The following is a 57,671-nucleotide window of genomic DNA, read 5'->3' on the forward strand; positions in this document are numbered from 1 at the left end:
AATCAGTCAGGCAGATGGTACAGTGATTACAGTGCCGGGAACAACAACGCTGATTGCCGGCGGCAACGACATTACTCTCAGCCAAGCCGGGAATAATTTTGGCACAGTAGCAGTAACAAGCGGCAAGGATGTAACCTTAACCGATACCGACGGCATAGACCTTGGCGCATCGAATGTCACCGGTGATTTAACAGTAACGGTAGCCGCCGGGAATATAACCAACAGCGGGCCGCTGAAAGTAACGAATGCATCGTCTACGGCATCCTTTGCGGCCAACGGATCAAGTTCATCCATTTCTATCAACAATTCCAGCAATGAGTTTGATGGTTCCTTATCTATAGCAGGTAATCATCTCCAAAATGTATCTATAGTGGATACTACGCCGCTGGAATTGCCGGCTATCACGGTAGCTCACGACCTTTATGTGTCGGCACTTGGTGTTACTCAGAACGGAGCACTGGTTGTCGGCGGAACGACGGATGTTGAAGCCGGAGCGGGAGCCATCAACCTTGGCAATGACGGCAACAGCTTCACCGGAGCGGTAACATTAGGCAACAGCGGAACTACGAATGACATCATCCTGACGAATGCCACAACAACGGAACTGGCCGGGGTAACAGCCGGTCACAACCTGACGGTAACCAGCGGCGGAGATATCAGCCAGAGCGGAGCGATAGATGCTGCTAACGGAACCACAACATTGACGGCCGGGACGACAAACAGTCCGGCAGATATCACGCTGAACAATGATACGAACAACTTTAAAACAGTCACAATCAATCGCGGCGCAAACGTTAGTCTGAAAGATGATAACGATATTGATTTGGGTCCGTCAACGGTAAGCGGGACACTGAACGTTGCGACATTAAACAACGGGAATATTACCCAAAGCGGGAAACTGGATGTAACCGGAGCGGCAGACATTAACGCCGGCAGCGGGAACATTATCTTAGCCGAGGATACCAACGACTTTAAGAACAGCGTTGCCGTGACCGGTAAAAACGTTACGGTTCATGATGCCAATGACATCCGGCTGGGAACATCGAATGTGACCGGCGACCTGACAATTACAGCGGTTAATGGAGCCATCAGCCAAAGTGGCACTCTGGTGAGTGTAGGGCAGGATGCGGCCTATACTGCCAGCGGGACAACCGGCAGTGTAACCTTGGGAAGCCAAACTATCGGCAGAAATTTAACTATTACAGCCGAACAGACCATAGGGCAGACAACGGGAACGGCGATCGATGCTCATAGTGGAACCACAATATTAACGGCAGGGACGACAAGCAGTCCTCAGGACATTACCCTGAACAATGATACCAATGACTTTAAAACAGTCACAATCAATCGTGGCGCAAACGTTAGTCTGAAAGATGCTAGTGATATCCAGTTGGGAACCTCGAATGTTTCCGGCAATCTGACGGTAACGGCAGCTGCAGGAGCAATTACTCAAAGCGGAGCAATAGATGCGCATAACGGAACCACGACATTAACGGCAGGAACGACAAGCAGTCCTCAGGACATTACCCTGAACAATGATACCAATGACTTTAAAACAGTTACAATCAATCGTGGCGCAAACGTTAGTCTGAAAGATGCTAATGATATCCAGTTGGGAACCTCGAATGTTTCCGGCAATCTGACGGTAACGGTAGCTGCAGGAGCAATTACTCAAAGCGGAGCAATAGATGCTCATAACGGAACTACGACATTAACGGCAGGAACAGAAGCGGTTCCGGCAAATATAACGCTGGACAATGCGGGAAATGACTTTGGTACCGTATCTGTCGTTCACGGCAGCACCGTATCTTTGAAAGATAAGAACGGAATTGATCTGGGTGCGTCCACAGTGAGCGGCGACCTGACGGTAACGGCGGCTAATGGAGCCATCAGCCAAAGCGGCACTCTGGTGAGTGTAGGGCAGGATGCGGCCTATAGCGCTAGCGGGGCAACCGGCACTATAACTTTAGGCAGCCAAACTATCGGCAGGAATTTAACTATTACAGCCGACCAGACCATAGGGCAGACAACGGGAACGGCGATCGATGATCATAGCGGAACCACAACATTAACGGCAGGAACGTTAAGCACTCCGGCAAATATCACGATGGATAACGATGCGAACAACTTTAAAACAGTCATAATCAATCGTGGCGAAAACGTCAGCCTGAAAGATGATAACGATATTGATTTAGGACCGTCAACGGTAAGCGGGACACTGGGCGTTGCGACATTAAACAACGGCAGCATCACCCAAAGCGGTAAACTGGACGTAACCGGAGCGGCAGAGATTAACGCCGGTGGCGGGAACATCACCTTAGCCGATGATACCAACGACTTTAAGAACAGCGTCGCCTTGATCGGCAAAACCGTAACGGTTCATGATGCCAACGACATCCGGCTGGGAACTTCGAACGTTTCCGGCAACCTGACAATTACAGCGGTTAATGGAGCCATCAGTCAGAGCGGAGCGATCGATGCTCATAGTGGAACCATAACATTGACGGCCGGGACGACAAACAGTCCGGCAGATATCACGCTGAATAATGATACGAACAACTTTAAAACAGTCATCATCAGTCAAGGCAAAAATGTCAGTCTGAAAGATAATAACGATATTGATTTGGGGCAGTCGACAGTAAGCGGGACACTGGGCGTTGCGACATTAGGCAACGGGAATATCACCCAAAGCGGCAAACTGGACGTAACCGGAGCGGCGACAATTAACGCCGGCAGCGGGAACATTACCTTAGCCGATGATACCAACGACTTTAAAGACGGCCTTACGTTGACAGGCGGAACGATTGATGTTCATGATGCCAATGCGCTGAAACTAGGAACTACCCAGGCAACAGTGCTGAACATTACCGCCCACGGGGATGTAACTCAGGCCGGCGTCCTGACAGTAACCGACACGACAAATATCAGCGCCGGAGCGGGAGTCATCAGCCTTGGCAATAGCGGCAACAGCTTCACCGGCGCGGTAACATTGACCAACAGCGGAACCAATGACATCAGCTTGACAAATACGAAAGCAACGAAACTGGCGGGAGTAACGGCTGGTCAGAACCTGACGGTAACGAGCGGCGGAGATATCAGTCAGAGCGGAGCGATAGATGCCCATAGCGGAACCACGACATTAACGGCAGGAACCGTTGGGAATGAAAAGGAGATCACGCTGCAGGATACCGGGAACAACTTTGGCAGCTTAGGAGCAACGGGTAGTGCAGTAAGCATTAATGATACCAACGGGATTACCTTGGATGATATTACGGCAGGCAGCCTGAACTTGACGGCGCACGGAGCCGTAAGTCAGACGGGAGTTGGGAATAAAGTAATAGTCACCGGGGCAACGGCAGTGGATGCCAACGGCAGCATTATCACCTTGAACAACGCCGATAACGACTTCGGCAGCTTCGGAGCCAAAGGCAGTGCGGTAACAGTCAATGATGCCAGCGGGATTACCTTGGACGACATTACGGCAAGCAGCCTGAACCTGACAGCGCACGGAGCCGTGAGCCAGACGGGAACAGGGAATAAAGTAATAGTCACCGGGGCAACGGCAGTGACGGCCCAGAGCACGGATAGCGATGGCCATCCGGTAGCGCAGGTTATTACTTTAAGCAATAGCGATAACGACTTCGGTAGCTTTGGGGCAACCGGCAGTGCAGTAACGGTCAACGATAAGAACGGTATTATACTGGACAACATCAACGGCAGCAGTTTGACACTGACAGCCGGCGGCAATGTGAGTCAGGTTTCCGGCCAGACAATAACGGCCACGAACCTGGCAGTAAGCGCCGGTGGGAATGTGAACCTGAAAGAAGCGAATACCATCGGTACGGCGGCGGTGGAGGCTGCCGGCCATGATGTTACGCTGCGGGATGACGGCGGCTTTAGCCTGGGAAGCGTTGTGCGGAGCAACGGAACGACGTTAAAGGGTATAGAGGCTAAGAACGTACACCTGATCAGTTCCGGTACAGTAAACGGAAATGCACCGATTACCGCGAGCGGCCTTGCTTTGACGGGAACCGGCGGCGACTTCGAATTAGGAACGCAGAACAATACCATCAGTATCTTGGCCGCCCGTACCGGCAGCGTCATCTTGAACAATACCGGAGCAGTCAAGATTGGCACTGTGACGGCGAACGGAGTGACAACGGTCGGAGTAACCACCAGCGGCACGTTTAGCCTGACGGCAGGCGGCGATATTACGCAAGACCAGGCGATTGAGACGGACGGCACGGCGACGTTGGACGCCGGGACGCATGACATTGTCCTGAATAGCGGCAGCAACGATTTCAAAGACAGCATAACGGCAGCGGGAGCAAACGTGACACTGGCCGACGCCAATGATATGGAATTGGGCAACATCAGTGCCACAGGGTTGCTGGACTTGACGGCAGGCGGCGGAATCAGTCAGACGGCTGGCAAGACCATTAGTGCCACGAACTTGGCGGCGAGAGCTGGCGGCAGCGTCAATCTGAAAGAAGCCAACACGATCGGTACGGCGGCAGTAGATGCCTCCGGTCATGACATCACTCTGCGGGATGACGGCGGCTTTGCCATAGGGGAAGTGACACGGACCGACGGGACGGTTTTGAACGGCATCAACGCCGGGAGCGGCAGCGTACAGCTGATCACTACCGGGACGGTAACGGAGAGTCAGCCGATCACGGCGAGGGGTTTGGAACTGACGGGTGATGGCGGGACGTTCGATCTGGAGCAGCCCAATAATATCGGGACCTTGGCGGCGGATACCGGCAGCATCACCTTGAAGAATAGCGGAGCGATCGACATCGGCAGCGTTGCGGCGAACGGAGTCGAGACGGACGGCGTAAAGACCAGCGGCACTTTTAGCCTGACGGCCGGCGGAAATATTACCCAAGACCAGGCGATTGAGACTGACGGCACGGCGACATTTGACGCCGGGACAGGAGACATCCAGCTTGATGAGGCCAACAAATTTGGCGGTACGGTAAACGCCGCCGGTAATGATATAACGCTGCATGATGCTGACAGCATAGACGTAGGGACTGTCACGGCGGGAGGCAATCTCAGCGTTGAGGCTGGTAATGGAGATATCATTGACAGCGGCGCAATTACGGTAGCCGACAACGCGCAATTCAGCGCCACGGGCGGTATGAGCCAGACCACTGGCAGCCTGACGATAGAGGGAACGACCGATATCGAGGCGGGAGCAGGAGCTATTGACCTGGGAAGCAGCAGCAATACCTTTACCGGAACAGTAACGCTGGCCAATAGCGGAACGAATGATATCAACCTGACGAATACCACAGCGACAACTTTAGGAGAAGTAACAGCCGGGCAAAATCTGGTGGTAACCAGCGGCGGAGCAGTGAGCCAAGCAGATAATACGACGATCACAGTACCGGGTACAACGACCATTACGGCGGGAACTACAGGGAGTCCGGCCGATATCACACTGGACAAGGCAAACGATTTTGTAGGCAGCATTACGGCCGCAGGGTCAAACGTCACGCTGCATGATGTGAGTACAAACGGTATGGAACTAGGCAATATAAATGCGTCGGGAGGCTTGGTAGACCTTACGGCAGACAACGGAATCAGCCAGACGGCCGGAACTAGCATGGATGCGGCCGAACTGGCGGCGAGTGCCGGCGGGAATGTGAATTTGAAAGAAGCCAACACAATCGGCACGGCGGCGGTGGCTGCTGCCGGCCATGAGATTACCGTGCGGGATGACGGCGGGTTTACGATAGGGGACGTACAGCGGACCGAGGGGACGACGCTTAGCGGGATCAACGCCGGAACGACAGGCAGCGTGCAGCTGATTACCGGCGATGCGGGGACGGTAACGCAAACTCAGCCGATAACAGCGGGCGGCCTGGAATTGACGGGCGCCGGCGGTACGTTTGACTTGGAGCAGCCCAATAATATTGGGACATTGGCGGCGGATACCGGCAGCATCACCTTGAGGAATAGCGGAGCGATCGACGTCGGCAGCGTTACGGCGAACGGAGTAACAACGGACGGAGTAACCACAACCGGAACCTTTAGCCTGACGGCAGACGGCGATATTACGCAAACCAAGGCCATCAGCACGACCGGAGCGGCAGCCATTAACGCCGGCGGTGGGAATATTACCCTAGCCGATGATGCCAACGACTATAAGGACAGCGTCGCCCTGACCGGCGGAAACGTTACGGTTCATGATGCTAACGATATCCGGCTGGAAACCTCGAATGTTTCCGGCGACCTGACGGTAACGGCAGTTGCAGGCGCCATCAGCCAAAGCGGCGCAATAGATGCCCATAACGGAACCACGACATTAACGGCAGGGACAATGAGCAGTCCGCAGAATATTACGCTGAACAATGATAATAATGACTTTGGTACGGTTGTGATTTCTAATAGTTCTAACGCCGCCATAAAAGACCAAAACGGCATTACGCTGGGCAGCTCGAACGTGACCAACTTGCTGGATCTGACAGCCGGCGGCAATGTGAGTCAGGTTCCCGGCCAGACAATCAGTGCGGGGAATCTGGCGGTAAGTGCCGACGGAAACGTTAACCTGAACGAAGCTAACACCATCGGTACGGCGGCGATCACCGCCGCCGGTCATGACATCACGCTGCGGGACGACGGCGGCTTTGCGCTAGGGGAAGTGACACGGACCGACGGGACAGTACTAAGCGGTATCAACGCCGGCAGCGGCAGTGTGAACCTGATCAGCAGCGGAACTGTGGCCGGAAATGCACCGATTACCGCCGGCGGCCTTGATTTGACAGGGAACGGCGGTGACTTCGAGCTGGGAACGCAGAGCAATACGATCAGCACCCTGGCCGCCAATACCGGCAGCATCGTCTTGAACAATACGGGAGCGGTCAATATCGGCATGGTTACGGCGAACGGAGTGACAACAGTCGGAGTAACCACCAGCGGAACTTTTAGACTGACGGCAGGCGGGAATATTACCCAAGACCAGGCGATTGTCGCGAAAGGGGCGGCGACGTTTAATGCCGGAGATAATGCAATCACGCTGACGAATGGTGATAATGACTTTAACAGTTTGGGAGCAGCCGGTAATACGGTAACAGTCAACGATAAAAACGGCATTACGCTGAATGATATCACGGCAGGGAGTCTGACATTGACGGCCCATGGGGACGTAAGCCAGACAACCCCGGCAAATAGCATTGTGGTGACTGGAAACACAACAGTGGATGCGAACGGCGGCAGCATTAATTTAGGCAATACAGTTAATGATTTTAATACGGTGTCGCTAAACGGCAGCCCCTTAGTACTGCGGGATTCTAACGGTTATATCATGACTAGTATTAACGGTGCCAGCGCCAGCGGCGAGCACGATGCTGTCAGCGACGCAGATAATCGAGCCGGGGAGCCGGATGTCCCCACCACTACGGCGGAGAACAATCCTTCACAAATAGGACAAGCTCCGGCTTCACCAGTTACTATTATAAAGGGTGAAGGAACTACGGCGGGGACGACTCAGCCGGTATCGCCAAAACCCAGTCAGTCGAGTGCAGGCCAGGGAGGAACAGGCCTGCAGGGTGATGGACAGCAGCAGGGCATCGGTCAGCAAGCAGCAGGTTCACCAAGCGGCAGTGACCAAGCAACAGGGCAGCAAGGCAGTAATGACCAGCAGGGTGATGGACAGCAAGATCCGACAGATGCAGATCAGGAAGAAAGTGGCCAGGAAACTGCACCGGGCGGTTCGCTGATCCTGACAGGAAGTAAAGGCGTTTCCGAAAATTACACGATAAACAGCTCCGGTGATTCAATGACGGTGAGTGCCGCTGCTGCAAATTCGTCTCCTTCGGCGGCACAAGAATCGCAGACAAATGAGATCCCGGTTTATAGAATGGAAAATCAGGAAAGACAGACTTATGGAGCCTATGCTGTTTCATCTGACGGTCAGCAAATAACGTTGGTTCCGTCATCGCTAAAATCCGAACCAACGGCGAATGTAAAGGCTGAATGCAAGACTGCTTATGCTACCGTCAGCCTGGATAGCGGTGCAACGGGGGTATATAATGTCGGTTTTAATGGTACAACCCTGTTAGTCTATCCTCTAGATGAAGGAGCTAAGAAGCTGATACAGGAAACAGACGATGTGAAGAACAAACCGATTGTCGCCGTCAGCCTGTTGACCGCAATGCATGATATGGGGCTTTCCCTTGCACAAATTAAAGCTGTATATATTTATACGAATTGAGCGGAATTTTTCTGTGCTCTCTGTGGTTAAAAAAGCGCCGCATTCTCATATCAAACCGCGTCATTTTAAAAAATAGTCCGTATCTTGTTGATGATATGGACTATTTTTGCATGATTATGCTATGATAACATTTGTTAATAGTCTAAAAATGGGATTGACATTCATCGAGGGGGTTCTTTCATGTCATATTTTTGTCATATTTTTAGTGTAAAATAGAAAGGAAATTAACATTTCTTAAGCGGCAGCAATGGGCAGGGAAGGAGATTCATTAGATGAACCACCGGTTTTGGCAAGAGGGAAATAAGCGGAAGTCATTTCTCATTATTGGCATTTTACTGATTTTATGTCTGGCGATAACGGTGCAGATGACTCGCAAACAGGCTGCGGGTAAATCAGGGTCGGGAAATAAAGTGCAGACTACGGTGGATGTGTTAAGTGTTCCCCGGACGCAATTGATAAAACGCATATCGCTTACCGGACAGACAGTGCCAAAGGCTCAGGTCGATATTGCGGCAAAATATCAAGGCAGGATTGCTGCGGTCAATACAGATTTAGGCCAGCGGGTAGCAGCGGGGCAGGTGCTGATAGTACAGGATACCGGTGATGCGGAATTGACAATTAAGCAAAATCAGGCGTCTTATCAACAGGCCTCTGCTGATGCGGCAAACAGTAATGTGGCGTTTAATGCTAATTATAATAAAGCTAAGGCGGATTACGATCGGGCTGCGGCCACTTACCAGCGCTATAAGACATTATATGAGGTAGGCGGAATAGCGAAAGACACTTTGGATATTGATGAGCAGCAAATGCTGGATGCCAAGGCGACTTTGGATGCTTTGGTAAATCAAATGAATTCCAATTATGTACCGGCGACAGTAGAATCTGCGCAGGCTGTGGCCGAAAAAGCCCGGCACGGTATTGCCGCCGCCGAAAAGCAACGGGATGATCTCATCTTACGGGCGCCATTTTCCGGAATGATCGGCTATCGTCAGGCCGAAGTCGGCGCTATTGTTTCCGCCGGGCAAAAATTGCTGACGATTGTGGATAACAGCGAGATCCATGTGGATTGTCAAGTATCCGAGCAGGATTTGCCGGCTTTGTCCATCGGTATGGACGTGAATGTGCAAATTGAAACATTAGGGAGACAGTTTCCCGGTAAAATTATTTACATAAGTCCGGCCAGTGACAGCTCTAACTTGGTATTTTCTTTGCGTATCGATCTTACGGAACCGGATACTGCCGTTAGAAGCGGTATGTTTACCCGGACGATTCTGAATACGGTTTTGCGGTCTGATGTTCTGGTAGTTCCCAAGACGGCGATATTAGAAAAGAACGGCAAGAGTTATGTTTTTGTTATTAATGAGCAGAATGCAGCGGAAGAGCGTACCGTTCAGATTGGCGCCAGAGGCGATCAAAATGTGGAAATACTGGCTGGATTAACGGAAGGTGAAAAAATTGCCCTCAATAATCTTTCCCGGCTGCGGTCAGGACTGACAATAGTACCGAATTTGGTTGCCCTGGATGGTGGGGGTGACAGTCAGTGAACATCACCCGGTTTTCCATTCAGAAACCAGTCGGCATATCGATGATTGTTATGTTATTCGTCGTACTGGGGTTATTCAGCTTTTATCGCATCGGCGTGGAATTGTTACCGTCGGTTAATATCCCTTATGTAACAGTGACGGTAAATTATCCGGGTGCCGGGACGGAACAAGTTGAGGAAGATGTTATCAAACCTTTGGAAAATGCCTTGTCATCTTTATCAAACCTAAAGCATATTACATCAGTTGCCCGTCCGGAAAAGGCGCAGATAACGTTAGAATTTGAATTTTGGGCCAATGTAGCGACTTCGGCTATCGACGCGACCCAGTATGTCAACGCGGCTATGAGCAAGCTGCCTACTGCGGTGAAGACGCCGTCGGTTATTAAAAGGGATATTAACGCTACCCCCATTATGGAAATCTCCGTTGTTTCCGGCAAGCCGCTGTCGGATGTATATACGCTGGCGAATGATGTATTTGTGGAACGGCTGCAAAGAGCCAGCGGCGTGTCTGACGTTACGCTGTTCGGCGGCCGGGATAAAGAAGTGGCGGTTGAAGTTGATAAAGATAAGCTGTCTTATTACAATATTTCTCTAAGCCAGATTGCCAACCGGATTCAGCAGGAAAATGTACTGACTCCGGCCGGATCGGTTTTTACCGATAAAACGGAGACGAATGTGCGCTTGACGGCTCAATATGCTTCGCCGGAAGAACTGGCGGGCATTCATGTTACGAATGCCAAAGGTATCAATATACCGCTAACGGATCTTGCCACCGTTAGGGAACAGGATAAAAGAGTTACCCGTTATGCCCGCACGAACGGACAGGATGTAGTGTCGCTGACAATTTATAAAAATAGCGATGCCAATTTGGTGGATACAGTAAAAGCGGTAAAACAGCAATTGGATAGTTTACGTGCCGAATATCCGGACTATCAGTTTGTAACGATTACTGATTCTTCCACATATGTGCAGGATGCTCTTCATAATACGCTGGAAGCGCTGATTGAAGGACTGTTCACAACTGGCCTGGTATTATATCTGTTTTTGCGGGGCTGGCGTTCTGCTGCCGCTGTTTTGATTGCGATACCGACTTCCTTAATTTCTACTTTCTTTGTGATGTATATTGCAGGTTTTACTTTTAATATGATGTCGCTGCTGGGAATGTCCTTGTGTATTGGCACGCTGGTGGATGATTCTATTGTGGTGCTGGAGAATATTCATCGCCATTTTCGCATGGGAAAGGATGCGAAGACGGCAGCGGAAGAGGGCCGAACAGAGATTGGCATGGCTGCTTTGGCGATCACCCTTTGTGATGTAGTAGTCTTTATGCCAATCGCCTTTATGACCGGAATGACCGGGCAGTTTTTCCGGCAATTCGGCCTGACAATTGTCTTTGCTACGTTATGTTCACTTTTTGTATCCTTTACCTTGACGCCGATGCTGGCATCCCGGTTTTATGCAAACGGAATTGTGGAACCGAGAGGCAAGCTATGGGATTTTATGGCGCGTTTGGAAAACGGGGCAATAGAAAAATATGGAAAGATATTACATTGGAGCTTGAAGAATCCGGCAAAGATTATGGTAAGTATTGCGTTGATTTTTTTTGCCACCCTTTCTTTTATTCCTTTAGGAATTATTGGCTCCGAGTATATGCCGAAAACAGATGAGGGCAGCTTCCGGATTATGATGCAGTTTCCGGTAGGCCAGAATATTGATCAGACGAATAGCGAAGTAAGAAAAATAGAAGAGTATCTTACGACAGTGCCGGAAATTACTAATTATCTGTCGAGTGTGGGAACTCCGGCTGGAAGCTATGGCAGTATCAGCGTGCAAATGGTTGATCGAAAAGAGCGGAACCGCAGTGTTTGGCAGGTCACTGATCAGATACGGCAGTATCTCAGGAAAAATTATCCCCAGGCCACATCGCAGGTCAGTGAAACTCAGTCTTCCGTTGCCGGGGTATCCGGCGGCAGCGGAACCGGCGGCGGCGGCCCTAACACTTCTCCGGTGCAGATTGAGCTGCGGGGAGCCAGCCTTGACAATATTATTAAGGCCTCCTATAGGATTCAGGATATTGTTTCTACGGTTCCCGGGGTAAAAGATGTTCGCAGTTCCTACAGTGAAGGTATGCCGGAAATCCGTCTGGTGGTTGACAGGGAACGGCTTAAATTCTTTAATACTACCGTTAATGAAGTGAACAATGTATTTTCCGGCGCAGTAGCCGGGACACTGGCCGGCTATTATGCCAACGATCCTACCAATGACAGCCAGGATACCGATATTTATGTACGGATTAAAAACAGTGACGGCTTTAAGGCATCTGATATAAGTTCTATACCGGTTCAGGCCGGAACAGGGTTAGTCAGATTAAGCGATGTGGCCCGGCTGCAGGATAGTGTCGGACCGGTTATGCTGCGGCGGGTGGATAAGCAGGAGTCGATCAATATCGCCGCCAATATAACCGATCGTCCCTTGCAGGATGTATTGAATGATATTTCCAAGAGTATAAAGCCGGAAGATCTGGGGACAAATGTGACTTACCGGTTTACCGGTCAGGCGGATAACATGAAAAGCACTTTCACCGAAATGGCGCAGGCGCTTGGTTTATCCTTACTTTTAGTCTATATGCTTTTGTCTACCTTATATGAATCTCTCTCTACGTCGTTTATTCGGATGTTTTCACTTCCCTTCGGCTTAATCGGCGCATTAACCCTATTGGCCATTACTCGCAATACTCTTAATCTATATTCTTTAATTGGAATCCTGGTAATGGACGGTGTAGTGGCTAAAAACGGCACACTGCTTTTAGATTATACGATGACGCTGATGGGGAGGGGGATGAATGCCCGGGATGCTGTCATTGAAGCCGGTAAAACCAGGCTGAAGCCTATTTTTATGACTACTTTGACGATGATAACGGGAATGCTGCCAATGGCGCTCGCTTTAACTGCCGGCTCGGAGACTCGGGTCGCCATGGCCTGGGTAGTAATCGGCGGCTTGACTTCCTCCACGTTTTTTACGCTGGTTGGCATACCGATTATCTTTTTATATTTTGAAGGTAAGCCTTTCTCAAGATATAGGCATGCCATCAGTCATGCTTATAAGCGCTTAGCAGGCAAAGGACAGCAGTCTGCGGGATAAGACGGTACGGCAGCCTGAAAACGGAGCAGTTGGTAAAAAAATAAGTTGTCATTGCGAACAATAGTGAAGCAATCTCGCTGTCTTTTTCAGCAGATTGCTTCGTCGTCACGCCTCCAATGACAGTATATATATGCGGCGTTTGGGTAAAATAAGGGGATACAGGTAAGCAGTAAGGAAAAAATTAAAAGACTTTATAGCAATGACGGCGATATGGAGATTTGTAAAGCAGGAAATATTCGACAAATGACGAACAAAGAATGGATATAACTGAAAAAGGAGCCATGAGGATGAGCACCAACCCTGTTTTACCTTCAAATTTTATTCAGAACATTATTAATGAAGATTTACAGAACAATAAAAACGAGAGCAGAGTCCATACCCGCTTTCCGCCGGAACCGAACGGCTATCTGCATATTGGCCACGCTAAATCGATCTGTCTTAATTTTGGGATCGCCAAGGAAAATAACGGCCTTTGCAACCTGCGCTTTGATGATACCAATCCCAGCAAAGAGGAAGTCGAATATGTGGATTCCATTCAGGCGGATGTTCACTGGCTGGGATTTGACTGGGATGACCGGATGTTTTATGCTTCCGATTATTTTGAACAGCTTTATCAATATGCAGTTCAATTAATAAAATTAGGGAAGGCCTATGTCTGTGATTTAACGGCTGATGAAATCCGGTCCTATAGGGGTACCCTTACCGAACCTGGTAAGGACAGTCCTTACCGGAACCGCTCGGTGTCAGAGAATCTTGCCTTGTTTGAAAAGATGCGAACCGGCGAATTCCCGGACGGTTCCCGGGTTCTGCGGGCTAAAATTGACATGGCTTCACCTAACGTAAATATGCGTGATCCGGTTATCTACCGGATTTTAAGGGCGACTCATCATCGTACCGGTGATCAATGGTGTATCTATCCCATGTATGATTATGCCCATCCGCTGTCCGATGCTTTGGAGCATATTACCCATTCCATCTGTACCTTGGAATTTGAAGACCATCGCCCGCTGTATGACTGGGTGCTGGAAACTCTTAAGCTGGAATACCGGCCCCGGCAGATCGAATTTGCCCGGCTGAATCTTACCAATACAGTGATGAGCAAACGTAAGCTCCGCCAACTGGTTGAAGGCGGCTATGTAAGCGGGTGGGATGATCCGCGGATGCCGACAATATCAGGTCTGAGACGGCGGGGTTATACGCCGGAGGCAATTCGCGACTTCTGCGAGCGGATCGGAGTCGCCAAAAGCAACAGTACTGTGGATGTGGCTATGCTGGAGCACTGTATCCGGGAAGATCTGAACGCCCGGGCTCCCCGGGCTATGGCGGTTCTTCGTCCCCTGAAGGTCGTCATTGACAATTATCCTGAGGGTGTGGTAGAAGAGCTGGAAGCGGAGAATAATCCGGAATGCCCGGAGATGGGTACACGCAAAGTATCTTTTTCCCGGGAACTGTATATCGAGCAGGAAGACTTCTCTGAAAATCCGCCGAAAAAATTTTTCCGGCTCAGTCCCGGTAAGGAAGTGCGCTTGAAGCACGCTTATATCATCAAGTGCGAATCAATTGTAAAGGACGAAAAGACCGGGGAAGTAACGGAAGTTCATTGCACTTACGATCCTGAAAGCAAGAGCGGCGGGGCTACCAGCAGCCGGAAAATAAAAGGAACACTCCATTGGGTATCGGTTTCTCATGCTGTTCCGGCTGTGGTCCGTCTCTACGATTATCTGCTGCTGGCTCAGGCGGAAACTGAGGAAGAAGCGGAGGGAGCGGATTTTATATCCACGCTGAATCCCAATTCGCTGATTGAGCTTACGAACTGCAGGCTGGAATCCAGTTTGGCCGATTCGGCGCCGGGCAGCCGTTACCAATTTTTGCGGCAGGGCTATTTTGCGGTCGATTCGGTGGATTCCCAACCGGGAGCACTGGTCTTCAACCAGATTGTGGGATTGAGAGATTCCTGGGCTAAGGCTCAGAAGAAGGGATAAGAGAAAAACAAAAGGTTCTAAACCGCTAAGTGGCTTAGAACCTTTTGTTTTAATATAAGACAGAAATATCTTGCCGCGTTAATTGTTCTCTGACAGCTTGTACATCCTGCTCGTTGGCGGCCGGTACGTCCGCTAGTGAATATTTCCAACCAAGCTTTTCCCATTTGCTGCGTCCCAGAGTGTGATAGGCCAGCAGTTCAACCGGCACCGGCAGCGGCAGGGAATGAATGAGTTTGGCGAGAGCGGTGATATCTGCCGGTTCGTTATTCACTCCGGGGATAACGACATAGCGGAGGGTTACCGGCCGGATTTGGACAGTGTATCGGAGATTGTCGATAATTTCTGTATTATCATGGCCGGTTAGAAAATAGTGTTTAGACGGTTCAACCGCTTTTAAGGAGAAAAGAACTGCATCCGTATAAGGCAGAACCTGACGCAGCTGATCCGGTGAGCAGTAGCCGGCGGTGTCCAGGGTAGTATGGATGCCCTGTTCCTGGCAGCTTTTGAACAAGGCAGCGACAAATTCCGGCTGCAGCAGCGGCTCGCCGCCGCTTACGGTAATGCCGCCGCCGCTGGCCTCGTAATAACGGCGGTATTTGTTAACAGCCGCCAATACCTGGGCTGCCGTAATTTCTTTGCCGGAGCAGGACCAAGTGTCCGGATTGTGACAGAATTTGCAGCTGAGCCGGCAGCCGGACAAAAATAGGACCAGCCGTATTCCCTGACCGTCTACAGTGCCGAAGGTCTCCATTGAATGGTAGCAGCCTGTTAGCATAGGTGCCTCCTTATGGTTCTCTATATTGCCTGGTGGAAGGTACGGCTGACCACTTCCTGCTGCTGGGCACGGGTAAGATTGATAAAATGAACGGCGTAACCGGAAACCCGGATGGTTAACTGCGGATATTCTTCCGGATTTTCCATGGCTTTCAGCAATAAGGATCGGTCGAGAACATTGACATTGATATGATGTCCTTTCTGGGCAAAGTAACCGTCTAACAGCGCCACTAGATTATTGACTCTGACTTCCGCGCATTTTCCCAATGCTCCGGGGACAATGGAAAAGGTGAAGGAAATACCGTCGCGGCACTGGGAATAATCCAGACGGCAGATCGAATGAAAGGCGGCTAAAGCTCCCAAACGATCCCGGCCGTGCATGGGATTGGCGCCGGGGGCGAAAGGCTCGCCGGCTTTGCGGCCGTCAGGTGTGGCACCGGTTTTTTTGCCATACATCACATTAGATGTGATAGTTAAGATGGAGAGAGTGTGTTCGGCATTCCGATAGGCAGGGTGGCGCTTCAGCTTTTGTGAAAACTCGGACGATATTTCTGCTGCCAGACTGTCAACCCGATCATCTCCATTGCCGAAGCAGGGATAATCGCCGCTTATCTCGAACCCGGTAGTAATACCCCGGTCATCGCGGATCGGTTTGACCTTGGCATGGCGAATGGCGCTTAAGGAATCGGCGGCCACCGACAGGCCGGCAATGCCGAAAGCCATAAACCGGCCGACTTCGGTATTGTGCAGCGCCATCTGCGACCGTTCGTAGGCGTATTTATCGTGCATGAAATGAATCAAGTTCAATGTATTGACGTAAAGCTTGCTGAGCCAATCCATAATTGTGGAATAGTTTTTTCTTACTACAGCGTAATCCAAATATTCACCCTGGGGGATGGGCAGTACCGGCGCCAATTGTTCGCCGGTCTTTTCATCCCGGCCGCCGTTAATCGCCAGCAGTAATGCTTTGGCCAGGTTGGCCCGGGCACCGAAGAATTGCATTTGTTCACCGATTCTCATTGCCGACACGCAGCAGGCGATACCGTAATCATCGCCGTATACCGGACGCATGAGATCGTCATTCTCATATTGAATGGCACTGGTATCAATGGATACCTGAGCGCAGTATTTCTTAAAATTTTCCGGGAGAGCGTCGGACCATAGTACCGTCAGATTAGGTTCCGGTGCCGGACCCAGGTTATAGAGAGTGTGCAGTATCCGGAACGAAGTGCGGCTTACCAGAGTGCGGCCGTCTATTCCCATGCCGCCGATGGATTCAGTAACCCACAGGGGATCTCCGGCAAATAAATCGTTGTATTCCGGCGTACGCAGATGTCTGGCCAAGCGTAATTTAATGACAAACTGATCAATCAGTTCTTGAGCTTCCCCTTCATTTATCATGCCATTAGTCAAATCCCGCTGGATATAGATGTCGAGAAAGGTGGAAACCCGGCCTAAGGACATGGCCGCACCGTTTTGCTCCTTGACAGCCGCTAAGTAGCCAAAGTATAGCCATTGCACCGCCTCGCAGGCTGTTTCCGCCGGGCGGCTTATATCGCAGCCATAGCTGGCGGCCATGGCTGTGATATTTTTTAAAGCGCTGATTTGGGCAGCAAGTTCCTCTCGCTGCCGGATTATGATTTCCGACATGGGCTTATCGGCCGATTGGCTGAAATCGGTTTTTTTTCCTTCGATAAGCCGGTCGATTCCATATAAGGCAATTCGGCGGTAATCGCCGATAATGCGGCCGCGGCCATAGGCATCCGGCAGGCCGGTAATGATTCCCAGGCGGCGGGCATGTCTCATTTCCTCGGTATAGCAGTTAAAAACTGCCGTATTGTGGGTGGTGCAGTGGTTGTGATAAATACCGCTGATTTTTGGATTCAGCTTGCGTTCATAGGCTTCACAGGCTTGTTCCGCCATACGGATGCCGCCGTTTACGATGACTCCCCGTTTTAAGGGAGCATCGGTCTGCAGCCCGAAGATAATCTCGCAGGTTTTATCAATGTAACCGGGTTGGTGAGAGGTAATGGTCGATACCCGTTCGGTATCAATATCCAAAACGCCATTGTTTGCATGTTCCTGTTTGAGAAGTTGGGTGCATTGGGACCATAACTGTGAGGTACGAGTCGATGCTCCTGCTAAAAATTGTCCGTCTCCGTCATAGGGTTGGTGATTTTGCTGGATAAAGTCCCGTACGTTGATGGAGTTTTGCCAAAGACCGTTTTTAAAACCAGTCCATGCTTTCATTTATTTCATCCTCCTCCAAAATTGAATAACAAAAAACCGTCCGGGGATAGTTTTACTATGCCCAGACGGTCGGCTTTTCACTAATGCAGTCCTCGTGGTTATTTCCACTTATCCGTCAGTACTGTATTAGCGTGTATTCATCATTAAGATGCCCTTATTATAACGAATGGATAGGAGTCCGTCAATAAAAAAATAAAAATCTTTTAAAATTGTATACAAGATACAAAATTCGTGCTAGAATATTCTATAAATTGGTGATGAAGTTGCTGCTATTGAAATTCATCATGTTTACTAAGAATAAATTTTGCTGTAGTTTTCTTCTTTGCAGGTAAAATGCGGCTTTATGATAAATACTACTATATATTAATTTCAAAAATTTATTCGATTAAATGCGGGAGGTATTACATGATGGATTTGACAAAGGTATTAGCAGTTGGACAGAATGCGGTCATGCGTAAAATTGTGCAAAAGTCGGATACGGCGGGGAATTACACGAATGTTCTAAATGAATTGCTGGCTACACCGGCTTGTGTTGCCATGGTTATTAATGCTGCTGTAGAGACCATTGATAAATATTTACCTGATGGCTATATCAGCATCGGTTATTCTGTACAATTTTCGCATACCGCGCCAACCAGTCTGGGAATGACTATCAGTGTAAAAACAACCATTTCTGAAATTGACGGACATCACATAGTGCTGGATATTCTGGCATGGGATGAAATGGGGGAAATTGGCCACGGTCGGCATGAGCGGACGGTGGTCAATCGGGATGCATTGTTGAAAAGAGCAAAGGAACGCACGAAGTTTTTAGTTCAGAGAAACCTACAAGAAAGAAGGTGAGCAAGGATGACGATACCGGATACGCTGGAGGGGGCCGCAGCATTAAGCATTATTGATTTTATTCTTAGCTTCGTATTTATAGCGGGAATCGGGTTGGTGTTGTATCTGTTTCCTTATCTGAATCATCTGGGAGAAGTCAAAGAAGATAAATAGTGAATCAATCAGGATGAATGCAGTGGGGGGAGAATAAAAATATGTATGAGCAGATAGCCTCGCTTATGGTGGCTCTGCCGGAGCAAACCGGTTTGGCCCAAATGTGGTGGGGTAATGTAGTTATGATTGGAATTGGAGGCATACTGATTTATTTAGCGATTGCTAAAAAATATGAACCGTTTTTGCTTATCGGTATCGGATTTGCTTGTATTGTAGCCAATGTTCCAGGGTCTGATCTGACGCAGCCCGGTGGTTTATTTTATTACGCTTACCGGGGAGTCGAGCTGTTGATTATTCCACCGCTGATTTTTTTAGGTGTGGGAGCGATGACTGATTTCGGCCCAATGATTGCCAATCCCAGCTTGGTTATCCTGGGTGCAGCGGCCCATCTGGGAATTTTTGTGGCGTTGATTGGGGCGAAATTAATCGGGTTTACATTGGCTGAAGCTGGTGCCATCGGCATTATCGGCGGCGCTGACGGGCCTATGGCAATTTATGTTACTATGAAACTGGCACCTCATTTGCTGCCCCAAATATCAGTAGCCGCTTATTCTTACATGGCCCTGATGCCGTTGATTCAACCGCCGGTTATGCGGCTGCTGACAACTAAAAAGGAACGGGTTATTATGATGGAACAGCCGCGATATGTATCCCGACTGGAAAAAATTGTTTTTCCGATTGTGATTGCTGTTATTGTAAATCTGTTTTTACCGCCGGTTGCGCCGCTCATTACGATGTTGATGTTAGGTAATCTGCTGCGAGAATGTTTGTTGGTTGATCGTCTGGCCGATACAGCGGCGAATGATTTGATGAATATTGTTACGATTGTACTGACAGTAGCTATTGGTTCAACCATGAATGCCGATCAATTTCTCAATATTAAAACCTTGGAGATTATTCTTTTAGGTCTCATCGCTTTTGTCTTCGGCACTGGTTCCGGTGTTGTGGGTGCCAAGATTATGAATAAGATTAGCGGCGGCAAAATTAATCCTTTAATTGGTTCGGCCGGGATTGCTTCTGTGCCTATTGCTGCCAGGGTATCCCATATTGTAGGTTTGCAGGAAAATCCCTATAATTTTTTAATTATGCATGCTATGGGGCCAAACCTGGCCGGGGTATTTGGCACGGCTATTTCCGGCGGGATCATGCTGGCCTTGTTAGGTGTTAAATAATAACGGGGGGCGTGAAATGAACGTAACTGCCTTTGTAATCGCTTTGGCTGTTTCGCTGGGATATTACTTTTATGCAAGTCGTAAACAACGAACTCCGCAGGCGATGAAAAAGAAAGAAAATAAATAAATCCATGTTATAAAATGAAGCAAAAAACCGCAGCTTCCGGCTGCGGTTTTTTGCTTCATTCTGCACGACATATATTATAAATATTTGAAGTCGATAAAGGGATTTAAAAGAGACTGCAGAATTACTTCTCATGTTAATCAAGTATAGGCATTAGTGGTCAAGTCTATTGAATATTGCAGTCATTATAAGAACCGGAGGTAATTATGGAGACACTGGAAAAAATAAGTAAAGCTATCACTAATTTGTTCCCATTGTGGGTAATTGTTTTTTCAGCCTTTGCCTTTTTCAATCCCGAACCTCTCAAGCCGTGGGCTCAGTTTATTCCTTACGGACTGGGACTCATTATGCTGGGGATGGGACTCACGATGACACTTGCTGATTTTAAACTTGTGCTTATTCGTCCCAAAGATGTATGCTATGGTATCTTTCTCCGTTATCTGATTATGCCTTTTGTCGGTTTTGGCGTGGCAAAGCTGCTGGGATTGCCGCCTGCTTTGGCGGCCGGTTTGATTCTAGTCGGCTGCTGCCCCAGCGGGACCGCATCCAATGTCATGACGTTTTTAGCAAAAGGCGATACTGCGTTATCGGTTACTGTATCCAGCTTTAATACGGTGCTGGCTCCGATTCTCACACCTTATATTTTTCTTCTGCTGGCAGGTACTTTGATTCCGATTAAAGCGGAAGCTCTGTTGATTGATATTCTGAAAATTGTTCTTCTGCCAGTTGCTGTTGGCCTTGGCTTGCGTACATTCCTTTCCGCCTTCGTTGATAAAATTATGAAGCTTGTACCGGTGATTTCCGTAGTCTGTATCGTAGGCGTAATTGCTATTGTTATCGCTTTAAGTGCCTCCAAACTGGCTACTGTTGCGATAATTGCTTTTGCGGCAGTTGCGCTGCATAACGCCATTGGGTTAGGGCTGGGCTATGGTGCTTCCCGGGCAGCGGGAATGAGCAACCATAAGGCAAGAGCGATTTGTTTCGAAATCGGCATGGAAAATTCCGGGCTGGCGGTTGCTTTGGCTTTGGCACATCTGGATCCCATTGCCGCAGTACCCGGGGCAATCTTCAGTGTATGGCATAACTTAACCGGCTCAATGCTGGCCGGTTATTGGAGCAGTAAAAAAGATAAGGATTCCCTGATTGCCGAGGAATAAGAGTATAGTAAAATTTTATAAAAATGTTTTTAATGCCATAGAAATACTGTATATCTGGTACATTCAGAATGCAGTATTTTTGTTGTACCACAGGTAAGACCGCTATTGGGCTAAAACTAACGCGGCAGGAATCTTTCACTGCTGCCAGGTTACCGTCACGTGCCAAAAATATGATAAAATCCAGCAAAATAAGGGAAAATAGAGGCGGGAGAAGGTTTTAATATGAATGACATAGTATTATGTAGTTGTACAGTCAAGCCAACCATAGGATAGTATTATTTATTAGACGTTGAAAGCAGGGTACAAGTGTGAGCAATATATGGAAGCGGAAAGCAGTGGAAGGCGGCACGACTTTCTTAAAGGGAACACTGGTATTAACCGTTGCCGGGTTTATTGTAAAAATAATCGGTGCGTTAAACTGGATTTTTTTATCCCGGGTTTTAAGCGGTGAAGGAATTGGTTTATATCAGATGGCCTTTCCAATCTATTTATTGGCATTAAGCGTGTCTTCGGCAGGCATTCCGGTAGCCATTTCCATTATTACCGCCGAGAAGTTAGCCCTTAAGGACTATCAGGGGGCAAAGCGGGTTTTTGCCATATCGCTGGGCATTTTGATTACTACCGGTTTGTTCTTCAGTCTGCTTACTTATCTGGGGGCCGGCTGGCTGATTGAATACCATGTCATTCGCGATCCCCGGGCTTATTATGCAATCGTCGTTCTTGCTCCGGCTATCTTTTTTGTAACATTGCTTTCCAGCTTCCGTGGCTATCTCCAGGGGTGGCAGGAAATGACGCCTACTGCTATATCCCAGATTCTGGAACAGCTGGTTCGGGTCATTGCTATGCTGTTTTTTGCCAACTTACTGCTGCCCAGAGGGCTGGCGTATGCGGCAGCCGGGGCCAGCTTGGGCGCTGCTCCGGGGGCAATAGCCGGTTTGGCGGTGCTGCTGTATTATTATTGGCGGCTTAAGAAAAAAATGAACAGCCGATTGGACTTTAGCGGTGAAAATCAGGTCAAGGAACCGGCAATGGCTCTAATTAGCAGGATCGTAAAGCTGGCATTGCCGGTTTCGCTGACCAGTATTATGCTGCCGGTTGTGGCAAATCTGGATTTGTTTGTCGTACCCACCCGGCTGGAAGCTGCCGGTCATACGGTTGCCCAGGCAACCGAACAGTTTGGCTATTTAACGGGGATGGCGGTTCCGTTGGTGAATCTGGCTACCTTGTTAACCGCCTCGTTAGCGACGAGCTTGGTGCCGGCGATTTCCGAAGCGAAGGCTCTTGGCAACCGGCGGCAGGTTTATCAGCGGACAGCTTCCGCGATGCGGATTACGGCTCTGGTCAGTTTTCCGGGCAGTGTACTCATCTATTTACTGGCGACACCGATTTCATCGCTTATTTATAATGCGCCCAGTGCCGGCGGCCCAGTCAGCGTTTTGGCGGCAGGCATTTTTTTACTGGGGCTTCATCAGGTCACTACCGGTGTGCTGCAGGGACTGGGACATACGGCAATCCCGGTTGTCAATATGGGAATTTCCGCCGTGATCAAGGTGGCTTTAAACTGGTTTTTAACAGCCATTCCCGCGCTCGGTATTAAAGGGGCGGCTTGGGCGACAGTAGCTGACTTCGGCATTGCGGCAGCGTTGAATATGGTGTTTGTATATCGGGAGGTAGGCTACAGCATTGATCTGAAAGAAATAGGTAAGACCGCATTGGCGGCAGGGGGTATGGCGCTGGTGATTTCCTTCACCTATGATTTCATCTGGGCGGAATTTTCCAGCAATGCCGGGGCGGCATTGGCAGCAGCGGCAGCCGGCGGACTTGTCTATTTTGTCATATTAGTAGTCATTGGCGGGCTTAATGAACGGGATATTGAGCGCATGCCATTTATCGGCGAAAGATTGAACAACATGGTAAAAGGAGTAGGCTTATTTCGCTCCGGGAAGAAGTAAGTTTGTATTATGAAAATAAAATGCATTGGAAAAAGGGTGGACATATGCTGCATAGATTTTCCCGTACCGAATTATTGATTGGTGCGGAAGCGTTAAAAAAACTGGCCGACAGTAAAGTTGCGGTATTCGGCATCGGCGGTGTCGGAACGTTTGTGGTAGAAGGACTGGTGCGTTCCGGTGTAGGTAAGTTTGTTTTGGTGGATGATGATTGCATTTGTCTCACCAATATTAACCGGCAGATTCATGCTACGACAAAAACAGTGGGGAAACCGAAGGTAGAAGCTATGCGCGACAGGGTCCTCGAGATTAATCCGCAGGCAGAAGTAACTGCCTATCAGGAATTTTATTTGCCGGAGAATGGGGAGCGTCTCATTCATGATGATTACAGCTATATTGTCGATGCGATTGACACGGTAACCGGCAAGCTTGATTTAGTTATCAAAGCCAAGGAACGCAATATTCCTGTTATCAGCTGCATGGGAGCCGGCAATAAGCTGGATCCTACTCAGTTTGAGGTGACGGACATTTTCAGCACATCCGTTTGTCCGTTGGCAAAAGTTATGCGTCAGCAGCTGCGAAAACGCGGAGTAACTTCGCTCAAAGTGGTGTACTCCAAAGAAGAGCCGATACTCCCCGTGGAGACAGAGCAATCCAGTTGTGCTGCAGGCTGCATCTGCCCCCAGGGAACGACCCGCAAATGTACCGTTCGTCACCAAATTCCCGGCAGTGTTGCTTTTGTACCATCGGTAGCAGGGTTAATCATTGCCGGCGAAGTAGTAAAGGATATTATCTTTGAGCGGGTATAGAGTTTTTTGCCTTAGAGCAGTTGCCGGCTCAGCATAAAGCTGCGCATGGACACCGAAGCATTCTGTATGCCTTCGAAGATAAAGGATATCCGGTCTTCCGGCTGCTGCAGGGCGATGGTATATAATAGAGGGAGATAATGTTCGTTTGTCGGCACGGCTAAGTCCGCATGGTCGCAAAGTTTTTTATATTCAATCAGTGCTTTATGCCGGGCGTTCAGCAGACAATTTTTTACGGCAGAATCAAATTCTTTGGCCCAGGGGAATGGTTTGGCGTCAATATCCGCTGAATTTGCCAGGCGCAGGTTGTGAACGATATTGCCGCTGCCGATAATCAGTACTCCCTGCTGTCTCAGCCTGAGCAATTCGGCTCCCAGCTGATAGTGATATTCCGGTGACTTGGAGCAGTCCAGGCTCATTTCCAGGACAGGAATATCGGCAGCGGGATAGATATGCAGCAAAACTGCCCAGGCAGCATGATCCAGCCCCCAATGGTTGTCACAGGCTACAGAGGCGGACTGGACGATATCTTTAATCAATTGGGCGTATTTGGGACTTCCGGGGCAGGAATAAGTAAGTTGATAGAGCTTACGGGGAAAACCAAAAAAATCATATAATGTCTTAGGGTGCTGGTTGCAACCTACATGTGTACCGGTAGTCAGCCAGTGAGCTGAAATGACCAGAATGGCTTCCGGCTTGGGGATCTTGCCGGACAGCGCTTTTAAGCTTTCGGTAAAAGAATTTTGTGTAATGGCATTAAACGGTGATCCATGGCCGATGAATAAGGCAGGCATGGTTTGTTGCATAGCATTACCCCCTGTTTATGGTTGGTAGATATTTATTTCTTCAATTTTAATAGCGGAAATCCTCTTAAAAAATTGAATTTATAGAAAATTTGCTATTCTAACTTACTGCGGTGGAATGGTGGATTGAGCTGAAGCAGAGAATTTGACATATTTTACTTTAAAAAAAAGGGGAACTAATATATTATGGATGTATATCATTTCGTTACATGGCTGGAAAATTTTATTGAGTAATTGGATAGGGTGGCGATAGAAGGTGAGAAAAATCCGTTTTGGTATTATTGGCTGCGGATCCATAGCAGCCACTCATGTTCAAGCGATTCGAGCCATTCCCCAGGCAGAATTGATCGGAGCAGCAAGCCGGTCGGAGGAAAAAGCAAAGCAGTTTGCCGAAAAATGGGGCTTTGATTATTCCCCTGATGTTCAAGCTTTGCTGAGTAGAAAAGATATTGATGCGGTTACTATTTGTACACCCAGCGGGTTACACGGCGATATCGCAATAGCAGCAGCCCGGGCAGGCAAACATGTGGTCATGGAGAAGCCTTTGGAGATCACGCTGGAGAAGGCTGATGAGGTGATTCGAACTTGCCGGGAGTGCGGTGTGGAGTTGGGCGTGATTTTTCAGCGGCGTTATGCTTCCGGGATTATGCAGGCAAAGCAGCTTCTTGCTGATGGAATTATCGGCAAGCTTTGTTTTGGCGGCTGTTATGTAAAATGGTATCGCAGCCAGGAGTATTATGATAGTGGAGCTTGGCGGGGGACATGGAAAATGGACGGCGGCGGGGTATTAATGAATCAGGCCATTCATTATGTGGACATGCTGCAGTATCTGGCAGGGCAGGTTAAAAATCTGTCCGCCCGCTGCGGTACATACGCTCATAGCGGGATTGAAGTGGAAGACCAGGCAGTCGCCCATTTTCAGTTTGCCAACGGAGCATTAGGGGTATTGGAAGCTACTGCTAATGCCTATCCCGGGCTGGCAGCCCGTATTGATATTTACGGAACACAAGGCAGTCTGGTAATCGAAAATGACGAATTGCGGTTTGTGAAATGTCGGGATGGGAGGGTGATCACCGGGCCGCAACAAGTTGCGGAAGAACCGGTGGGAGGGCCTGTTGTTCCTTGTGATTTGCACCGACAGCAGTTGACAGAAATCGTGGCCGCCTTTTTGCAGTCCCGGGCACCCCAGGTGGATGGCAGGGAAGGAAGAAAGTCACTGGAACTGGTTTTGGCGATGTACGACTCTGCTTTTCACAAAAGACCGGTAGAATTGCCGCTGCAGGATAGTTTATTTATGAATAATTTGGTAAAAGCCGCTGCCGGAGAGCAGAAATTTCCCCAATAAGATAAAATAGTATAAACAGGCCGTTTTGGCGTGAATGCTGCCGTTAAAAATCAGGAGGATAACCAGAGTGAGAACACTGAAGGATATTATTAAAGCAAATGAAGCCTATGTCATTGATTTACGCCGGTACTTTCGCCAGAATCCGGAACTCGGCGGTCAGGAGGTAAAGACTCAGGCAAGAATTATATCCGAGCTGAGAGCAATGGGGCTAGAGCCGCGCGCTGCTGCCGGGACTGGGGTTATTGCCGAATTTCAGGGTACACGGCCGGGTAAGACAATAGCAATTCGGGCTGATATAGATGCGCTGCCGATTGCGGATGAGGCTGAGCAGCCCTATCGATCTATTTACACCGGGGTTTGTCATGCCTGCGGCCATGATGGGCACACGGCTATGCTGCTTGGGGTGGCCAAGGCGCTGACAGAATTGGGCCGGGATATGCCCGGAACAATTCGCTTTTTGTTTCAGCCCCGGGAAGAATGTTTCCCTGACGGTGCGGGGACTATGATTGACGAAGGGGCCTTGGCGGGAGTGGCGGCTATTATCGGGACTCATCTTTGGCAGCCATTGCCGGCGGGAAAGCTTGGCATTGCTTATGGGCGGTTAATGGCCAGTCCCAGCAAATTTACGATTACAGTGCAGGGTAAAGGCGGTCACGGGTCTATGCCGCAGCAAACAATTGATGCGTTAGCGGCAGGCGCTCAGATTGTCGTGGGACTCAGATCGATTGTGGGCAATCATGTTGATCCGCTGGAACCGGCTGTACTATCAGTAGGAATGTTTCAGGCAGGCAATGCTTTTAATATTATTTCGGCGGCAGCAAAGCTGGAGGGAACGGTTCGCGCCTTTTCTTCCCAAGTTCGCGATGTAATTTTTGAACGAATTGATGCTGTTTGCAAGGGGGTCTGTGAAACGGCTGGCGCCAGTTATCTGTTAGAGCCGTTTTACGGTGTTCCCGCGGTGGTGAATCAGCCGGAAGTTGCTGCTGTTATCGCCCAGACCGGGCGTGAGGTTTTAGGCGAAAGCGGGGTAAAAGAAGTAGCGCCGGTAATGATTGGCGAGGATTTTTCCTGTTATCTTGAAAAGGTTCCGGGAGCTTTTATGCTGCTGGGAGCGGGAAATGAGGACAAAGGTATTGTGTATCCTCACCACCATCCCCGTTTTGATATTGATGAAACCGTTTTGGCTGGCGGCGTTGAAATTATGGCGCGAACGGCGTTGAAGTTACTAAAATGAAAGAATCAATAGGTCGAATTATTTGGCGGGGAGGGGCGGTGTAAAAGATGGAAGAAGAAACCGCAATAGAACAAGCGGAGCAGCACCAAGTCAAATTGGAAATTTTGCTTGACGGTTTGAATGACAGTAACATCGCTAAGCTGAAATCCAGTGAAGCGCTGCAGGAAATTGTTCGGCAAGCCTGTTCGGTTATTGCCTGTGATCACTTATTTATCAGCCGTTATGATGCGTCAGAAGAAATATTTAAAGCGGCAGCCTGGCACAGTACCATTGTTCCGGGCGAAGTACCCCTGAGCCAGAAATTTATGGGAGATTGTTATACGGCGAAACAGTCGGTTAACATTGCCGACTTATCTACTCATAATTATCGGCTTCGTCCCGAAGTTGCCAGGCTGGGACTTCTGTCTCTCGTAGGGATTCCCTTAATGGATGAGACGGAAAAAGTTATTGGTGTTATGGAAGCATATGCTAAAGACGCCGATCATTTTTCTGAGCAGGACGAAAAAATTTTATCGCTGTTTGCTTATCAGGCGGCGATGGTTCTTGCTAAATGTCGGCTTGAGCAGGAGTGCCGGTATCTAACGGCTGAAAATGATTTTTTGCATGAGGTGCTAAAACTGGAACAAGCGTCAGTTAGCAGACTGCTTTATAAAATGTGGGAGTCGGTGACATCATTCCTAGCTGTAGATGGAATTGCCGCTTTTGAAACGAAGATACAGGCGGGTGCTTTGCTGCTGCAGGAGGTTTTGGTCAGGGGGTTTTCTGTCGGCGATATCGACAACTTACGAGCGGTTTTTACTGCCGAGCTTTTGCAACGGTTTGCCGATGATTATTATACGGAACGAAAACAAGTAATTGTAAAGCAGACAGTAGGGAAAAGTAATTCTGAACATAGAAAGCTGCTGTATATGGTTCCGATAATTTGGCAGAGGGCAGTTCGCGGAATCCTCATTTTTTATTGGCAGCCGCCCCATTCGGAACTTGACATGGCAGGGCTGGAACGCTTTTTTACAAGAGTGCTGAATCATGTTTCGACAGCGATTAACCGGAAAATGCTGTATACACACAATCTGCAAAAAATCGGACTTACGGATACTCTGACCGGAGTGGCTAACCGCCGGTTGTTTGACTTTGTGCTGGACAGAGAATTTCAGCAGGCTAAGCATTCTTCCCGCCCGCTAAGTTTATTAATGCTGGATATTGATTTGTTTAAACAAGTCAATGATCATTACGGCCATCCGGTCGGCGATCAAATTCTTCGCCAAATGGCGGTGCTGATGAAGCAGCGGTTTCGCCGCAATGATATTATAGCCCGCTATGGCGGAGAGGAATTTGCCGTGATTCTGCCGGATAGTGATCGCGAGAACGCAGTAGCTATTGCCGAACTGCTGCGGGAGCAGATAGCCGGCTGGCCGTTCTTAGCGGGGGACCAGCAAATTCATATCACTGTAAGTATAGGTGTGGCAACTTATAATGGCAGCGTTACAAGTGTGGAAACATTTGTGCAGGTCGCCGATCAGGGATTGTATCAGGCCAAACAATTAGGCCGCAATCTGACTATGTTTGCCAGTACTGGGTAAATGCTTTGCAATGAAACCTTTTCAATTAAAAATCAATAATCGGAGGAGTTCATTATGTTTCAACAGGCTGAACGTATGCAAGGTTTGTCATCAGCAGTTTTTTCTCAGGTCGCAGATTTACAGAAAAAGGCGGCCGCTGCCGGGCAGGATGTGATTCAATTGTCTATCGGCAGTCCGGATATGCATCCGGCGCCCCATATTATTGCTGCCTTGAAGAAAGCGGCAGACGGTCTTGACAATTACGGCTACACGTTATCAAAAGGGAAACCGGAATTGTTGACGGCAATTGCCGATTGGTACCGGGAGAAATTTGGCGTGGTACTGGATTCCGAAACGGAAGTTCATTCCTTAATCGGCTCACAGGAAGGATTGGCTCATATCGGGCTGTGTATGGTAAATCCCGGCGATGTGGTGTTGATTCCTGACCCCGGCTATCCTATATTCAGCGCCGGCCCTGTTATAGCCGGTGCACAGCTTTACCGGATGCCGCTTCTACCGGAAAATCATTATCTCCCCGACTTAGAGGCTATCGACGATAAGGTGCTGAGGCGGACGAAGCTGATGATCTTGAATTACCCCAATAATCCGTTGGCAGCTACCGCTACGCGGGAATTCTTTACCCAGGTAGTGGATCTGGCTCAGCGGTATGAATTTTTGGTTTGTCAGGATTTCGCCTATAGTGAATTGGTTTTTGATAATTACCGTCCTGACAGTTTCTTAAGTATTCCCGGTGCCAGGGAGATTGGCATTGAATTTAATTCTTTGTCCAAAACCTATAATATGTGCGGCTGCCGGGTAGGTTATGTTGTGGGCAATTCTCAGGCGGTGTCTCTGCTGGGACGGCTAAAATCAAATTTTGATTATGGCATCTTTGCTCCATTGCAAATGGCCGCCATCGCTGCGTTGAAAGGGCCGCAGGATTGTGTGCGACAAACAGCCGCCGCTTACCAGCGCCGCCGTGACATCATTGTTGACGGTTTTAATCGTATGGGCTGGAAGGTAGAGCGTCCTAAAGCTTCCATGTATATTTGGGCCAAAGTTCCGACAAAACAAAATTCCTTCGATTTCACCGTTGACCTATTGAATCATACCGGAGTGGCGGTTATTCCCGGCAATGCTTTTGGCGAATATGGCGAAGGCTTCGTCCGGATTGCTCTGGTGCAGCCGGAAGACAGATTGGCAGAAACGGTGAAGCGAATTGAGCGGTGGCTTTAAAAATATTTTAATAGTGATATAAATGCAGTAAATTGCATAAGCAGGCCGCTGATGAAAACGGTCTGCTCATTTGATATCAGAGGAATTGGAAAATTATCGTCTGGGATAACAAATATAAGTAGGCGAGCAGGCAATATAAGGTGAGCAATTAGTAGGGTAGCAGCCAGTGCGGGGATAACACCAGTGGCGGGGGTGACATAAATATGCACCTGTTGCCGCAATAAGCACTGCTCCCAGCGGCAGGCAGCGATCATTACGAGTGTTGAGATCGTCTCTATAATCAAAATCTTCTTCCCAGTCGTTTATTTCAGGGGCTTCCCACCGGCGGTAAGCTTCATCGGGATATGGCATTCCGTTATACCTCCTCTTCTATAATCAAAATATTTTTATTACATAATATGCTTATTGGAAAGACAAAGTGCAGAGAGAGCCGGTAAGTGAGTGAATAAAAAGTAATCATCGGGAATACGGGGACTTTTAACCACAAAGAGTGCAGAGAGGGGTACGGGATTTTGAACCGCGAAGGCGCGAAGAAAGAACGCGGAGAGAAATTATGTGGGAAAAGGCTGCAGGAGGTGATTTTGTGGATTCGGTGGACAGTATTGTTATCGGCGCAGGCGTGATTGGTTTGGCTGTTGCCGGTGAATTGGCCAAAAGATGGCCGGACAAAAGTATTTTGGTAGCAGAGCAAGAGGAGAAATTTGGTCAGGGGCTGTCAAGCCGTACCAGCGAAGTCATTCATTCGGGCGTATACTATGCTGCCGGCAGCTTAAAAGCCCGGCTGTGCGTGACAGGCAGCCGGCTGCTATATGATTTTTGCCAACAGTGGCAGGTTCCTTATCAACGTCTCGGTAAATTGATTATTGCCAGAGATAAGCAAGATTTGGCGGCGTTGGCCGGGCTGCAGCAGCAGGCTTATGCTAATGGGATTCGGGATGTTATCCGACTGGATTCTGCAGATATTCAGGCCCTTGAGCCTCATATTCATGCCGAGGCCGCACTGTTTTCACCGTCAAGCGGAATTATCGATTCGCACAAACTGATGGCTAGGTTGGAACAGAATGATCGGCAAGGTGGCGTAATGTTTGCTTATCATCAGCAAGTAAGCCGGATTGTTCCCATAGAGTCGGCTTATAATGTTTATTTTCACGGCCCGGATGGAGGAGAGGAGAGCATTCGCTGCCGCTGTTTGATCAATTCAGCCGGACTTTTGTCGGATAAGATTGCAGCTATGCAGGGCATCGACGTGGATCAGGCCGGATATCGGATTTATCGTTGTAAAGGGGAATATTTCGCTGTTCACAATGAAAAAGCCGGCTGGGTGTCGCATCTTGTTTTTCCGGTCGCCATCCGGGAGTTGAAAGGCAGTGGAATTCCGGTTATTAAGGCGATGGACGGGCGGCTGCGCCTGGGGCCGGATGCACATTATGCTCCGGCCGGATTCACCAATTATAATGTAAATCCGGCCAATGCCGCTCAGTTTTTATCCGTAGTAAAGCCCTACCTGCCTTTTTTGGCAGCGGCTGATCTTCAGGCTGATATGGCAGGCTTACGTCCCCGGCTGCTGGTTCCCTGCGGCAGTCCGCCCCGTGATTTCGTGATTTGCCATGAAACGGAACGAGGACTGGCGGGAATCGTTAATTTATTGGGAATTGAATCGCCGGGAATGACCTGCTGCTTTAGTATTGCCGCTATGGTTGCTGATTTAATTCAGCCGAAAATGAACAACTGTAATGGGTTCGGTAATTTTTGATGAAAAGAGGAGAAAAAACATGGAATTTAAGTTCGCCCACAATAACCTGAATGTGTTGAATCTCGAAAAAAGCCTGGCCTTTTATAACGAGGCGCTGCAATTGGTGGAAACACGGAGAATGGAAAAACCGGAATTTACGTTAGTTTTTCTGGGCGATGGGAAAACTCCCCATAAACTGGAATTAACCTGGCTCAAGGACCGGACGCAGCCCTATAATCTGGGAGATAATGAATTTCACTTGGCATTTACGGTAGATGATTTCGCTAAAGCGTATCAGTTCCATAAGCAAAAGAACTGGATCTGTTATGAGAACAAGGCGATGGGGATTTATTTCATAGCCGATCCGGATGGCTACTGGCTGGAAATTATACCGGAACATCGGTGAGCCGGCACCGTTTAATCATTGATAGTAAGAGAGCTTATCGCCGCATAGACATCTGCGGCGATAAGCTCTTTTGTTATGCTTCAAAAGAAAAATTCCTGGCCTTTGTGGGTAATTTCAACGGTACTGAAAGGAAGAGCTGCGGTTTTTTGCGCGAACGCTTTCGTAGCTCCCAAGTCTTTGCCGAAATGCATGGGGAAAAGAATTTTAGGCTGCATTTTTTCAGCGAAATATTCGGCGCCGCCGGAATAAAATTCTTCCAGCCGCCGGTCTACGGGGAAGAAGGCGATATCAATGGAGTGGCCGGACAGTTTCTCCATTTCGGCTTTGAATATTGCTTCGGCATACGATTGTTCTTCTTTGCTTTCCCCTTTCCAGTGCCACCAGTTCAGATCACCGGCATGAAAAATGGATAATCCGTCCGCTTGTACCAGAAAGGATATTCCTTGATCGGTGGAACCGAAAGTTTTGATGGAAAGAGAGTCGACTTTCAGTTCTTCATACGCAGACAGGGAGTGGCAGGCTGGCTGGCCGGGGGGGATAGAAATGTCGCTGCTGAGTATGTAGCTTATGGAAGAATTGCTTTTTCCCCAGCGCCAAATCACCGGATCAAAGTGGTCGGCATGACAGTGAGAAACAAAAACACAAATATGGGATTTGTTTCGAAGCATATCGGTGGTTATGATTCCGTTGCGGATTGAAGGATTTTTACCGGTAACGGGCTGATAGTAATCAAATATGAGAAAATGCTGTTTTGTTTCAACGGCATAACCGCTATGAAATAAATAGGTAATTTTTGCTTTGCTGTTTTCCATGAAAGTCACCTCTCTGTATTTGTTTGCTAGGTAGGAGAATCAGGACAATACCCAATGGCAGCAGTAGAGAATTGTCAGCAGCAGGGGCTGATGGATCAGGTAGATCAACAGTGAATACCGGCCAGGAACAGTAATAATGGCTGGATGTAAGAAAAATGGCAGCAGGCTGCTTCGATTCGCATAGAATCTCCTGCCGGTAACAACGCCGAGCAAAAATACCCCATACCAGGGCAGCAGCGGATAATAGTCCATTGCTTGAAATCCAGGCGGAGTCAAGCCCAAGGGCAGTAGGCAGCCGGTTGAAATACCAATAGCGGAAATTTTATTTCCCGCGAACAGCACAATCAGGCTTGATACCAATAAATTCGCTGAAGATAAACCGTTCAGAAGCTTATAGGACAGGATGCTGCTGCCGATCAGATGCAGAATGCCAAAGCGGATAAAAGTATAGGGGTTATAATAATAAGTGATTATGGTCAGCACCATACCCCAGGAAAAAATTTTTAGCCCATGGGAAAGCGTTCTTTTGCTAAGTACACAACTTATACCGGCAAGAAATATAAACAGGATTGCCGACAGCTTTCCTTCAAAGTACCAAAAACCGGATAAATATTCAAGGGGAAAGCCATAAAAGTCTTTTAAGTCAACAATCAGATGGAATAGAATCATTAAAAGAATGGCCAGTCCTCTGGCAAAATCAATTTCCCAGATTCGGTGATGTGGTTTCATGAGTGTGCGATCCTCTCCCTGCTTTTGCTGCGCATCAAGCCGCCTCTGATTTTAAAGATATTACTTTAACAGAATACCGCCAAATTCAATGCTGCCGCAAGAGAGATAATAAAAATAAGGCTGTTTTACACTGTAAATGATCAATTCGCAGGGAAAAGAATTTACTGTGTTGAAATTACAAAAGAGTGTAATGGCTGAAGACAATGAAAGCGAACGAGAGGCGGCTGCGAATTGAAGCTAAAATTAAAAATGCAGACAAAAATTATCTGCCTGGTTTGCGGCGTGGTTGCTGTGGTATTAATCGTAACCAGTTTGCTCATTTCACGCAGTATTGATACCGAGGTAAAGGACAGCATTGGTCGTCAGGCCATGAGTGTTGCCCGGATGATGGCCCGGTCGCCTGTGGTCATCGAAGGACTGCTCGGCGAGCGCACCGGCAGCGAGATACAGCAATATGCCAATGAAAATAAGACGCTGACCAATGTTAAGTTCATTGTGGTCTTAGATATGGACGGCGTGCGAAAATCCCATCCCACGCCCAGTATGGTGGGTCGCCATCTGGTGGGCGGCGATGAAATGGAAGCAATGGCAGGCAGGGAATACTTGTCAGAGGCAACGGGGACATTGGGTTATTCACTGCGGGCTTTTACCCCGGTCTATGGGCCTGACGGCCATCAGATCGGAGTGGTTTTGGTGGGAATTCTTATGGATTATGTAAAAGATGCGGTGAAACAGGCTCAGATGATTTTGTTAGTTGCGATGCTAGTTGGAATGTTAATCGGAATTTTTGGCGCATTGCTGCTGGCAAGAGATATTAAGAAAACTTTATTTGGACTGGAGCCGGAGGTCATAGCCAAGCAGCTGGAAGAACGCAGTGCGATGCTGCAGTCGGTACGGGAAGCGATCATCGCTGTTGACCGTAACGGCATCATTACTTTGCTGAATGAAGAAGGGAAGCGGATGCTTCGGTTAAGCGGCGTGAGTGCCGATCCTTTGGGCCGGCCGGTGAATGAGTTTGTGCCGAATACACGCTTGCTGGAAGTAATTGCTGCCGGAAAGATGGAATTTGACTGTGAGCAGGATTTTTTCGGAGTTTCAGTATTGGCTAACCGGATGCCACTATTGGTAAATGGCACAGTTGTCGGTGCGATTACGACTTTTCGGGACAAAACGGAATTGAAGCGGCTGGCCGAGGAACTTACCGGGGTTCAGGATTACGTAGATGCATTGCGTTCCCAGGCCCATGAATTTATGAATCAGCTTCACGTAATTTTAGGGATGGTTCAATTAGAAAATTATGATTTGCTGGCTTCCTATATTCACCGGATTTCTTCTGAATATCAGGCGGAAGTGACCGATGTGGGACGCCGGATTCGCAATCCGGTGCTGGCCGGATTCATTTTAAGCAAGCTGAGCTTGGCCAGAGAGAAACATATCCGGATGGAACTGTCTCCGGACAGTTTTTTGCCTGCCACTCAGCAGGAAGAAGTCACTCATGAATTGGTAACCATTATTGGAAATTTAGTGGAAAATGCTCTTGATGCAGTGGCAAATATGCCGCTAAAGGAAGTCTGTTTGTCCATTGACTATGAAGCCGGCTGGCTGTCCATTAAAGTAAAGGATACCGGCTCCGGTATTGCTCCGGCAATAGCTGGAAAGATGTTTGAGATGGGAGTTTCGGATAAAGCGGACGGGCGTGGATTTGGTTTGCATTTAGTCAAATTAAGCTTAGAACGGTTGAACGGCCGGATTGAATATAAACGACTGGAGAAAGAAACAGTATTTCAGGTTTCTGTGCCTTATGAAAGTGCGGGTGAAGCGGGATGATCAGTGTCCTTATTGTGGAAGACGATCCGATGGTGGCCGAATTGAATCGCCGGTATCTTGAGAAAGTGGAAGGCTTTTCTTTGGCGGAGATGGTCAGCAATGGCGAGGAGGCATTGGCCTATTTGCAGGATAACCAGGTGGATTTGGTTTTGCTGGATGTATTCATGTCAGGGATGAATGGACTTGACCTGCTGGCGGCGATTCGCCGCCAGCAGTATGGGGTCGATGTTATTTTGGTAACTGCGGCCAGAGACAAGCAATCGGTGCAGGCGGCTTTGCGTCAGGGAGCTGTCGATTATCTGATTAAGCCCTTTGAATTTGAACGGTTTCAAGCGGCCTTGCTGGCCTTTAAACAACGGACTGATTTTATAAAAAATCAGGAGAATCTTTGCCAGACAGGGCTGGATGAACAAGTTTTCAATCAGAGCCGAATCGAAAAAAGCGAATTGCCTAAAGGGCTTGACAGGCATACGCTACAAAAAGTCTGGCGTCATATTACGGCCGCGCAGGGAGAGTTTACGGCGGAAATGATGGCCGGCCTTGTGGGAATTTCCCAAGTATCAATACGTAAATATTTAAAATATCTGGAAGCTGTGGATTTATTGAATGTTACCATTAATTATGGGGCGGTTGGCAGGCCAATATCCAAATATCGCTGCACGAAACAGACAGTTCAGCCTGGGTTTATGGAATAAGAACGGTCTGCTAGTCGGATCATATATGTGAAGGTATATTAAAAGCCCGCGCCGCGGGCTTTTATACTTTTTTTAATTAAAAAATATTGAATCAATTTATTTATTCTTTTTTGTATATTCAGTTAACTTTATAATAAATAAAGTGTGGTAGATACCAATAAATTCATATTTAAGAGAGGGGAATATAAGGTATTATGATTATTGCTTTACAAATCATGGTGGTGTTGGGATGCCTGCTTCTCGGTACCCGGTATGGCGGTATGGGGCTTGGATTAATCAGCGGTATCGGTCTCTTTATTCTGACGTTTATTTTTGGCGTACAGCCCGGTCAGCCGCCAATTGATGTTATGCTGACCATTCTGGCGGTAATCAGTTGTGCTTCGGTGCTGCAAACCGCCGGCGGACTGAATGTTATGATGCGCTTCGCGGAGCGGCTGCTGCGCCGTCATCCTGACTACATTACGATTTTGGCTCCCATAACCACTTGGGGGCTGACTTTTCTGTGCGGCACCGGTCATGTGGTTTATACTATGTTTCCGATTATTTACGATATTGCGATTAAGAAAAATATTCGTCCGGAACGTCCTATGGCGGTTGCTTCCGTGGCATCGCAAATGGGGATTGGCGCATCGCCCGTATCGGTTTCGGTGGTGTCGATGGTCTCCATCCTGGGGCAGGCTCATGGCATAGGTCATGCCATCGGTATTTTGCAGCTGCTGTCGATTTCAATTCCGGCGACATTTGCCGGAGTGGTAGTAGCCGCTCTGTGGAGTATGCGCCGGGGCAAGGATCTGGATAAAGATGAAGAATTTCAGGCAAAGCTTAAAGATCCGGCGCAAAAAGAGTATATTTATGGCGGTTCAGAATCTCTAATGGAAAAGGTATTTCCGAAGGAATCGTACTGGGCAACATGGATTTTCTTTGCCGCAATTCTGGGAGTAGTACTGTTCGGCGCCTTTCCCCATTTGCTTCCTTCCTTTGGAGCTCCGGGCAAGATGAAGCCTTTGTCGATGAATCTTGTGATTCAGATGCTGATGCTCATTGCCGGTGCGGTTATTTTAATGACTTGCAAGGTTAATACACGGGAAATTTCGAATGGCCCTGTATTTAAGGCCGGTATGGTGGCGATTGTTTCAGTGTTTGGCGTGGCCTGGATGGCAGATTCCTTTTTCCATGCCCATTTCGCCTTATTAAAGGAATCCTTGGCGGGAGTAGTTATCAGCCAGCCATGGACGTATGCCATTGTGCTATTCTTGGTTTCCAAACTGGTCAACAGTCAGGCTGCTGCCGTTGCTGCCATTGCACCGATGGGGATTAGTCTGGGCATGGACCCGAAGATGATGGTGGCTTTTTTCCCGGCGGCTTACGGTTATTTTGTTCTGCCGACGTATCCCAGTGATCTGGCCTGTATCGGTTTTGACCGCTCCGGTACAACTATCATCGGTAAATTCATCATCAATCACAGCTTTATCATACCCGGCTTTATTGGCGTAATTACAGGCTGTTTTACCGGGTTTCTGCTAGTCAGAATTTTTTGGTAATAGGATTAATCGAAGAAGACGTAATGGTAGCAAAACAAGGACAGGTGAACGGCACCTGTCCTTGTTTTGCGAAAACGGTTATTATTGTACAGTTGCCCAGAGATCTACTGCTCTGTCTGTTTCGTTTGTATTGGGAATGATGCTCAGCTTGCCTTTGCCAGGCTTTATTGCTACAAATATTGCGGTACCGGCCGCTGCTGTGCCGCCCTGCTGCTGCATAATATCGCCCCAAAAATTTTCTCCGGCTGAGGTAAAACGGGTATTGCCGCTAAACCCGGACGCAGGCTGAATCACTAATTTTTGTCCGGTTTTGATAACAATATTATTGGCGGAAAGTTCAACAGGTCCGCTGTCACTGTAGTTGTACGTGACAATATAGTCTTGAGTCCCGCTGGGTGTATCCTTGGTTGGAGTGCCTGAATAGGGAGCTTGGGGATCGATGGGATTTATGTTGGCACATCCACTCAGGGAAAAACTGCTGCTTAGCAGCAGGATGACAGTAAGAATTCGGATCAGTTGATTGTTCATGCTTTTGCCTCCTCATACTGATAGTATGAGGAACTTGGCAATTATTCATACCTCATTGTTCGCTTTGCTAACAGCCTGATGTTGTAACAAGACGCTGCTGGCAGAACATAAAAGATCGGTTTATCATATTTGAAGAAATCGTACAGAAAGTACCGGTTCAGGCTGGTGCTTTTTTGCATATATGGATAAATGCAAAAAATGAATCCGTTGAACAACGGATCATTACTTGATATACTTGTAATTGCTATAAGTAATAATTAGGGAGAAATTGTGGACAATACAAAATTTTTAGAGGAAGAAAAAATATCAGCTTTATTATGGAAGTTTTCTGTGCCGGCTGTTGCCGGTATGGTCGTAAGCGCATTGTACAATGTTGTTGATAGTATTTTTGTCGGCCGGGGCGTTGGCGAGGTAGCGTTAACTGCGGTTACAATTGCTTTCCCCATTATGACCATACTCATGGCGGTGGGAATGCTTGTTGGCATAGGGGCAGCGACCTTGGTTTCTATTTGTTTGGGAGAGAAAAGGCAGGAACGGGCTGAAATGATTCTGGGCAACGCACTGACCATGATGCTTGTTTTTGTGCTGACGACTACGGGAGTAACTCTTTGGTATTTAGATCCTTTGCTGATTCATGTTTTAGGGGTCACACCGGAGGTTTTACCCTACGCTCGGGATTTTACCGCAATTATACTAGGCGGCAGTGTATTTTTGCATGTGGGTTTTGGTTTAAATAATGTGATCCGGGCTCAGGGAGATCCCAAAACTGCTTTGGCGACTCAGTTGATAGCGGCAGTCATTAATGTCGTCCTTAATTATGTGTTGATTTTTGTCTTTGACTTAGGCATAAAGGGTGCAGCAATTGCCACGATTTCCGCCCAGGCAGTGGCTGCGATATGGGTGGTAGCCTATTTTACCAAAGGACCGGGATTGTTGCATTTTAGAAAGAAAAATCTGGCTATCCATTTGGATGTTGTAAAAGAAATCTTCGAAATTGGCGTGGCCCCTTTTTTAATGCAGGTAGGTGCAAGTGCAGTAATGGTTGTGCTGAATCTCCGGATCATGGAGTTTGGCGGGACGACAGCTGTAGCGGCATTTGGTATCATCAATCGGGTTTTAATGCTGGTTATGATGCCGGTATCCGGTATTAGCCAGGGAGCACAGCCGATTATCGGTTATAATTATGGAGCCAGGCAATACAAACGCGTTATAGCGGCATTAAATAAGGCCTTGTCAGTATCTACCATTATCTGCTTGGTCGGTTTTTTAGGGGTAGAGCTATTTGCTGAACAAATTATTCAAGTGTTCAATGACGGCCCGCAGCTCATCGCAATGGGGACTCCCGGCTTGAGAATATTTCTGGTGATGCTGCCGATTATCGGATTTCAAATTATTGGCGCTAATTATTTTCAAGCGATTGGCAAAGCCTATTATTCTATTATTTTCAACCTATTGCGGCAAGTGATTGTTCTGATACCGCTGGTGTTTATTCTATCTCATTATTTTGGCTTAATGGGGATTTGGGCAGCCGGACCCGTATCGGATTTTGTGTCGGCGCTTCTTACCGGTGTATGTTTATTTTGGGATATAAGAAGATTGGGGTAATTTTAGATGAAAATAATTGATGCTCACATCCACTTTTGCCAGGAGCCTTACTTTGACCGGATTGCGGAATTGGCGGGTCATAAAAATACCAGTGCGCATTTGAAAGGGCAATATGCGGCGCATAAAATTGTTCACGGTGTGGTCATGGGTAACCGGAGTCTGCAGTTAAGCGAACACGATTATCCTGACTATCTTAGTTATTGTATCGGGCTGGACAGCACCTGCTTCAATGCGGCAGAGGTAGTGCAACAAGCGTATTTGGTCGAGAAACATTTGCAAAGGGAAAATTGTGTGGGCATTAAACTATATCCGGGCTACAATCGTGTTTATATTTATGATTCGATCTTTGACCCCGTTTATCAACTGGCAATGCAGTATAAAAAACCAGTAGCCGTTCATACCGGCTTAACAGCCACTAGCGATGCCTTGTTGAAATACAGTCATCCGATGATTTTGGATGAGGCCGAAGTACGTTATCCTCATGTTCAATTTGTTATGTGTCATATTGGCAATCCATGGCTTGTAGATGCTGTCGCAGTCATTGAGAAAAATGAAAATGTGGCTGCCGACCTTTCGGGAATTTTGGAAGGCCGGATTGACAGCATGCCTAATTTTTTTAAAAGAAAGCAGGGGTATATTCAATTTATAAAATTATGGCTGGAATATCTGGACAAGTATGATCGCCTGCTCTATGGGACGGACTGGCCCTTGGCTAATCTGTCCAATTATATTGAGTTTGTCGAACAGATTATCCCATCACGGTATTATGAAAAAGTGTTTTTTGACAATGCCAACAGGATTTATGCTCTGGGGCTTTGAGACAAGATGACGGCTTTTCCTGCCCTGATAATTAGTCATGGTTAGTTTTAATTAGATTATATAATAAATATATTATCCACAAAGGAGTGATAAATTTGATAAGGATAGGTATTCTCATATTTCCTCAAGTCGAAGAGCTGGATTTTGTCGGACCGTTTGAGGTTTTAAGTTACGTGAATAAATTACAGCCAGAAAGTATAAATATGCAGATTATAGCGGAAACGTTAGAGCCGGTATGCGCTTTTAATGGGATGAAAATAATCCCCGATATAACTCTCCAAGATTGCCCGCCGTTAGATATTATAATAGCCCCTGGTGGTAAAGGCCGCTTATCCGCTATGAAAAAACCTGCCATAAAAGAATTTATTTTACATCAAGCAAAAACTGCCCGGTTTATTGCGTCAGTCTGTACAGGAGCATTTTTACTGGCGGAGGCAGGGATTCTTACTGGGAAAAAAGCAACTACATATCATACCGCATTCCAAGAGCTAGAGTCATATTCTGTTCAAGTTATCCGCTCCAAAGTGGTTCGGGACGGCAAAATCATTACTTCCGGCGGGGTAAGCTCCGGACTTGAGCTAGGCTTTTATTTACTGAAAGAGCTATTTAGTGAAAGTATCTCACAAGAGGTAGCAAAGAAGATAGAATACGAAATTGATGTCAAAGCTCTCTAAAATAACCAGAGACCGCAGAATATCAGTGGCTTCGAACCGCCCCCGCGAGTTTGGAACAGCGGGAAAGGGTAAATATATAGACTACCATCGCAATAAGAGATAAAACGGCACAGAATAGATAGGAAAACGTATAACTCACATTTTCAATCATTACGCCCATAGCTACGGAACCGAGTGCCATGCCAAGATCAAGCGAGCCATTGTAGGCGGATGTTGCGCTGCCCCGCCTTTCTTTGCTGCACCGGGTAATGCAGAAAACGCTTATCTGGGGATTAAATATGCCTTGCGCCAAACCAAGTGGAAAGGCGACTATAAAGAGCGACCAGAGCTGATGGCAGAAAGGAATCGCCACGTATGTAATGGCGGCAAGCAGAAAGGCAGGAAGCATGATTATGTCGGGGCCGTATTTGTCTGCAATACGCCCGGCAAACAGGCGGGCGACCAACATGGCCCCGGCATACACGATAAAAAAAGCGCCCATATTGTCCCAACCCTGTGTTTTACCATAAAGAGGAAGAAACATTTGCACAGAGCTGAGGGCAAAAAGCATCAAGCAGCCGATGATTGCGGGCCAGACCACCCCTTTCTCAAAGCCAAGAAAGGTCCTGGGCAGCTTTTTTGCCGATAAACTTTTGCTGGGGGTATCATGTAAAATCTGTTTCTTTACGCCTGATGCGCCTACCTCTCTGTGGTGCAAAAATAGCATTAAAACAAAGGCGACGGTACAGACGCTAACGGTAACATAGAATAGCCTGTGAAATTCGTTCATAGCGTTGCTGGGGATAATAGACAGAGCGATACCCGGACCGATGGCCATGGCTAATACAACCCCGAGCGTATTGTAGCCCATGGCTTCTGAGAGCCGCTTGGGCGGCGAGATATTTGCGGCAGCTGTGGCACTGGCCGTGGTAAAAATACTGAAGCCCGTGCCGTGCAGTAAGCGACATACAATAAGGGCGGGGATAGTCAGCGCAAAATTATGGCAGAAGCAGGCGACGGCGCAGAGTACCGTGCTTACGATTAGCAGCGGACGACTGCCGTAGCGATCCACTAGAACGCCGTCAAGCGGCCGCATACCCAGCGATATTGCGAAAAAAGCGCCGGTTGCCAGCCCTGCGTAGCTCACAGAACCGGTAATTTTATTGGCGTAGATTGCGATAGTGGCGGAAAAAAAGTAATTTGCTATGGCGATGCAGAGAGTGCCAAGAGCGATCAGGGTAAAATCTTTAGTCCATAAAGGTTGCCGGGAGTTCACCGGGTTTTTATCACAATTCAAGAAATCTCATCTCCATATCAAAAAAAAACGGCCCCACCCGATCCGCGAGGCATACAACTAAAAGGCTGCGGCTTTGCCTGGCATGCCGGTAAAATTGCGGTTAAGGGGAAATCCTGTAAAATAACGGCATCTTTCTTTGAACCCCGTATTAGTACTTATTTCCATAGAATAGAGGGTTTTCCCTTCCGGGCTTGTTCATCTGTCCGGCGACACTATCAAAGTCGTTGTGCGCGCTATTATGTAGAAGCCATAGAGTAATTTCAATATAGCTATTAGTTTCGGATAAATTATATTTTTTGTAAAAGTCTCAATGTGAAAATTATTTTAGCGCAGGGAAAAAGATACTTAGTTGATAAATATCATATTTTTTTTCGAACTTCAGCCACGATTATCAGCTGGTCGCGGTCTTGGTAGGTATGTTATTGAAATATTTGGATAAAAGTGATAAAATAAAAATATGGGAAGTAATTTATGTTCTTTTTTAACAAAATTTTTGATCGAAATGGGGTTACATTATGAATATAAATGGAATAGAAGCACAATATCAAAATTATTCAGCGTCTGGCAACTCCAGCAAAAGGAGCAATAGTAGTGAAAACACGTTTGGTACGTTCCAAAAAGAGATTGTGAATTGGGAAAAACGTATCAAGGAAACTATTGATAAAGAGCGGGAAAACGACAGTAAAGGCAGTATTCTGATGTCAGAAAAGCAATGGCACAAACTAACGAAAAAAGTGGACAATGCGATTAATACCTTAAAAGAAAATAATAAGGAACAGGAACAAAAAAGGGAAAAACAGTTGGAAGAGAAAAATTTGCTCCGAAAAGATTCTGTTGATGTCAGTCTCTAAATGTATAAAACTAACATTTGATTTTTCATCCAAAATTAGTTTAAACGGTCACCAGTGGCATGTTATGAAAGTGGATTAAATAGGCGCAAAGCTAGGACCCTCACGGACCCAACGTTCATGAAGTTTATTTTTAATAGCTTGAAGGTGCTCTGGGTGACTATATAACAACCAAGACATTAGGTGGTTGTCTAATGTCTTGGTTGTTATATAGCGTGAACGACAAACCAATTTTCCTCGTCTGCGATTATCCCATAATAAATTTTATATAGCTACATTATTTGAGCCCCAATTAAGTTCTTTACCTACAAATCCGCATAAGCTTATTTTCGCATGCTTAGCTTGTTCGAAGAATTTCATATAAAACGTTAAAGTCAAATTGTAGTGAGGGAGAAGAACGTCTATGAAACAAAACATTTATGATAACGAAACGTTTTATCATTCGTATATGAATCTTCGGGAAACAATGACCGGTCTCAATGATGTTCTTGAGATTCCGGCTTTCAGGGCCTTGCTGTCGGAAATGACCGGTAAGGCGATATTGGACTTGGGCTGCGGTTATGGAGAGGCCTGCAAATGGTATGTCGGTCAGGGTGCTGGCAGTGTCGTTGGAATCGACATCTCGAGCCGCATGATTGAAAAAGCCAAGGCGACCTATAGCGACGAAAAGATTGACTATCAGTGTTGTCCCATCGAAGACGTCGAATTTTCAGACAACCGGTTCGATATGGTTCTCAGTTCCTTGGCGTTTCATTATGTAGCCGATTATGGAGCGTTGGTCAACAAAATTGGGCGTTGGCTCAAACCGGGAGGGTATCTTTTATTTTCCCAGGAGCATCCCATTGCGACCGCAAAAAAAGTTCCCGACGGTTGGGTAAAAGGGGATGACGGTCGGAAAATTCACTGGATTACCGACAACTATAGCGAAGAAGGACTGCGAGAGCAAACCTGGTTTATAAACGGCGTAATCAAGTATCACCGAACCATGGCCACGCTTGTCAATACGCTCATCGATGAAGGTTTCCGCATTGCCAAAGTGGTAGAGCCTACGGCGCTGCCTGCGGCGGAAAAAATGAACTGCGAACTGAAAAATGAACGGAGGAGACCACCATTCGTTATAATCAAGGCCCAAAAGGATTGACCACCCGAACAGACAAGGTGACGGTTCTCTTGTCTTGACAAATTAGTCATCAAATTATTCATCCACAGTTAAACTAAAAAAATAAGGGGTGATAAAATTTGCCAAGACGGCAGCGGGAAAAGAGCAATAGTGGATATTACCATATTATGATCCGGGGAAATGACCGAAACAACATTTTTTACGATGAGGAAGATAAACTTCGTTTTATTGAAACCCTTTATCAAAAAAAGCAGGATAACGCATTTTTTCTGCATGCATTTTGCCTGATGGATAATCATGTTCATATGATGATACAGGAAGGAACAGAGGATATAGCTAATGTTATGAAGCGGATTACGATTAGCTATGTCTTTTATTTTAATCATAAGTACAAAAGGGTTGGACACTTATTTCAAGACCGATTTAAAAGTGAGAAAATCGAAGATGACCAGTATGTCCTGGCATTGGTTAGATACATTCATCAAAATCCAGTAAAGGCAGGGATAGTGAAAACAGCTGGGGACTATAAGTGGAGCAGTTATATCGGATATATGCAAGACAGCCATTATTTTCATAAAGTTGTAGATACTTATATGGTACTTGGGCTTTTTTCCGCCGATAAAGTGGTTGCAAAACGACAGTTTGATGAATACATAAATCAGGAATGCACGGATAAATTTTTAGATATGAAAGAGGAAGTCTCGAAAATGGATGAAGAGGATGCAAGAATACTCTTTGCGGAAATGGTCAGAATGCAGGGTGAAGACAAAAGAAGGGAGAATGCGGCAATGATCGAAGACATGCTAAAAGAATTTAGCGGCAGGACCAAGTTATCCATTCGACAGATTGCAGCGATTACCGGTTTAAATAAGGATAAGGTAAACAAGATGTTACGCAGTTAGACAAGAGAACCGTCACCTTGTCTACTAGCTCAAATAGTTTATTCCTATTCTTGCCAGTAAGGAAGATGTTCAAACCTATTTACACAAGATTTTCTGCACCCTCTTATTGCCAGCTCCCGACGGGCTTTCTGGCACACGAGTTTTTGCCAATGGTAGTAGGTTTTACACTTCTTTTGCCTATAAAATATCTCTCTGCATCACCACTTTACTAAAAATGGCTCATTTGCTAGCTGTTCCTTTTTATTTCATCTAGATAACTGTAGACAGTTACTTTAGAAATATTTAGTTTTTCCGCTACTTTTTCTATATTTCCTTTAATAAAGAATAACCCTTTTTTATCCATAAAATGAATCAGTTCGATTTTATCTTTTCTTTTCATTTTTCCAATGTCGCTGTTGCTGATTATTTTATTAATTAACTCATCTGCTATTTCCGTAACATTTGCCAAAGGCTCGAAATCGTCCGAGATAGTCTCTTGTTCGACGGCCAAGAATTCATCCAATAAACACTTTGCATTTTTAAAGTTTTCTAAATCGTAATTTATACATAGAGCACCGATGACTCTGCCTTCGATATTGCGTATTAAAGCGGTAGAAGACTTCATTTCTTTGCCGTTTTCTGTTGTCGTCACGTAATTTGCGGTGAAATCGTCTTCAAATTTTTTAGATAAAAGAACATCCTTGATCAAATGTTCAAAAGTCTGGCCGACTTTTCTGCCGGTTACGTGGTTATTAACGGTGTAGACTACAGAATTTTGCGGAATAGACAGGTCGTGGACAACTACTTCGCAGTTCGTGCCGAATGTTTTGGCGATCATGTTTGCTATAGGAATCAAATGTTGTAACTCTTTTCGTATTTGCGTCAATGATATCACTCCTCTTGCATATAAAAAATATTTGATTATCCCACTTGAAATCTGTTGTAAAACTCATAAGATGCAGTTAAAAATCAGAAGAAAAGTTCACTCAAACATCCGATGAAATTGGGCATTCATCTCGAATTATAGAATTGAGGTGAGTAAAGTGATAGGCAAACCAGCTTCATGGACGTGCAAACATGTCTTGAAAAACCCATTGTACAGCGACAGTATTTACGGCTTACTGGCGGAATGGGGTGAACGGTTAATTCAAGAAGACAATTTCACCGAGCTGTTTAAAAGAGATAATCAGAAGAAAATATACATAACCATTGACGATATATAAAAAAATATATATTATTAAAAACATCAGATGGAATATGTGTATAAATATATAATATTTTATATAAAAAGTCAACTTTGCTTATAAATTTATATAATAAAGCAAGACTTATGGTCAAGTCTTGTTTATTAATTACATGAGGGGTGGAAAAATGAAGTTTGTATGTTCAGTCTGTGGTAAAACCTACGGGGCAGATGAGTTGGTTATAAGTTGCTCTTGTGGTGGCTATTTAAAATTAGCTTTTCCTTTTCAAACCCTGAAAAAAAAGGATATCGTCACCAGTGACCATTCCCTATGGCGCTATGAGAAGGCCTTACCGTTTCCTAAAAGCGAGATTTTCGCTAGCTTGGGTGAAGGGATGACCCCCTTGGTGCAGGCAAAGTTAAACGGTGTTTCGCTGCTGTTCAAAACGGACTATGTGATGCCAACAGGTTCCTTCAAGGACCGGGGCGCGGTCATGGTAATCAACTATTTGAAAAAGCACGGGGCTGCCCGGATTGTAAACGATTCTTCCGGTAATGCTGCCGCATCTTATGCCGGGTATTGCGCTGTAGCGGAATTGGCCTGCGATATTTTCGTCCCGGCTGATACCTCTGATGGTAAGCTTACCCAGATTGAAATGTATGGAGCACGCGTTACCAAAGTGCCGGGAACACGGGATGATGTCACAATAGCGGCTAAAAAAGCAGCTGAAGAGTCCAAAGGAACGGCCATTTACGCAAATCATAGCTGGCATCCGCTCTTTCTACAGGGTACCAAAACGCTGGCTTACGAGATTTGGGAGCAGATGGGCTGGGATGTACCGGATAATGTAATAGTACCGTTTGGCGGCGGGAGTTCGCTGATTGGATTATACTACGGATTTAGTGAACTACTGTCAGCGGGGGAGATAACGAATATACCGCGGCTTTATGCAATTCAGTCGCAAAATTGTAATCCTCTGTACGCCATATATATTGGCAAAGAGGATAGTGCACAATGTTTGCCAACTTTAGCGGAAGGATTAGCGCTGGCAAAACCGGTAAAAAGATATGAAGCGTGTGACATTGTGCGAAAAACAAAAGGAGCGGTCGAGGTGGTCAGTGAAGAGGAAATCGTAACGGGGCTACGCTTGGCAGCCAAAGTCGGCTTCTATGTGGAACCTACCACAGCGGTTGCTATTGCCGGTACAATTCGTCTCCTCCAGAACAAGGTGATTCAAGCTGATGAAAAAACGGTGGTTCTACTTACAGGAAGCGGGTTAAAGGCTACAGATAAGATTGCTTCAGTTATGAAATCCTAGTTTGCCGCTTAAAACAAAGAACAAGCGGGCGGTGGCTTTGAACGCGGAAAATGATTTGCTAGCTTTTCAATCTTGTAAATAGTTTTTGAATATATGCCATTGGTGGTACGTCTATATTGATATAAGAGAAGGCTTGGCTTGCAATATTTACCTGTTTCTATTTTCTCTGCTGAATGGATTGCTTTAGGTGAAGGCAAAGACAAGAACAAGTATAAATCCTTCACCCAATCTGAAAAAAGAGTTCCATGTTTATTTTTAATAAGTTATATTATCCTTGTTATAGCTATTATTATTTATAAATTTGATGCAATTATTAATTTTATAAAATGATATATATTGGCTTGATGAAAAATATAGGGATAGGAAGGGATTTTGTTTTTATTACCTCATGTGTGACGAATCAATATTCCTGTTTTCGTGGTTGTTTGAAAATCCTAACGGGAATACTAACGGGATAATAGGCGGGATAGAGATTTATATAAATTCTGGCGAGAGAGTTTGATTAAGCCGAACATGTTAGAAGGAGTGCTGAAGAAACTTTCAGTGACTACCCATCCGTAGATGGATAGTTACGAATTTATTTATAACTCCTGCATGGACAAATTTTCCATGCAGCTTTTTTCTTATCCAGGGCAATCTAACCATATAAATTATTGGGAGGAATACATATGGAAACAACGCCCTACTATGATCCTAAGACCAAGAATCACGATGTAAACAGTTGTCATACCAACAAGCCCAATCGTTTAATCCATGAGAAGAGTCCATATTTGCTTCAACACGCATACAATCCTGTAGATTGGTTTCCTTGGGGTGAAGATGCATTCAACAAAGCACAACGGGAGAGTAAGGCTGTCTTTTTGTCCGTGGGATACTCATAGCTATGCTTGTAAATGGGGTTCTACGAGTCGACATGCCATTGGTGGTACGTCCGTAAAAATCACAAATTTGCTTATCCTAATCTGATAAAAATAACGAGATCCTACATTACTTACGCTAAGTTATGCAGGATTTTTTTATTGTGAAGAGTAAGGTAAATATTAATACAGAATATTGTTAATTTGGAGGTTATATGAGAATAACTGTTTTACTAATGGTATTACGTGATAAGCTATCTAAAGGAGTTGTTTTTTATGGATGGAGATGAAGGCGGATATTATAATAAAGAAATTGCAAATTATACACGCAAAAAACCTTTCAAATGCGAGGTTGGTGAGATTAAACTTTTATTAAATGGTGATACTATAGAAATTTTTGAGTTTAGTTTTATTCCTTCTAAAAATATGGGGAAGCCTCCAAAATTGCGATTAGAATTGAAACTTAATTTATCACAGCATTTAATTATTTTTGAGATGGTTAATCTCCCCAAAGAAGGTTTTTCTCTTATTAGAGCAATGAGTGTAAAAGGAAATATATTGTATGAATCATCGAAGTGGAGCATTAAGGATTTATGTAAATGGACTGGCGAACATGTAAAATATAATGAAGAAGAAATCAAGGAATTGACTCAAGTAGTAACTCGAATCAATACGTTTTTAAAAAATAATATAAAAGAAAGAAAAATGATAGATAATAAAACAAATACGTCTATAAAGAGTTGCAAATTAATCAATGAGAAAGATAAAAAGCTTGTGTCGGAAAAAATTAGATTCTCAAGTAAAGAAGTATCAATGATAAAAGAATTATCCTTAAGGTTTTGCAAAGAAGTTGAACCTTTACACCCGTTTAATAAAAAAAAGTGGTTTCAAGGTGCTTACCAAACAATGCAACGCACCAAAAAAGGGGGTGTAGCCGCCGAAATACGAGAAAATATAATGAATTACATCTTTTTAAATATTGCTAATTTACGAGTTATAGAGCCGAGTCAAGCTAATTTTGATGAATGGTTTTATGAATGCATATACTATATAAGTAATATTGGAAATCTTACATTTGGACAAGGACAAAAAATAGTTAATATACTCTTGAAATATCATTATTGTTATTACAATGCCGAGTTAAATCAGAAATGGAATATAGAATATGATTACTTAAAATCATTTTTTCGTTATTTTCATGCTCCGGTAGATGGTATTATACTTAAAAATTTAAAACGCAGATTTAATGATAATAGAATTAACTTTATAAAAATATCCCAGACACCGAAGTTCGTTATAGGTTCTGAAGAATTTCCATGGTCGAAATTAGATAACATCGATTACTACAGAAAAATTCAAGATTATATAGGAGAGCTAACAAGGTTTCACTCGTTGGTAGATAATAAGCTTGCTTTTGAAATGGTTGAGCTCTGGTTGTAAATCTAACACAGGGGATACAACGGTACCACGTCATGTTATGGAACGATTTTAGTGACATGTTTTAGAACAACTGATAAAGCCTTGAAAACATTGGATCTAAAGGCTTTTTCCCTTTTATAAACAGTTTTTAAATGCCATTAGTGGCATGTTCAAAAATAGTAACATTTTTCGTTAGAATATTTGATTGTAACAGGAAAAATTATGTAAAATGAAGAAAGATAGCCTTATCCTATTTTTAATTAAGGATATGACTATCTTTTTTAATTAATTTGTTTTGGAGGATATATGAAAAAGTATGATCGCAATGCATTGATTGAAATTGAGCAATGGAAAAATCCACCTAGAACATTTCTTACTAAAGTAGCAGATACAATAAATAAACCTTTAAGTAAAGTTGGAGAAATAATACTAGATAATAAAGTTGGGGAGGTTATTTCTAATTCTATACAAGGAATTATATCTTTGTTAAATGATGCTTCTTCTTGGAGCGTTCGAACTGATGCAATCTTTAGGGAATTTGAAGACAATGGATATTCAGTAAAAACAATAAGTGATATAGAAAAACTTCAATTGGAGGAGGTTGATCGAGTAGTAGGATTTTTAGGTGCTAAATATAAAACTACAGCTTTTGCAGAAGGTGCTGCGACGGGTGCTGCTGGAGGTCCAGGTATAGCTGCAGATATACCTTTACTATTTGGAATTGCCCTTAGAGCAATAGGTGAATATGCTACATATTATGGCTTTGATATAAATAGACAAGAGGAAAGACAATATATTTTAGATATTCTTATGCTCGTATCATCGCCTACTCAGGCAGCTAAGCAGCAAACAATGGTTGAGCTGACAAAAATAGCAAGTGCTGTTGCGAAAAAGAAAACATGGAAAGAAATAGAGAAAATTGGTTTGGCAACAACGCTTAAAAAAATAGGCGAACAATTAGGATTTAGGATGACAAAAGCAAAATTAGGACAGATCGTGCCAATTTTTGGTGCAGTTGTTGGTGCAGGGTATAATACCTATTTTATAAAATGTGTATGTGATGCGTCATATTTTTTATACAGAGAGCGTTTTTTAGCACGAACTTATGATTTTGAAATAGAATCGAAACTAGGGTAAATATATCTCGATTATAAATCATAAAATTCGTATTTTGGCGCCATAAGCTGTGATATATTGATTTAGTTAATTAAACGAGGTATGGAAAATTCGTGCTGGATCTGCAAGGTGGATAACCATCGATGGTATAAGACTACTTCAGAGGTTGTTAAAACTGTAAAGTCACTAAAGGGGGCTTACTCGTGTCTTTAAATTATGTAGAGCTTTCTGAAAAATATCGTCCTACCCGGATAAACACACTATTAATTGGGGAAGCCCCGCCACCTTGTGGTACAAAATATTTCTATTTGCCTCAGAAACTTAAAAGCAATATCTCTATTAGAGAAGATCGCTCATTGCCAGCAACTATTTTCTGGCATTACTTTCAGAGAAGACCTCAAGATGAGCAGGAATATACAGTGTTATTAGATAGACTAAAAAATGCGGGTATATTTCTCGTAGATATCTTGGATGAGCCGATTAAGATTAGGGGGAACAGGGAAAATGAGGCTAAGTTAGTTGCTGAAATCCCCAATTTGAAAAATAAGCTAGAGAATAGGAAAATTATCATTTCTGAAGAAAAAATGATTTTTTTACTGGCTCGAAATACATATAAAAAGATTATTAAAAAATATTTTAAAAGTGCATCGTTAATTCCGTGGATCGAATATCGCTTGAATGCTGAGGCAACGAATATCAAATAATATAAGTTGCATTTTGGAGAATTTTCGTATTGCCTTGTGGAATCATGCCTACAGTTCAATATATTCCTATTAACTCTACTATTTAGGTGTTTCTAAGGGCTCAGGGTGATTCTGACTTACACCTAAAATAGACATTGGTCAAATTATTGACCAATGTCTATTTTGGGTTTTCCAACGGCATCGTGGCATGTCATGTAAGTGAATTAAGGAGGTGCAAAATTAGATAAATCAAGAGCTCAGAGTTTGCTCGATTTAAAAGCTACGTTATCTAGTGGCATGTTATAGAAATAAATTGAGAGAGGCTCTATAGCATATAAATTAAGGACTTATCGTTCGTGAGGAGCGTATTTTTTCAATGACATGTAATGGAATAAGAAATGACATGTCATAGAACAGAGAATGGAGCCTTGCAGAGCCTGGTTTTACTGGCTTTTTAAGTTTGTAAACAGTTTTTGAAGATGACACTGGTGGCACGTCCGTAAAAGTAATATTTTTATATTTGCCTTTTAAATTAGTTGTTGCAAAAGTACATACCTTCGATTCTTACATTAGCTTTGCCACCGAAAAGAACCCTATTATTTAATGTCTTAAGCCAAATCATGTTGTAAGCCGAGTATTCACTATTTTGCTCAATGGAAATAGGTCTGCCATCCCACATATTATACTTCAGCATATAATAACCAAATGCTGAATTTCCAGAGCCGGTGGCCTTATCTTCTAGGTACCCAAATTTGGGAGCAAATACTCGTGTTCTGATTTTATTGTTGCTATTAGACACCTCTGTTGTAAATGAAAGTACAATATCAATTGAATGATTTAAGCAAAACATTTTTAACAAATACTCATCAGGAGAAATCGAAAGCTCATTATTAAGACTGGAAATAGGAACAATTAGTGTTTTTAGTCCAGCGTTTATAAGTTCTATCGGATATTCTCTGGAAATTGCCTGCGGAGTAATTTTGAGAGCATCAGATACCAAGCTAATATTCAAATCATGGGTCAAATATTGTGGTTCCGGTGAAGTTATAAAAACTGCGTCTAAAGAGTCAATTTCATTATATACAGTTAGACTACTATGTTTTGTGTAAATTGTTATCTGAGGAATGTGCGTAAGATCTTTGGTGCCTTTTAGTAAGCTGTATATACAGGCAATTGTACCATGACCACAAAAGTCCACTTCACATTCGGAAGAATAATATTTTAGCCGATATTCTTTATCTTTTTGTGGAGTGCAAAATACTACTTCAGACACAAAACCTTTATGTTCTTTAGCAATATTCAGCATTTCTATGTCTGTTAGTGTCTGGCCTTTTTCAAGGTAAATGCACGCAGCAGGATTGCCTGTTGAAACTTCAGTTGTAAAAGCATCAATTTTTTGGTAGTTTAATTTTTTCATAGTTTTTGACCTGCTTTTTCACGGGATAAAGTAAAGGCTTCAACACATTCATCAATATCAGCTATAGTAGTTTGCCAAGAGCAAACACTTATCCTGATTACAGGCTCATTATTCCATATAGCACCGCCACACCAGCATTTCCCACTGGATTGTATATTCTTAAGAGTGGCATTTGTTTCTTGAGCAGACTTACATTTTATGAGAATTTGATTAAAAACAATATCGTTTAAGACCGTAAACCCTTTTTGTGATAATCTATCTGCAAAATATTTAGCATTTTCGCATAGTGTGTCGACAAGATCACCGACGCCTGTTTTACCAAGGTATTTGAGTGTTGCCCACAATTCGATGCTTCTTGCGCGTCTTGACATTTCAGGAGTATAAAGCATTCCGTCTCTAAATTCGCTGTATTGTATATATGATCCGGTGGTTTGCATCGTGTTTACAATTGCTGAACGGTTTTTACATAAAACAATTCCACAATCATATGGGGCGTTAAGTGTTTTATGAGCATCCGTAGACCATGAATCTGCTTTTTCAATACCTTTTAGTAAGTACTGTTTACTTTTTGAAGCAGCCGCCCACAGTCCAAAAGCTCCATCGATATGTACCCATGCATTTGCTTTGCCAGCAATATCACATAACGTATCAATTGGGTCAAAAGCTCCACTGTTGACGTTCCCCGCTTGTACAATTAACAGCGTGTTACTGTATACAGGAGGTAGCTTATCAATTATTATACGGCCCTGATTGTCAACAGGAGCAAGTTGTACACGGCCTTTTCCAAGACCCAGCAGAGATAATGCTTTAAATATCGATGAGTGTGCCTGCTCGCTAAGTACTACTTGAATGGGAGGCGCACCAAAAAGCCCTTTTTCATTTACATTCCAGCCTTGTCTTGAAAGAAGTTGATTGCGGGCAGTTGCAAGGGCACATATTATTGCAGTCGAAGAGCCGCTAACAAAGCCAGCTGCCGTACTTTTTGGTAATGCTAGTAAGTCTATTAGCCATTTTTCACATATCTCTTCAAGCTTTGCAGATATTGGGGACATAACAAAAAGTGCACTGTTTTGATCCCAGGTGTCGGACATCCATTTTGATGCAAGTGCAACAGGAAGAATTCCCCCGCATACAAAGCCAAAATATTTTCCGCCACCTTGTACGGAAACTGCATTTGATCCATATTTATGAAGCATGTTAAGTATTTTAGATGGGGAATTTGATTCTTCGGGCATAGATTCCTCAAATTCTTCAAGTTTTGATAATGCTTCATTTGACGGATATACATCCATTTCTGGCGATTTATCTATGTAATCGTATGCGAAGTTCTTTGCCTGCTCAAATAGCTCTTTAGAGTACAATTGATTTTTCATATCAATTTGCAAGTTTGTTTCTTTCATAGGATGTCTACCTCCATTTTTATAATTGTATGACTATATACGTATTATGTGTTGACATTGTACCCTTGTCAATACATAATTGTATGTATTACAATTATTGTAGGAGTGGATAATATGTGGAACTTGAAAATAATAAATACAGACAAATCTCTTTATTTTGCAATTGCGGATGCCATAGAGAGGGATATTCAACTTGGAATACTAAAATCGGGTGATAAAATGCCAACTCATAGAGATTTGGCAAAAACAGTGGGTGTCAATGTAACAACAATTACAAGAGCATATAAAGAAGCTGAGAAACGTGGTCTGATTACTGCAACTGTTGGTAGCGGTACATTTGTTACAGCCGATTTAGGATACAATCCATCGCTTATTAATACTGATGAAAACGAAAAAAAGTTAATTGAAATGGGACTTGTTTTACCACTTTATGGAATAGAACCGGATATCAAAACACTTTTGGAGAAAGTAGTCCATAACAAGAATCTGAATGAATTTATGAAATATACACCACCACAGGGAATTAATTGCCATAGACAGATAGGTGCAGATTGGATAAGACGATTTGGGATTAACGTTGCTGCTGAAAACATAATTGTAACAGCCGGTGCACAACATGCTATTAATTGTATCTTGTCGTCTGTTTTTGAACAAGGTGACCGTATTGCCGTTGATTGTCTTACATATCCGGGTATAAAAACAGCGGCGAAACGTTGTGGTATACGACTTGAAGCAGTACCAATGGATGAAGAAGGAATGATGCCGCAGGGACTTGAAGCTGTTTGCAGTCATAATGATATTAAGGGTATTTACACAGTCTCTGGCATGCAGAATCCGACAAATGCAATAATGTCAGAACAAAGGCGTAATGAGGTTTCGCAGATAATAAAAAGAAATAATCTTATACTGATTGAAGATGATTTATATGGTTTTTTGGTAAATGGAGAAGTGAGTACTTTATCTGAAAACTTGCTAGAACAAAGTATATATATTTCTGGTATTTCAAAAGCCTTTTATGCAGGCCTTAGGATTGGATTTGTTGCTGCACCAAAAAAACTATGTAATAGAATATCACAGGCCGTGGTAGATACAATATGGATGGCATCTACGCTTAATGCGGAGATTGCTTGCGAGTGTATAAATAGTGGAGTTGCAGATGAAATAATAGATTTAAAACGGGCTGAAATAAAAAGAAGAGCTTTGTTAATGAAAGATAAGCTACAATGCTATGACTATAAATATGCACCAGGTAGTATGTTTGCATGGTTAAAACTTCCTGACCATTGGAGCAGTAGTGAATTTGAAAAAATGGCTAGTGATAATGGCGTTAATGTCATTTCTTCTGAAAAATTCACTGTTGGAAGTGTTGCTCTACCAAATTATATCCGGATATCATTGTCTGGTGCGGAGAGCATTTTAGAATTTGAAAAAGGTCTTGATATTTTATTAAAGGTTCTTAACCGTGAACTTGGAACAGCTATAGGTGTTTTGTGATTTGTGAGTGTCATGGGGATAGGGGTGGCGACAATCAAAACAAAGGATGTCGATAACCACGTCCTCCTGACACGCTGTGATAATCATAGCATGTAAAGGAATGAGAAATGACATGTCATGGAACGGACTATGAGGGTTTACGAGGCTTGGTTTTACTGGATTTTCAAGCTTGTAAACAGTTTTTGAAGATGACACTGGTGCCACGTCCGTAAACCGACATAGAACCTTTGAGGCTATATACCGCAAAGATTTATGGGATATAATATTTATGAAAAAACATGCTGAAAACGACTGCCTTTTAAATCAAGTGGTCGTTTTCTTATTTGGCAGGGTTCTGTACCTTTTTGAGGAATATGATAAATAGTTTTATTAATAAAAAATATTATTATGTACTTTAGGATACTGAAGAGAGGCTTTACTAATGGATAAATTAATTAATTCTCCTTATATGTTTTTTAACCGCACGGAATGGGAAAATTTACGAATGGCTACGCCGCTCCCATTATCGGAAGATGATTTAATTCGAATTCATGGAATTAATGAGAAAATTTCTCTAGACGAAATATCACAAGTTTATCTTCCAATATCTAGACTTTTAAATTTATATGTATTAGATACACATAAGCTTTATAATGTAACTAATACATTTCTTGGTACTTTAGCAAAAAAAGTTCCGTACATCATTGGTATTGCTGGTAGTGTTGCTGTTGGGAAAAGTACAACGGGGCGTATTATTCAAGAGTTATTGAAAAGTTGGCCAACCAAGCCAAGAGTTGATTTAGTTACAACAGATAGTTTTTTATATCCTAACGCAGTATTGGAAGACCGAGGCATTATGAAGAAAAAAGGGTTTCCAGAAAGTTATGATGTTCAGCAATTAATGGATTTTTTAAGAGATGTCAAATCAGGTTGCTCAGATGTTAAAGTTCCGATATATTCTCATTCATTTTATGACATTATTCCTAACAAATTTAAAGGCATAAGTACTCCAGACATCT

Annotated in this window: 44 protein-coding genes and 1 riboswitch (1 of these 45 running past the window's edge); of the genes, 33 read left to right on the plus strand and 11 right to left on the minus strand. The window is 45.1% G+C overall.

The features are described 5' to 3' along the window. The first annotated feature begins 1 nt into the window (after position 1). From ABFC84_03815 to ABFC84_03830, 4 genes are all read left to right on the plus strand, one after another. Positions 2–8,221 carry a hypothetical protein gene (locus ABFC84_03815; GenBank protein ID MEN6411879.1) on the plus strand — a complete coding sequence of 2,740 codons (8,220 nt, stop codon included), beginning with the start codon at positions 2–4 and terminating at the stop codon, positions 8,219–8,221. Positions 8,222–8,493: 272 nt separating this feature from the next. Then, positions 8,494–9,765 carry an efflux RND transporter periplasmic adaptor subunit gene (locus tag ABFC84_03820; GenBank protein MEN6411880.1) on the plus strand — a complete coding sequence of 424 codons (1,272 nt, stop codon included), beginning with the start codon at positions 8,494–8,496 and terminating at the stop codon, positions 9,763–9,765. Further along, positions 9,762–12,905 carry an efflux RND transporter permease subunit gene (locus tag ABFC84_03825; GenBank protein ID MEN6411881.1) on the plus strand — a complete coding sequence of 1,048 codons (3,144 nt, stop codon included), beginning with the start codon at positions 9,762–9,764 and terminating at the stop codon, positions 12,903–12,905. Before ABFC84_03820 ends, ABFC84_03825 begins: the two co-directional genes overlap by 4 nt. Before the next feature lie 257 nt (positions 12,906–13,162). Beyond that, a complete protein-coding gene (locus tag ABFC84_03830; protein MEN6411882.1) occupies positions 13,163–14,887 on the plus strand; it encodes a glutamine--tRNA ligase/YqeY domain fusion protein in 1,725 nt (574 codons plus the stop codon). A 49-nt stretch (positions 14,888–14,936) separates the two neighbouring features. Here ABFC84_03830 and pflA read toward each other — a convergent pair whose 3' ends face one another. Both pflA and pflB read right to left on the minus strand, forming a co-directional pair. Beyond that, positions 14,937–15,662 carry a pyruvate formate-lyase-activating protein gene (pflA, locus tag ABFC84_03835; protein MEN6411883.1) on the minus strand — a complete coding sequence of 242 codons (726 nt, stop codon included), beginning with the start codon at positions 15,660–15,662 and terminating at the stop codon, positions 14,937–14,939. Positions 15,663–15,682: 20 nt separating this feature from the next. Continuing rightward, complete coding sequence (pflB, locus tag ABFC84_03840; GenBank protein MEN6411884.1) at positions 15,683–17,911, minus strand: formate C-acetyltransferase; 2,229 nt, start codon at positions 17,909–17,911, stop codon at positions 15,683–15,685. A gap of 52 nt (positions 17,912–17,963) precedes the next feature. Then, positions 17,964–18,044, minus strand: a riboswitch (ZMP/ZTP riboswitch). 272 nt (positions 18,045–18,316) lie between these two features. On the opposite strand from pflB, the gene ABFC84_03845 reads away from it, so the two are divergent. The 6 genes from ABFC84_03845 to ABFC84_03870 all read left to right on the plus strand — a co-directional run bounded on the left by ABFC84_03845 (position 18,317) and on the right by ABFC84_03870 (position 24,118). Beyond that, positions 18,317–18,754 (plus strand): hypothetical protein, encoded by a 438-nt coding sequence (locus tag ABFC84_03845; GenBank protein ID MEN6411885.1) that lies wholly within the window; start codon positions 18,317–18,319, stop codon positions 18,752–18,754. Positions 18,755–18,760: 6 nt separating this feature from the next. Further along, entirely contained in the window at positions 18,761–18,907 is a 147-nt protein-coding gene (locus ABFC84_03850; protein ID MEN6411886.1) for a hypothetical protein, read from the plus strand. 41 nt (positions 18,908–18,948) lie between these two features. Beyond that, positions 18,949–20,079, plus strand: coding sequence for a sodium ion-translocating decarboxylase subunit beta (locus tag ABFC84_03855; GenBank protein ID MEN6411887.1), 1,131 nt, complete (start codon positions 18,949–18,951; stop codon positions 20,077–20,079). 330 nt (positions 20,080–20,409) lie between these two features. Beyond that, a complete protein-coding gene (locus ABFC84_03860; GenBank protein MEN6411888.1) occupies positions 20,410–21,360 on the plus strand; it encodes a bile acid:sodium symporter family protein in 951 nt (316 codons plus the stop codon). Positions 21,361–21,668: 308 nt separating this feature from the next. After that, positions 21,669–23,312 carry a polysaccharide biosynthesis protein gene (locus ABFC84_03865; protein MEN6411889.1) on the plus strand — a complete coding sequence of 548 codons (1,644 nt, stop codon included), beginning with the start codon at positions 21,669–21,671 and terminating at the stop codon, positions 23,310–23,312. 44 nt (positions 23,313–23,356) lie between these two features. Continuing rightward, positions 23,357–24,118: a tRNA threonylcarbamoyladenosine dehydratase gene (locus tag ABFC84_03870; GenBank protein MEN6411890.1), complete on the plus strand. Its 762-nt coding sequence runs from the start codon at positions 23,357–23,359 to the stop codon at positions 24,116–24,118. A gap of 11 nt (positions 24,119–24,129) precedes the next feature. Here ABFC84_03870 and ygiD read toward each other — a convergent pair whose 3' ends face one another. Then, positions 24,130–24,921: a 4,5-DOPA dioxygenase extradiol gene (gene ygiD / locus ABFC84_03875; protein ID MEN6411891.1), complete on the minus strand. Its 792-nt coding sequence runs from the start codon at positions 24,919–24,921 to the stop codon at positions 24,130–24,132. A gap of 253 nt (positions 24,922–25,174) precedes the next feature. Between ygiD and ABFC84_03880 the strand changes: the two genes are divergently transcribed. The 4 genes from ABFC84_03880 (at position 25,175) to ABFC84_03895 (ending at position 30,292) form a co-directional block, all read left to right on the plus strand. Continuing rightward, positions 25,175–26,263 carry a Gfo/Idh/MocA family oxidoreductase gene (locus tag ABFC84_03880; GenBank protein MEN6411892.1) on the plus strand — a complete coding sequence of 363 codons (1,089 nt, stop codon included), beginning with the start codon at positions 25,175–25,177 and terminating at the stop codon, positions 26,261–26,263. 67 nt (positions 26,264–26,330) lie between these two features. Beyond that, the gene (locus tag ABFC84_03885) at positions 26,331–27,497 is read left to right on the plus strand and encodes an amidohydrolase (GenBank protein ID MEN6411893.1); all 1,167 of its coding nucleotides are present in this window, start codon (positions 26,331–26,333) and stop codon (positions 27,495–27,497) included. A gap of 47 nt (positions 27,498–27,544) precedes the next feature. Next, complete coding sequence (locus ABFC84_03890) at positions 27,545–29,077, plus strand: sensor domain-containing diguanylate cyclase (protein ID MEN6411894.1); 1,533 nt, start codon at positions 27,545–27,547, stop codon at positions 29,075–29,077. A gap of 54 nt (positions 29,078–29,131) precedes the next feature. Beyond that, entirely contained in the window at positions 29,132–30,292 is a 1,161-nt protein-coding gene (locus ABFC84_03895) for an aminotransferase class I/II-fold pyridoxal phosphate-dependent enzyme (protein MEN6411895.1), read from the plus strand. Here the strand turns inward: ABFC84_03895 and ABFC84_03900 are convergent. Further along, positions 30,289–30,576: a hypothetical protein gene (locus ABFC84_03900; protein MEN6411896.1), complete on the minus strand. Its 288-nt coding sequence runs from the start codon at positions 30,574–30,576 to the stop codon at positions 30,289–30,291. The genes ABFC84_03895 and ABFC84_03900 overlap by 4 nt on opposite strands. 299 nt (positions 30,577–30,875) lie before the next feature. On the opposite strand from ABFC84_03900, the gene ABFC84_03905 reads away from it, so the two are divergent. Further along, positions 30,876–32,045: an NAD(P)/FAD-dependent oxidoreductase gene (locus tag ABFC84_03905; protein MEN6411897.1), complete on the plus strand. Its 1,170-nt coding sequence runs from the start codon at positions 30,876–30,878 to the stop codon at positions 32,043–32,045. Between the two features lie 19 nt (positions 32,046–32,064). Then, entirely contained in the window at positions 32,065–32,430 is a 366-nt protein-coding gene (locus ABFC84_03910; GenBank protein ID MEN6411898.1) for a VOC family protein, read from the plus strand. Positions 32,431–32,510: 80 nt separating this feature from the next. On the opposite strand, the gene ABFC84_03915 is transcribed toward ABFC84_03910, so the two are convergent. After that, positions 32,511–33,242 carry an MBL fold metallo-hydrolase gene (locus ABFC84_03915; GenBank protein MEN6411899.1) on the minus strand — a complete coding sequence of 244 codons (732 nt, stop codon included), beginning with the start codon at positions 33,240–33,242 and terminating at the stop codon, positions 32,511–32,513. A gap of 39 nt (positions 33,243–33,281) precedes the next feature. Continuing rightward, positions 33,282–33,971 carry a heparan-alpha-glucosaminide N-acetyltransferase gene (locus ABFC84_03920; protein ID MEN6411900.1) on the minus strand — a complete coding sequence of 230 codons (690 nt, stop codon included), beginning with the start codon at positions 33,969–33,971 and terminating at the stop codon, positions 33,282–33,284. A gap of 231 nt (positions 33,972–34,202) precedes the next feature. On the opposite strand from ABFC84_03920, the gene dcuS reads away from it, so the two are divergent. The 3 genes from dcuS to ABFC84_03935 all read left to right on the plus strand — a co-directional run bounded on the left by dcuS (position 34,203) and on the right by ABFC84_03935 (position 38,034). After that, positions 34,203–35,798 carry a DcuS/MalK family sensor histidine kinase gene (dcuS, locus tag ABFC84_03925; protein ID MEN6411901.1) on the plus strand — a complete coding sequence of 532 codons (1,596 nt, stop codon included), beginning with the start codon at positions 34,203–34,205 and terminating at the stop codon, positions 35,796–35,798. Beyond that, positions 35,795–36,493: a response regulator gene (locus ABFC84_03930; GenBank protein ID MEN6411902.1), complete on the plus strand. Its 699-nt coding sequence runs from the start codon at positions 35,795–35,797 to the stop codon at positions 36,491–36,493. The genes dcuS and ABFC84_03930 overlap by 4 nt, the downstream gene beginning before the upstream one ends. 194 nt (positions 36,494–36,687) lie before the next feature. Next, positions 36,688–38,034 (plus strand): anaerobic C4-dicarboxylate transporter, encoded by a 1,347-nt coding sequence (locus ABFC84_03935; protein ID MEN6411903.1) that lies wholly within the window; start codon positions 36,688–36,690, stop codon positions 38,032–38,034. Positions 38,035–38,115: 81 nt separating this feature from the next. On the opposite strand, the gene ABFC84_03940 is transcribed toward ABFC84_03935, so the two are convergent. Then, positions 38,116–38,562, minus strand: a complete 447-nt coding sequence (locus ABFC84_03940; protein ID MEN6411904.1) for a hypothetical protein — start codon at positions 38,560–38,562, stop codon at positions 38,116–38,118. A gap of 270 nt (positions 38,563–38,832) precedes the next feature. Here ABFC84_03940 and ABFC84_03945 point away from each other — a divergent pair, with 270 nt between their 5' ends. The 3 genes from ABFC84_03945 to ABFC84_03955 all read left to right on the plus strand — a co-directional run bounded on the left by ABFC84_03945 (position 38,833) and on the right by ABFC84_03955 (position 41,660). Next, positions 38,833–40,167 (plus strand): MATE family efflux transporter, encoded by a 1,335-nt coding sequence (locus ABFC84_03945; protein MEN6411905.1) that lies wholly within the window; start codon positions 38,833–38,835, stop codon positions 40,165–40,167. A gap of 6 nt (positions 40,168–40,173) precedes the next feature. Further along, entirely contained in the window at positions 40,174–40,986 is an 813-nt protein-coding gene (locus tag ABFC84_03950; protein MEN6411906.1) for an amidohydrolase family protein, read from the plus strand. Positions 40,987–41,081: 95 nt separating this feature from the next. After that, entirely contained in the window at positions 41,082–41,660 is a 579-nt protein-coding gene (locus ABFC84_03955) for a DJ-1/PfpI family protein (protein ID MEN6411907.1), read from the plus strand. 22 nt (positions 41,661–41,682) lie between these two features. On the opposite strand, the gene ABFC84_03960 is transcribed toward ABFC84_03955, so the two are convergent. After that, positions 41,683–42,936, minus strand: coding sequence for an MFS transporter (locus ABFC84_03960; GenBank protein ID MEN6411908.1), 1,254 nt, complete (start codon positions 42,934–42,936; stop codon positions 41,683–41,685). Between the two features lie 515 nt (positions 42,937–43,451). On the opposite strand from ABFC84_03960, the gene ABFC84_03965 reads away from it, so the two are divergent. From ABFC84_03965 to ABFC84_03975, 3 genes are all read left to right on the plus strand, one after another. Beyond that, positions 43,452–43,787, plus strand: a complete 336-nt coding sequence (locus ABFC84_03965) for a hypothetical protein (protein MEN6411909.1) — start codon at positions 43,452–43,454, stop codon at positions 43,785–43,787. A 400-nt stretch (positions 43,788–44,187) separates the two neighbouring features. Next, entirely contained in the window at positions 44,188–44,925 is a 738-nt protein-coding gene (locus ABFC84_03970) for a class I SAM-dependent methyltransferase (protein MEN6411910.1), read from the plus strand. 98 nt (positions 44,926–45,023) lie between these two features. Further along, on the plus strand, positions 45,024–45,806 hold the full coding sequence (locus ABFC84_03975; protein MEN6411911.1) for a transposase: 783 nt from the start codon (positions 45,024–45,026) through the stop codon (positions 45,804–45,806). Positions 45,807–46,032: 226 nt separating this feature from the next. On the opposite strand, the gene ABFC84_03980 is transcribed toward ABFC84_03975, so the two are convergent. Then, complete coding sequence (locus tag ABFC84_03980) at positions 46,033–46,671, minus strand: PAS domain-containing protein (GenBank protein MEN6411912.1); 639 nt, start codon at positions 46,669–46,671, stop codon at positions 46,033–46,035. A 148-nt stretch (positions 46,672–46,819) separates the two neighbouring features. Between ABFC84_03980 and ABFC84_03985 the strand changes: the two genes are divergently transcribed. The 6 genes from ABFC84_03985 (at position 46,820) to ABFC84_04010 (ending at position 52,383) form a co-directional block, all read left to right on the plus strand. Next, positions 46,820–47,008, plus strand: coding sequence for a hypothetical protein (locus tag ABFC84_03985; protein MEN6411913.1), 189 nt, complete (start codon positions 46,820–46,822; stop codon positions 47,006–47,008). Positions 47,009–47,156: 148 nt separating this feature from the next. Further along, positions 47,157–48,287 carry a threonine synthase gene (thrC, locus tag ABFC84_03990; protein ID MEN6411914.1) on the plus strand — a complete coding sequence of 377 codons (1,131 nt, stop codon included), beginning with the start codon at positions 47,157–47,159 and terminating at the stop codon, positions 48,285–48,287. Between the two features lie 668 nt (positions 48,288–48,955). Next, positions 48,956–49,168 (plus strand): DUF255 domain-containing protein, encoded by a 213-nt coding sequence (locus ABFC84_03995; protein MEN6411915.1) that lies wholly within the window; start codon positions 48,956–48,958, stop codon positions 49,166–49,168. Between the two features lie 252 nt (positions 49,169–49,420). Further along, positions 49,421–50,584, plus strand: coding sequence for a hypothetical protein (locus ABFC84_04000; protein MEN6411916.1), 1,164 nt, complete (start codon positions 49,421–49,423; stop codon positions 50,582–50,584). 285 nt (positions 50,585–50,869) lie between these two features. Beyond that, positions 50,870–51,700 (plus strand): EcsC family protein, encoded by an 831-nt coding sequence (locus tag ABFC84_04005; protein ID MEN6411917.1) that lies wholly within the window; start codon positions 50,870–50,872, stop codon positions 51,698–51,700. A 182-nt stretch (positions 51,701–51,882) separates the two neighbouring features. Continuing rightward, positions 51,883–52,383 (plus strand): hypothetical protein, encoded by a 501-nt coding sequence (locus ABFC84_04010; protein MEN6411918.1) that lies wholly within the window; start codon positions 51,883–51,885, stop codon positions 52,381–52,383. A gap of 511 nt (positions 52,384–52,894) precedes the next feature. Here the strand turns inward: ABFC84_04010 and ABFC84_04015 are convergent. After that, on the minus strand, positions 52,895–53,779 hold the full coding sequence (locus ABFC84_04015) for a PhzF family phenazine biosynthesis isomerase (GenBank protein ID MEN6411919.1): 885 nt from the start codon (positions 53,777–53,779) through the stop codon (positions 52,895–52,897). Continuing rightward, on the minus strand, positions 53,776–55,179 hold the full coding sequence (locus tag ABFC84_04020; protein ID MEN6411920.1) for an aminotransferase class V-fold PLP-dependent enzyme: 1,404 nt from the start codon (positions 55,177–55,179) through the stop codon (positions 53,776–53,778). Before ABFC84_04020 ends, ABFC84_04015 begins: the two co-directional genes overlap by 4 nt. 114 nt (positions 55,180–55,293) lie before the next feature. On the opposite strand from ABFC84_04020, the gene ABFC84_04025 reads away from it, so the two are divergent. Further along, positions 55,294–56,673, plus strand: coding sequence for a PLP-dependent aminotransferase family protein (locus tag ABFC84_04025; protein MEN6411921.1), 1,380 nt, complete (start codon positions 55,294–55,296; stop codon positions 56,671–56,673). Between the two features lie 421 nt (positions 56,674–57,094). After that, positions 57,095–57,671 carry the 5' portion of a type I pantothenate kinase gene (gene coaA / locus ABFC84_04030; GenBank protein MEN6411922.1) on the plus strand. The gene runs 371 nt beyond the window's last position, so only the first 577 of its 948 coding nucleotides appear in the window; it begins with the start codon at positions 57,095–57,097; its stop codon lies off the right edge, out of view.

The sequence above is a fragment of the Veillonellales bacterium genome, from assembly GCA_039680175.1.
Lineage (GTDB): Bacteria > Bacillota > Negativicutes > JAAYSF01 > JAAYSF01 > JBDKTO01.

What these genes read in the sequence shown, in the direction of transcription:
- ABFC84_03820 (MEN6411880.1), top strand. Translation starts at nt 8,494, where the DNA reads ATGAACCACCGGTTTTGGCAAGAGGGAAATAAGCGGAAGTCATTTCTC.
- ABFC84_03830 (MEN6411882.1), top strand. Translation starts at nt 13,163, where the DNA reads ATGGATATAACTGAAAAAGGAGCCATGAGGATGAGCACCAACCCTGTT.
- pflA (MEN6411883.1), bottom strand. Translation starts at nt 15,662, where the DNA reads ATGCTAACAGGCTGCTACCATTCAATGGAGACCTTCGGCACTGTAGAC.
- pflB (MEN6411884.1), bottom strand. Translation starts at nt 17,911, where the DNA reads ATGAAAGCATGGACTGGTTTTAAAAACGGTCTTTGGCAAAACTCCATC.
- ABFC84_03845 (MEN6411885.1), top strand. Translation starts at nt 18,317, where the DNA reads ATGATGGATTTGACAAAGGTATTAGCAGTTGGACAGAATGCGGTCATG.
- ABFC84_03850 (MEN6411886.1), top strand. Translation starts at nt 18,761, where the DNA reads ATGACGATACCGGATACGCTGGAGGGGGCCGCAGCATTAAGCATTATT.
- ABFC84_03855 (MEN6411887.1), top strand. Translation starts at nt 18,949, where the DNA reads ATGTATGAGCAGATAGCCTCGCTTATGGTGGCTCTGCCGGAGCAAACC.
- ABFC84_03860 (MEN6411888.1), top strand. Translation starts at nt 20,410, where the DNA reads ATGGAGACACTGGAAAAAATAAGTAAAGCTATCACTAATTTGTTCCCA.
- ABFC84_03870 (MEN6411890.1), top strand. Translation starts at nt 23,357, where the DNA reads ATGCTGCATAGATTTTCCCGTACCGAATTATTGATTGGTGCGGAAGCG.
- ygiD (MEN6411891.1), bottom strand. Translation starts at nt 24,921, where the DNA reads ATGCAACAAACCATGCCTGCCTTATTCATCGGCCATGGATCACCGTTT.
- ABFC84_03890 (MEN6411894.1), top strand. Translation starts at nt 27,545, where the DNA reads ATGGAAGAAGAAACCGCAATAGAACAAGCGGAGCAGCACCAAGTCAAA.
- ABFC84_03895 (MEN6411895.1), top strand. Translation starts at nt 29,132, where the DNA reads ATGTTTCAACAGGCTGAACGTATGCAAGGTTTGTCATCAGCAGTTTTT.
- ABFC84_03910 (MEN6411898.1), top strand. Translation starts at nt 32,065, where the DNA reads ATGGAATTTAAGTTCGCCCACAATAACCTGAATGTGTTGAATCTCGAA.
- ABFC84_03915 (MEN6411899.1), bottom strand. Translation starts at nt 33,242, where the DNA reads ATGGAAAACAGCAAAGCAAAAATTACCTATTTATTTCATAGCGGTTAT.
- ABFC84_03920 (MEN6411900.1), bottom strand. Translation starts at nt 33,971, where the DNA reads ATGAAACCACATCACCGAATCTGGGAAATTGATTTTGCCAGAGGACTG.
- ABFC84_03930 (MEN6411902.1), top strand. Translation starts at nt 35,795, where the DNA reads ATGATCAGTGTCCTTATTGTGGAAGACGATCCGATGGTGGCCGAATTG.
- ABFC84_03935 (MEN6411903.1), top strand. Translation starts at nt 36,688, where the DNA reads ATGATTATTGCTTTACAAATCATGGTGGTGTTGGGATGCCTGCTTCTC.
- ABFC84_03940 (MEN6411904.1), bottom strand. Translation starts at nt 38,562, where the DNA reads ATGAACAATCAACTGATCCGAATTCTTACTGTCATCCTGCTGCTAAGC.
- ABFC84_03950 (MEN6411906.1), top strand. Translation starts at nt 40,174, where the DNA reads ATGAAAATAATTGATGCTCACATCCACTTTTGCCAGGAGCCTTACTTT.
- ABFC84_03965 (MEN6411909.1), top strand. Translation starts at nt 43,452, where the DNA reads ATGAATATAAATGGAATAGAAGCACAATATCAAAATTATTCAGCGTCT.
- ABFC84_03970 (MEN6411910.1), top strand. Translation starts at nt 44,188, where the DNA reads ATGAAACAAAACATTTATGATAACGAAACGTTTTATCATTCGTATATG.
- thrC (MEN6411914.1), top strand. Translation starts at nt 47,157, where the DNA reads ATGAAGTTTGTATGTTCAGTCTGTGGTAAAACCTACGGGGCAGATGAG.
- ABFC84_03995 (MEN6411915.1), top strand. Translation starts at nt 48,956, where the DNA reads ATGGAAACAACGCCCTACTATGATCCTAAGACCAAGAATCACGATGTA.
- ABFC84_04000 (MEN6411916.1), top strand. Translation starts at nt 49,421, where the DNA reads ATGGATGGAGATGAAGGCGGATATTATAATAAAGAAATTGCAAATTAT.
- ABFC84_04005 (MEN6411917.1), top strand. Translation starts at nt 50,870, where the DNA reads ATGAAAAAGTATGATCGCAATGCATTGATTGAAATTGAGCAATGGAAA.
- ABFC84_04015 (MEN6411919.1), bottom strand. Translation starts at nt 53,779, where the DNA reads ATGAAAAAATTAAACTACCAAAAAATTGATGCTTTTACAACTGAAGTT.
- ABFC84_04020 (MEN6411920.1), bottom strand. Translation starts at nt 55,179, where the DNA reads ATGAAAGAAACAAACTTGCAAATTGATATGAAAAATCAATTGTACTCT.
- ABFC84_04025 (MEN6411921.1), top strand. Translation starts at nt 55,294, where the DNA reads ATGTGGAACTTGAAAATAATAAATACAGACAAATCTCTTTATTTTGCA.